Source organism: Ruegeria sp. CDSC085, from assembly GCF_059610465.1.
In genome coordinates this window covers 1-57,044 of the sequence record NZ_JBXWNR010000019.1, presented here as the reverse complement: position 1 = coordinate 57,044, position 57,044 = coordinate 1, and the positions used below count along the sequence as shown (strand labels likewise).

General features: G+C 55.9%; 51 protein-coding genes. 29 read left to right on the top strand and 22 right to left on the bottom strand.

The genetic code is table 11. From position 1 onward, the window contains the following. Nucleotides 1-204 precede the first annotated feature (204 nt). Both AC2FJB_RS19525 and AC2FJB_RS19520 read right to left on the bottom strand, forming a co-directional pair. Complete coding sequence (locus tag AC2FJB_RS19525) at nt 205-1,023, bottom strand: GNAT family N-acetyltransferase (protein ID WP_496671667.1); 819 nt, start codon at nt 1,021-1,023, stop codon at nt 205-207. A gap of 226 nt (nt 1,024-1,249) precedes the next feature. Further along, on the bottom strand, nt 1,250-2,152 hold the full coding sequence (locus AC2FJB_RS19520) for a LysR substrate-binding domain-containing protein (RefSeq protein ID WP_496671670.1): 903 nt from the start codon (nt 2,150-2,152) through the stop codon (nt 1,250-1,252). 341 nt (nt 2,153-2,493) lie between these two features. Between AC2FJB_RS19520 and AC2FJB_RS19515 the strand changes: the two genes are divergently transcribed. Then, nucleotides 2,494-2,889: a LysR substrate-binding domain-containing protein gene (locus tag AC2FJB_RS19515; RefSeq protein WP_496818912.1), complete on the top strand. Its 396-nt coding sequence runs from the start codon at nt 2,494-2,496 to the stop codon at nt 2,887-2,889. 290 nt (nt 2,890-3,179) lie between these two features. Here AC2FJB_RS19515 and AC2FJB_RS19510 read toward each other — a convergent pair whose 3' ends face one another. From AC2FJB_RS19510 to AC2FJB_RS19495, 4 genes are all read right to left on the bottom strand, one after another. Beyond that, nucleotides 3,180-3,986, bottom strand: a complete 807-nt coding sequence (locus AC2FJB_RS19510) for a methyltransferase domain-containing protein (protein WP_496671675.1) — start codon at nt 3,984-3,986, stop codon at nt 3,180-3,182. Between the two features lie 5 nt (nt 3,987-3,991). After that, the gene (locus AC2FJB_RS19505; RefSeq protein ID WP_496671890.1) at nt 3,992-4,285 is read right to left on the bottom strand and encodes a putative quinol monooxygenase; all 294 of its coding nucleotides are present in this window, start codon (nt 4,283-4,285) and stop codon (nt 3,992-3,994) included. 181 nt (nt 4,286-4,466) lie between these two features. Continuing rightward, nucleotides 4,467-4,664 carry a hypothetical protein gene (locus AC2FJB_RS19500; RefSeq protein WP_496671678.1) on the bottom strand — a complete coding sequence of 66 codons (198 nt, stop codon included), beginning with the start codon at nt 4,662-4,664 and terminating at the stop codon, nt 4,467-4,469. A gap of 26 nt (nt 4,665-4,690) precedes the next feature. Next, on the bottom strand, nt 4,691-5,257 hold the full coding sequence (locus AC2FJB_RS19495; RefSeq protein ID WP_496671681.1) for a tetratricopeptide repeat protein: 567 nt from the start codon (nt 5,255-5,257) through the stop codon (nt 4,691-4,693). A 393-nt stretch (nt 5,258-5,650) separates the two neighbouring features. On the opposite strand from AC2FJB_RS19495, the gene AC2FJB_RS19490 reads away from it, so the two are divergent. The 3 genes from AC2FJB_RS19490 to AC2FJB_RS19480 all read left to right on the top strand — a co-directional run bounded on the left by AC2FJB_RS19490 (nt 5,651) and on the right by AC2FJB_RS19480 (nt 12,240). Then, nucleotides 5,651-7,426 carry an ATP-dependent nuclease gene (locus AC2FJB_RS19490; protein ID WP_496720215.1) on the top strand — a complete coding sequence of 592 codons (1,776 nt, stop codon included), beginning with the start codon at nt 5,651-5,653 and terminating at the stop codon, nt 7,424-7,426. Between the two features lie 69 nt (nt 7,427-7,495). Beyond that, entirely contained in the window at nt 7,496-8,749 is a 1,254-nt protein-coding gene (locus tag AC2FJB_RS19485; RefSeq protein ID WP_496720213.1) for a metallophosphoesterase family protein, read from the top strand. Further along, complete coding sequence (locus AC2FJB_RS19480; protein ID WP_496671689.1) at nt 8,749-12,240, top strand: ATP-binding protein; 3,492 nt, start codon at nt 8,749-8,751, stop codon at nt 12,238-12,240. The genes AC2FJB_RS19485 and AC2FJB_RS19480 overlap by 1 nt, the downstream gene beginning before the upstream one ends. A 423-nt stretch (nt 12,241-12,663) precedes the next feature. Here the strand turns inward: AC2FJB_RS19480 and AC2FJB_RS19475 are convergent, their stop codons facing one another. The 6 genes from AC2FJB_RS19475 to AC2FJB_RS19450 form a co-directional block, all read right to left on the bottom strand. Next, nucleotides 12,664-12,945, bottom strand: a complete 282-nt coding sequence (locus tag AC2FJB_RS19475; RefSeq protein WP_496671692.1) for a type II toxin-antitoxin system RelE/ParE family toxin — start codon at nt 12,943-12,945, stop codon at nt 12,664-12,666. After that, complete coding sequence (locus AC2FJB_RS19470) at nt 12,942-13,298, bottom strand: CopG family ribbon-helix-helix protein (RefSeq protein WP_496671694.1); 357 nt, start codon at nt 13,296-13,298, stop codon at nt 12,942-12,944. The genes AC2FJB_RS19475 and AC2FJB_RS19470 overlap by 4 nt, the downstream gene beginning before the upstream one ends. Before the next feature lie 23 nt (nt 13,299-13,321). After that, complete coding sequence (locus AC2FJB_RS19465) at nt 13,322-14,416, bottom strand: helix-turn-helix domain-containing protein (protein WP_496671697.1); 1,095 nt, start codon at nt 14,414-14,416, stop codon at nt 13,322-13,324. Between the two features lie 178 nt (nt 14,417-14,594). Beyond that, nucleotides 14,595-15,563, bottom strand: a complete 969-nt coding sequence (gene repB, locus AC2FJB_RS19460) for a plasmid partitioning protein RepB (RefSeq protein WP_496671700.1) — start codon at nt 15,561-15,563, stop codon at nt 14,595-14,597. After that, nucleotides 15,563-16,747, bottom strand: a complete 1,185-nt coding sequence (gene repA / locus AC2FJB_RS19455) for a plasmid partitioning protein RepA (protein ID WP_037317392.1) — start codon at nt 16,745-16,747, stop codon at nt 15,563-15,565. Before repA ends, repB begins: the two co-directional genes overlap by 1 nt. 286 nt (nt 16,748-17,033) lie before the next feature. After that, nucleotides 17,034-17,561: a site-specific integrase gene (locus tag AC2FJB_RS19450; RefSeq protein WP_496720211.1), complete on the bottom strand. Its 528-nt coding sequence runs from the start codon at nt 17,559-17,561 to the stop codon at nt 17,034-17,036. A gap of 326 nt (nt 17,562-17,887) precedes the next feature. Between AC2FJB_RS19450 and AC2FJB_RS19445 the strand changes: the two genes are divergently transcribed. After that, the gene (locus tag AC2FJB_RS19445; protein ID WP_496671893.1) at nt 17,888-18,145 is read left to right on the top strand and encodes a type II toxin-antitoxin system ParD family antitoxin; all 258 of its coding nucleotides are present in this window, start codon (nt 17,888-17,890) and stop codon (nt 18,143-18,145) included. Further along, nucleotides 18,142-18,486, top strand: coding sequence for a type II toxin-antitoxin system RelE/ParE family toxin (locus AC2FJB_RS19440; RefSeq protein WP_496671705.1), 345 nt, complete (start codon nt 18,142-18,144; stop codon nt 18,484-18,486). The genes AC2FJB_RS19445 and AC2FJB_RS19440 overlap by 4 nt, the downstream gene beginning before the upstream one ends. A 56-nt stretch (nt 18,487-18,542) precedes the next feature. Here AC2FJB_RS19440 and AC2FJB_RS19435 read toward each other — a convergent pair whose 3' ends face one another. Continuing rightward, a complete protein-coding gene (locus AC2FJB_RS19435) occupies nt 18,543-19,598 on the bottom strand; it encodes a tyrosine-type recombinase/integrase (protein ID WP_496720209.1) in 1,056 nt (351 codons plus the stop codon). A 342-nt stretch (nt 19,599-19,940) separates the two neighbouring features. Between AC2FJB_RS19435 and AC2FJB_RS19430 the strand changes: the two genes are divergently transcribed. The 5 genes from AC2FJB_RS19430 to glnT all read left to right on the top strand — a co-directional run bounded on the left by AC2FJB_RS19430 (nt 19,941) and on the right by glnT (nt 25,099). Continuing rightward, a complete protein-coding gene (locus AC2FJB_RS19430) occupies nt 19,941-20,591 on the top strand; it encodes a helix-turn-helix domain-containing protein (RefSeq protein WP_475199592.1) in 651 nt (216 codons plus the stop codon). A gap of 171 nt (nt 20,592-20,762) precedes the next feature. Next, entirely contained in the window at nt 20,763-21,659 is an 897-nt protein-coding gene (locus tag AC2FJB_RS19425; RefSeq protein ID WP_496720206.1) for a class II glutamine amidotransferase, read from the top strand. 1 nt (nt 21,660) lies between these two features. Continuing rightward, nucleotides 21,661-22,344: a GltB/FmdC/FwdC-like GXGXG domain-containing protein gene (locus tag AC2FJB_RS19420; protein WP_171647128.1), complete on the top strand. Its 684-nt coding sequence runs from the start codon at nt 21,661-21,663 to the stop codon at nt 22,342-22,344. A 10-nt stretch (nt 22,345-22,354) separates the two neighbouring features. Next, nucleotides 22,355-23,692, top strand: a complete 1,338-nt coding sequence (locus tag AC2FJB_RS19415; protein WP_475199591.1) for an FMN-binding glutamate synthase family protein — start codon at nt 22,355-22,357, stop codon at nt 23,690-23,692. 78 nt (nt 23,693-23,770) lie between these two features. Next, nucleotides 23,771-25,099, top strand: coding sequence for a type III glutamate--ammonia ligase (gene glnT, locus AC2FJB_RS19410; protein WP_496720203.1), 1,329 nt, complete (start codon nt 23,771-23,773; stop codon nt 25,097-25,099). 101 nt (nt 25,100-25,200) lie between these two features. Here glnT and AC2FJB_RS19405 read toward each other — a convergent pair whose 3' ends face one another. Genes AC2FJB_RS19405 through AC2FJB_RS19390 form a run of 4 tightly spaced genes read right to left on the bottom strand, consistent with a single transcriptional unit; the run spans nt 25,201 to nt 29,123 of the window. After that, nucleotides 25,201-25,803: an amino acid synthesis family protein gene (locus AC2FJB_RS19405; RefSeq protein ID WP_170575273.1), complete on the bottom strand. Its 603-nt coding sequence runs from the start codon at nt 25,801-25,803 to the stop codon at nt 25,201-25,203. A gap of 13 nt (nt 25,804-25,816) precedes the next feature. After that, nucleotides 25,817-27,925, bottom strand: coding sequence for a CoA transferase (locus AC2FJB_RS19400; protein ID WP_209509666.1), 2,109 nt, complete (start codon nt 27,923-27,925; stop codon nt 25,817-25,819). Then, nucleotides 27,922-28,722: an alpha/beta fold hydrolase gene (locus tag AC2FJB_RS19395; protein WP_496818902.1), complete on the bottom strand. Its 801-nt coding sequence runs from the start codon at nt 28,720-28,722 to the stop codon at nt 27,922-27,924. Before AC2FJB_RS19395 ends, AC2FJB_RS19400 begins: the two co-directional genes overlap by 4 nt. Then, on the bottom strand, nt 28,722-29,123 hold the full coding sequence (locus AC2FJB_RS19390) for a RidA family protein (RefSeq protein ID WP_170575266.1): 402 nt from the start codon (nt 29,121-29,123) through the stop codon (nt 28,722-28,724). The genes AC2FJB_RS19395 and AC2FJB_RS19390 overlap by 1 nt, the downstream gene beginning before the upstream one ends. Nucleotides 29,124-29,266: 143 nt before the next feature. On the opposite strand from AC2FJB_RS19390, the gene AC2FJB_RS19385 reads away from it, so the two are divergent. The 4 genes from AC2FJB_RS19385 to AC2FJB_RS19370 are packed head-to-tail and all read left to right on the top strand — an operon-like array spanning nt 29,267 to nt 33,555. Next, on the top strand, nt 29,267-30,748 hold the full coding sequence (locus AC2FJB_RS19385; RefSeq protein WP_170740612.1) for an aldehyde dehydrogenase: 1,482 nt from the start codon (nt 29,267-29,269) through the stop codon (nt 30,746-30,748). An 11-nt stretch (nt 30,749-30,759) separates the two neighbouring features. After that, nucleotides 30,760-31,800 carry an LLM class flavin-dependent oxidoreductase gene (locus AC2FJB_RS19380; protein WP_496720198.1) on the top strand — a complete coding sequence of 347 codons (1,041 nt, stop codon included), beginning with the start codon at nt 30,760-30,762 and terminating at the stop codon, nt 31,798-31,800. Nucleotides 31,801-31,804: 4 nt separating this feature from the next. Beyond that, entirely contained in the window at nt 31,805-32,608 is an 804-nt protein-coding gene (locus AC2FJB_RS19375) for a carnitinyl-CoA dehydratase (RefSeq protein ID WP_170686487.1), read from the top strand. Then, entirely contained in the window at nt 32,608-33,555 is a 948-nt protein-coding gene (locus AC2FJB_RS19370; RefSeq protein ID WP_170686488.1) for a 3-hydroxyacyl-CoA dehydrogenase NAD-binding domain-containing protein, read from the top strand. The genes AC2FJB_RS19375 and AC2FJB_RS19370 overlap by 1 nt, the downstream gene beginning before the upstream one ends. Here AC2FJB_RS19370 and AC2FJB_RS19365 read toward each other — a convergent pair. Next, the gene (locus tag AC2FJB_RS19365) at nt 33,537-34,607 is read right to left on the bottom strand and encodes a GlxA family transcriptional regulator (protein ID WP_170508305.1); all 1,071 of its coding nucleotides are present in this window, start codon (nt 34,605-34,607) and stop codon (nt 33,537-33,539) included. The genes AC2FJB_RS19370 and AC2FJB_RS19365 overlap by 19 nt on opposite strands. 119 nt (nt 34,608-34,726) lie before the next feature. Here AC2FJB_RS19365 and AC2FJB_RS19360 point away from each other — a divergent pair, with 119 nt between their 5' ends. The 9 genes from AC2FJB_RS19360 to AC2FJB_RS19320 all read left to right on the top strand — a co-directional run bounded on the left by AC2FJB_RS19360 (nt 34,727) and on the right by AC2FJB_RS19320 (nt 45,073). Further along, complete coding sequence (locus AC2FJB_RS19360) at nt 34,727-35,617, top strand: beta-keto acid cleavage family enzyme (protein ID WP_496720195.1); 891 nt, start codon at nt 34,727-34,729, stop codon at nt 35,615-35,617. Then, the gene (locus tag AC2FJB_RS19355; protein WP_082643491.1) at nt 35,610-36,611 is read left to right on the top strand and encodes an ABC transporter ATP-binding protein; all 1,002 of its coding nucleotides are present in this window, start codon (nt 35,610-35,612) and stop codon (nt 36,609-36,611) included. The genes AC2FJB_RS19360 and AC2FJB_RS19355 overlap by 8 nt, the downstream gene beginning before the upstream one ends. Before the next feature lie 76 nt (nt 36,612-36,687). After that, nucleotides 36,688-37,794, top strand: coding sequence for an extracellular solute-binding protein (locus AC2FJB_RS19350; RefSeq protein WP_058279876.1), 1,107 nt, complete (start codon nt 36,688-36,690; stop codon nt 37,792-37,794). Nucleotides 37,795-37,859: 65 nt separating this feature from the next. Further along, nucleotides 37,860-38,708, top strand: a complete 849-nt coding sequence (locus tag AC2FJB_RS19345) for an ABC transporter permease (RefSeq protein ID WP_058279877.1) — start codon at nt 37,860-37,862, stop codon at nt 38,706-38,708. Beyond that, nucleotides 38,705-39,502, top strand: coding sequence for an ABC transporter permease (locus AC2FJB_RS19340; RefSeq protein ID WP_496720192.1), 798 nt, complete (start codon nt 38,705-38,707; stop codon nt 39,500-39,502). Before AC2FJB_RS19345 ends, AC2FJB_RS19340 begins: the two co-directional genes overlap by 4 nt. Nucleotides 39,503-39,513: 11 nt before the next feature. Next, nucleotides 39,514-40,674, top strand: coding sequence for an acyl-CoA dehydrogenase family protein (locus AC2FJB_RS19335; protein ID WP_170463741.1), 1,161 nt, complete (start codon nt 39,514-39,516; stop codon nt 40,672-40,674). Then, on the top strand, nt 40,671-42,761 hold the full coding sequence (locus AC2FJB_RS19330) for an acetate--CoA ligase family protein (protein ID WP_496720190.1): 2,091 nt from the start codon (nt 40,671-40,673) through the stop codon (nt 42,759-42,761). The genes AC2FJB_RS19335 and AC2FJB_RS19330 overlap by 4 nt, the downstream gene beginning before the upstream one ends. Continuing rightward, the gene (locus AC2FJB_RS19325) at nt 42,758-43,900 is read left to right on the top strand and encodes a serine hydrolase domain-containing protein (protein WP_010443828.1); all 1,143 of its coding nucleotides are present in this window, start codon (nt 42,758-42,760) and stop codon (nt 43,898-43,900) included. Before AC2FJB_RS19330 ends, AC2FJB_RS19325 begins: the two co-directional genes overlap by 4 nt. 408 nt (nt 43,901-44,308) lie before the next feature. Then, a complete protein-coding gene (locus tag AC2FJB_RS19320; RefSeq protein WP_170418330.1) occupies nt 44,309-45,073 on the top strand; it encodes an SDR family NAD(P)-dependent oxidoreductase in 765 nt (254 codons plus the stop codon). Here AC2FJB_RS19320 and gcvA read toward each other — a convergent pair. Further along, on the bottom strand, nt 45,061-46,005 hold the full coding sequence (gene gcvA / locus AC2FJB_RS19315; RefSeq protein ID WP_496714349.1) for a transcriptional regulator GcvA: 945 nt from the start codon (nt 46,003-46,005) through the stop codon (nt 45,061-45,063). The genes AC2FJB_RS19320 and gcvA overlap by 13 nt on opposite strands. Before the next feature lie 93 nt (nt 46,006-46,098). Here gcvA and AC2FJB_RS19310 point away from each other — a divergent pair, with 93 nt between their 5' ends. Further along, nucleotides 46,099-47,298 carry a serine hydrolase domain-containing protein gene (locus tag AC2FJB_RS19310; RefSeq protein ID WP_496720188.1) on the top strand — a complete coding sequence of 400 codons (1,200 nt, stop codon included), beginning with the start codon at nt 46,099-46,101 and terminating at the stop codon, nt 47,296-47,298. A 7-nt stretch (nt 47,299-47,305) separates the two neighbouring features. Here the strand turns inward: AC2FJB_RS19310 and AC2FJB_RS19305 are convergent, their stop codons facing one another. Genes AC2FJB_RS19305 through AC2FJB_RS19295 form a run of 3 tightly spaced genes read right to left on the bottom strand, consistent with a single transcriptional unit; the run spans nt 47,306 to nt 50,909 of the window. Further along, a complete protein-coding gene (locus AC2FJB_RS19305) occupies nt 47,306-49,093 on the bottom strand; it encodes an ABC transporter ATP-binding protein (RefSeq protein ID WP_496720186.1) in 1,788 nt (595 codons plus the stop codon). Further along, a complete protein-coding gene (locus AC2FJB_RS19300; RefSeq protein ID WP_142638852.1) occupies nt 49,090-49,965 on the bottom strand; it encodes an ABC transporter permease in 876 nt (291 codons plus the stop codon). Before AC2FJB_RS19300 ends, AC2FJB_RS19305 begins: the two co-directional genes overlap by 4 nt. After that, complete coding sequence (locus tag AC2FJB_RS19295; protein ID WP_142638850.1) at nt 49,962-50,909, bottom strand: ABC transporter permease; 948 nt, start codon at nt 50,907-50,909, stop codon at nt 49,962-49,964. Before AC2FJB_RS19295 ends, AC2FJB_RS19300 begins: the two co-directional genes overlap by 4 nt. A 194-nt stretch (nt 50,910-51,103) precedes the next feature. Between AC2FJB_RS19295 and AC2FJB_RS19290 the strand changes: the two genes are divergently transcribed. From AC2FJB_RS19290 to AC2FJB_RS19275, 4 genes are all read left to right on the top strand, one after another. Next, nucleotides 51,104-52,702, top strand: a complete 1,599-nt coding sequence (locus tag AC2FJB_RS19290) for a fatty acid--CoA ligase (RefSeq protein WP_246097267.1) — start codon at nt 51,104-51,106, stop codon at nt 52,700-52,702. 16 nt (nt 52,703-52,718) lie between these two features. Then, nucleotides 52,719-53,903, top strand: coding sequence for an acetyl-CoA C-acyltransferase (locus tag AC2FJB_RS19285; protein ID WP_142638846.1), 1,185 nt, complete (start codon nt 52,719-52,721; stop codon nt 53,901-53,903). Between the two features lie 120 nt (nt 53,904-54,023). After that, nucleotides 54,024-55,601, top strand: coding sequence for an ABC transporter substrate-binding protein (locus tag AC2FJB_RS19280; protein WP_185956725.1), 1,578 nt, complete (start codon nt 54,024-54,026; stop codon nt 55,599-55,601). A gap of 103 nt (nt 55,602-55,704) precedes the next feature. Then, entirely contained in the window at nt 55,705-56,808 is a 1,104-nt protein-coding gene (locus AC2FJB_RS19275; RefSeq protein ID WP_170418349.1) for a glycine cleavage T C-terminal barrel domain-containing protein, read from the top strand. Nucleotides 56,809-57,044 lie beyond the last annotated feature (236 nt).

The window sequence follows — 57,044 nt, the reverse complement described above, 5'->3', positions numbered from 1 at the left end:
CGGAATCCGCCCGATTCTGTGGAAAAACAACGCGTTGCGAGTGCAGAAAGTGGTGCTCTGAACGGAGCGCAAGCACCTTTCTGGTCGGGCAACACGGCGTAGCCTGCGGTTGCATTGAAGCGGACATCCAAAACTAGTCTTTGCAATTTCCGAGATGCGGGATGATTTCAACGGACAAAGCAATCATTTGCATTAGCCAATTACTCAGACAATTCGCGACGCAAACCAATTATCCCGTGACATTAGATAACTTGCCCACGCAGGATTTTGAAATCCAAGCCGGACGTCGTTCGCCACTTGGGTTCTAATGTCCTCGACTTGCGCCAGTACGTCTGGCAGCGCTTCTGTAATTCTCTTAACCGCCACTTTGAGGTTCAAAAGATCTTCCGCCGCCAACTGGCCAATTCTTATCGAAACTTGGCGCAGCGTCTCATCGAAACCGTCGCCTTGCAAATTGGATGCTCGCCACAGGTCGAAATCTAGCACTTCCTGCATCCGGGCTTTGCCAAATGTATCTTGCAGCGTATGCCGTTCCGCAGGGGCAAAACCCAGCCGACGTTGAACTGCGTCGCTCGCTGGGTTCAATTTTGGCCATACACGCGTGTAGATCCCATCGGCGTCAGAGGTTTCGAAAACGTGTCCACATAGTATTCGGGATGAATCGCTTGATACCCCTTTCCCCCAATAGGAACGAGCGACTGCAACAAAAGTCACCACAGTATTATGGGGCAATCCCGGCGCAACAAATACGCCACGAATTCCTACAAATTGGTTATCGCTGGCTTCGTCCCGGACGGTCCACAGACCAATGTGTGGGGCATTGTTGGCGCTCCGCACTCCATCGACGGCAAGAGTGTCGATCCAAGCATCGGTTGCCGCCAGTGCACCTTTTCGCGAAGAGACGTTGTGAACGAGAGTTTTGGCGACCTCTGCGTCCCCAAATATGTACTCTGCCACATCTGATCGATCCGATACCATACTCGGCCGCAATCGGTATCCAGAACGATTGAGATTAGCTTCCAACTTGCCGCCCTTTCTCTGCGCAAGCATCTTGCAAGAAATCGGGTCGGGTCAAGGATCGTTATCGAAAACCATGCTTCTCGAATGGGCCGCTTCCGGGCTCAGAACGGTCATCTGACGTTTGCAGTAGCACATTGAGCCGGTTCTGGCGACTTCAAGGTCTGCTCGGCGGGCAATCGGCCTTACAAATTTTGATTAGCTGCCAGGTGAAAACGATCATATGCGCGGCTCAGGTGTCCTTGGATGCCGAAGCCTCCTCGTCGAGCCTTGGCCCGACGGACTCAAGCCAACTAATAAATGCAGCGACTGCCGGCCGAGGCTTCCATGGCGGCGTGACTATGAAATATCGAGACATGTTAGTGACTGTGATGGGGGCAATTTTCAGCGTTCCAGCCTCGATCTGAGCGCGTACGTCAATTTCGGATTCAACCACAAGCCCCATACCTTCCTCCGCTGCGCGGATTTCGAGAGACGGGTCGCCAATCTCCAAAGTTTTGATGGCGCTCGTGTCGATACCGGATTCTTTTAGTGCTTCGCGTTCCCAGAGACTGCCGCTCGGGATCAGCCAAGGAACTTCATCCCAATTGGTTGCGGGATTATCGACAAGCGAAGGTGCAGCAAAGGCCCGGGTTGGGCTTTCTATCAACAGCCGACACTTTAAGTCTGGCCAGTTTCCGGCACCTGCCCGGATGGCGAGATCGAAGCCTTCCGCGACAAGGTCGATAGCCTCGTCCGTCGGGGCGAACGAGATTTCGATTCTTGGAGCCTTACTCCAAAATTCCGCGATCTTTGGAAATATAACCGCCTCGGCAAAATATGCCGTTGTAGTCACGCGCACAGGTCGGTTCCTATTTTTTTCTTGAAGAGTTTCGATCCCTTCAGCGATTGCGGCAAATCCATTCGCCAAAGCCTTCGCAAGTTCTTGCCCCTCAGACGTCAGACTCACACCTCGCGCAGAGCGCTCAAGCAATTGCATACCAATGAACTCTTCCAGTGCACGGACCTGTTGCGCTACGGCCGCATGAGTTACATTGAGCGATCGTGCCGCTGCTGAAAAGCTCTTTGCCCGCGCTGCAGCCTCGAACGCCCTAAGCGCGGTTAAGGATGGCAGCTTTGTCCAGTCTAGTGTCATGCTGAAAGATCACCTTTCATCCCAATAGTATTTCTGACTCTCAGAATTACCGAAATATTACCATACTCCAATTGTAAATCACCCATTGATGGAGAAATTCGATGTTTTCCCCAAACACAGACCTGTTACGTGCCATTTCAATGTACGATGCCAACGGTCGCCCGCGCCCTAGCCATTTCCCGAGTTACAGAGTGCCATCGGAGAAGCAATGCACGGGGCAGCGGCGTAGCCTTGCATCTCTGTTTCAGTACTTTCTAACTTGGACTCGGCCGCGACACACGCACATAGAGGCCGGTCATCGGTGACACTGTGGAGCTACTGTCCTTGTCTCCGACATGGTCGTGATCGGAGCACCTTCACTGGTGGAAGGCCGAGATCTGCGTGACCCGGCCTCTTTAACGAAGTTGCCCTGGTTGCAGGAACTGGGCACCAACGAGGCGGCTGACTGGTTCACCTATCATGGGGTCGTACCTCCCGAGCCATTGACGATAAATCACATGCCTGGGAACCTGATCATGACCGCGGTTCGCCGAGGTTACGGGATCACGTATTCTGCCAGAGCTTTTTTTGAGGACGATCTGTCATCTGGTCGGATGATTGAATTGTTCTCTGAGCCACTCTTCGGCGTCTACTACATCCAGACTCAAGCAGTATTTCAGCGTCCTGAGGCTAAGGTGTTCGTCAAGTGGCTTAAATCTCAATCACAAGTCGTATCGACGCATACGTCCGAAAACTGACCACGTTCCGGAAGTGTCGCAAACTTTTTGTCTAGATTGACGAGCACGCAGGTTCCGACGTTTGTTCTCAGCGTAACCAAATCGCTGGGACATAGAGTGTTGACGACATCCTACTTCATCGCGCGGGTCACAGCTTGATCAATATCAATATGATCACGCTGTCACTCGTTTTTAGTTGGAAGAAAGTGTTCCCTGAAACCTGCTGCGGGCAGATTTTTTCGAGACCGTAAATTCCCAAACCAGCGGGATCGCCGAGTCCGGGGCAAGTGCCGATCGATCGCTTGTTTTGTCTAATCCGGCTTGCAGGCGGTCATGATGTAGGCCGTCGTCGGGAAGATCGCCTTGCCCGAAGGCGTGGCGTATTTCGAAAGTTTCACATCGGATTCGATCAGAACTTCTGCGATTTTTTCTTCACTGAGATGTATATCAAACAGCGGCAGCCAACCCCGTAGTTCGACTTCCACCATTGTCCGGGTGCTGGGAAAGGTTGCCTGCTCGCTTTTGGTTTCAAAGGCAATGTCATCGAAGCCCACTTGCGACAAGATGTTCGCGACTTCGTCGGGGTTGCCCAAATTGAATGGCAGCCTCACAGAATTTGCTGCCTCTGGTGATACGTGTGCCCCCAACACAGCGACGATGTCTCGATACGCAGGATTCTGATCGATAGAGTGCCAGATCGCCACCCCCAGCCTGCCGCCCGGTTTGGTCACCCGGTACATTTCGCGTGTCGCTTTCCGCAGGTCCTGAAAAAACATCATTCCAAATTGAGAGATCACGCAATCAAACGAGTCATCCGCGAAGGGCAGCTCTTCGGCACTGCCCAGAACCCACTCGATATTGGGTTCAACTTCTCTTGCCGCTGCAATCATGCCGGGTGCAGGATCAAGTCCGACCACGCGACCAGTATGTCCAGAACACTCGCGTGCTGCTCGCGTCAACACGCCTGTACCACACGCAACATCCAAAACGTGCGCACCTTCGCGTATTCTTGCGCCGCCAGTCAAATGGTCGCACCACGGTGCAAATAGCGCTGGCACAAACAGAGCTTCGTATCCACGACCCGCTTGGAGTTCTTCTTGTGTTACTTCGGCAGCCATTTGCGCTACTCCACAAATTCGTAGTGTTTGATTGATCTGGATTCGACCAATTCGGCTTCTGAAGGATCCACATGCGGCGATTGGTAATCATCGCCTACAAACGCCTTGAGAGAAGCGAGATCTTTCCAGATCATCACGAAACTGAATTCTCCTGGACTGTCAGCCCGCGCTGCGCCCGGAAGGACCTGCACGATCCCTTCGGTTCCCCGCATCAATGGTATGGCCGTGTTGTGGAAGAAGTCACCGAACTCCTCCTCTTTGCCTTCTTTCGCTGTGACTTGAAATATCCGCATGATCATAAAAGCCCCTCCGATTGGTAGGGTTGCTGCCTGCATGATGACCTCAAGAATACCTCATATCACATCACTAGCCCTTTGTCGTTTTGACTCATTACCAACTGTCATCAATAAACAGAACCAGTACCGAACCTGTCCTGAAACAGACCAATGGCTCAAGACCCTTGGACGGAAGCTACGCGACTCAAACGACCAGCCCTGCTAGATTGAGCCCTTCACGTAGTATTTCGATCGGGTCTTTCGGCATGTCACGTGCGCGGAAAGGGGCCAGTGGGTCTTTGATTGCTTCAGGAAACTCTTTTCTTAGTTCATTGATCAGGTTTCTCGCTGCGTCCAGTTCGCCGTTTAACGCCAAAGCCGCGGCAGTGTATGCCATGTTCATGAGGCGACGTGCACCACCCCTACCGGCTATTTCGGCCAATGCTTCATCGTAGTCGCCCCGCACGATTGCATGCAGGTGAAAGGCGTTGCCATATCCGGGATGAAGCTGAGGATTGAGTTCCCGCGCCCGAGTGATCCAGGTTTCACCAGCCTCCCATTCTCCCGAATATGCCAGAAAGATCCCCAAATCGGCGAGAATCCAGGAGTCGTTTGGATGAGATCGATTGCGCGTTGCGCGTAATTTCGGAAGATATCTGTGCTCTCACCAACCCTACGGATGTGGATCGCCAGTGCGTAATACGCATCCGGGTTGTCCCGGTCAGCCTCAAGTGCCTTATTGGCGGCCCGCCGCGCCCGCTCCGACCAGTCCGGCTGCGTATCCAATTGGCGCTTCTTGGACTCCAAATAATTGTAGGCGAGCCGTAACCAAGCCAGTGAATAATCAGGTTCCTCCTCAACCGTGCGGAGCTTCATGGCCAACGCATCCCCATCACGGGCGAAGCGGGGATCGGATATGTGCTTGACGATGGCTATGACATGCCGCCCCTGATGCTCACGGCAGATGAGTTGGAGGCTGCGGCCCTTGGTGCGCATGGGTGGCCTCTGAGGCAGACCCCTCGCTCGCTCGGGCTGCGCGTGATCTTGTGTCAAAGCTCTCCTCGGTCATCCCGAAAGAGCTTCGCCCTGTCGTGCCGGACGGAAGCACAAAGCCCATCCAAACGCGCGCTAGGGTGAACCAGCCAACACGCGAGCACCTAAGGGTTCTGTAAGGGCAAGCCTTTGCTGACTTTGAAACAAACCACCATACGCTGCAGTGACGGACGTAATAGAATCGATTCACTGCGCATTCAGAGTCAACTCAAACATCCCGGAGAAAAACCCGTTGGAATCTTCGAGTACCATCTGTGACTTTTGCGCTGCTATACAGTTTAGCACCGCACTTGATGCGCAAGAGAATTTTTTGCGAACGTTTTAGAAAGGCGACGGATGCACCGTATTTCCAAGGTTAAGATTCAGAACTTCAAGTCCATTCAAGAAGTCGAGCTGCTGCTTGCAGCCTATACGCCTCTAATCGGCTACAACAACGCCGGGAAAACAAATATCCTGCAAGCGTTATCATGGGTGATCAAGAAATCGGCTCTACAATCATCGGATTTTCTCGACCCCGGATTACCACTTGTTGTAACGGCCGAGATTACGGGCATCGACGCTGATTTGCTCGATGCTTTGGAAGACAATCATCGGAATAGGATCGAACCGCACGTAATAGACGGGACGATTTCGCTGCGCCGAACACAACCACAACCAAATGTGCCGGTTGGGCAGATCCGTCTGGAAGTAAGGAAGATGGAAGATGGCCAAGAAACATGGATCGTTAATCCAACGGGAATAGACCAAGCCATTGCGAGGATTTTTCCCGATCCGATATTCATCGGCGCGATGGAGAACACGACAGAGGACGTTGGGAAGTTTGCTTCAGGTACGACAATTGGGAAATTAATCAAAGAAATCATCGGGCCTGTCGCCGAACGAAACGCAGGTCCAGTCACAGATGCTCTCGCACAAGTCGCTTCGCGGCTATCTGCCGACGGTGACGAGAAGGATGAGACACTAGTTGAACTCGACACACAAATTCAAAATGAACTTGGCCGTTTTTTCCCCGGGGTCGTCGCCAAAACTCACATCCAAACGCCTGAATTCTCGGATTTTTTGAGAAACGCGACTATCAAGATCTATGACGAGCAATTTGATCCAGAGACCGGTCGGGACGCATCATCTTTCGGGCACGGAGCGCAACGTTCTGTTCAAATCGCCCTAATCAAGTGTTTGTCCGAGATCCGAAGGCAGGCAGCGGCCAATGAGGCGCGGACAACCTTGCTGTTAATAGATGAACCCGAGTTATACCTGCACCCTCAGGCCATTGAGATGGTGCGTGCATCGCTGAGCCGCCTCTCTGCGGAGAGCTATCAGGTCGCTTTTTCGACCCACTCGGCCAATATGATCGCAAGAGCAGATGCACCAAACGCTCTCTTGATCCGTCGAACAGCGGCGGATGGTACGATATGCTTTCCCAGGATGGTAGACGCCGTTCACGACGCCATAGCCGGAGCGGAGCACCAATCGGCAACTCTTTTCGCGCTCTCTAACTCAACCCAGCTACTTTTTTCCGAGAAGGTAGTCCTAGCAGAAGGCAAAACCGAACAGACGCTGCTTCCAGAGCTGTTTCAGCATGAAGCAGGTTGCTCACTTGAAGAAGACAAATTGGGCTTGGTCTCGCTCGGAAGTTCAAGCGATGTGCCTAAAGCGCTGCCCGTACTTGCTGCGATGGGAATTCCTACAAAGGCTGTCGTCGATCTTGATTTCGCGTTTAGACCCGCCATCCAGCACGGTTTGATCACCGACACCAACGCGGCTGTTCAGGGGTGCATTGCGGTGCTCACGCGCCTGCAAGGCGAAGGAAGAATCGACTTGGCAGAGGACGGTTTTCCCAAAAAATTTGGCGACGTCTCGGCTGCCAAGGCATACGAGATTATGGCTGCGGAGGCAGACGCTCGTGGGCACATCGATGCCATCCATGAACACTTGAAGGCCCAAGGCATCTGGGTTTGGACGGATGGCACGATTGAAACTCATTTGGGCTTGGAAGGTAAAACAGCGTCTGTTCATAGCAGCTTCTTGTCGTCGTACCCAACCGAAGCGTTTCGCGACGGCCTGCCCAACTATGGAAACGTACAAGCTATGTTGGCATGGCTCAGACAGTAGGCCATCGAAGCGCATTGCTATGCGGAGAAAGCAGTTTCTGCAATTTAGAGGAAGGGTACTTTAGAAACGATGTTTAAGTTCATTCACACTGCGGATGTTCACCTAGACTCGCCCCTCAAGACTCTGGCGATGCGCGATCCTGATCTTGCTCAGCTTGTTGGTGGTGCTACCCGAAGAGCATTCGAGCGGATCATTGATATCTGCATCGAGGAAAGCGCCGATGCCCTAATCATCGCAGGCGATTTATACGACGGTGACCTCCGAAGCATGAAGACGGCCGCATTCCTTGGACGTCAAATGCGCCGATTGGACGAGGCTGGCATTCGCGTCTTCATGATCCGGGGAAATCACGACTCCGAATCCACGATCACGCGCTACTTGGATCTCCCTTCAAATGTTCACGTCTTTACCGGGCACGGAGGGGTCGAGGAGATTCCCGATGCGGGTGTCGCAATCCACGGCGTTAGCTTTGCACGTCGTCATGCACCGGATAGCCTTTTGCCAAAGTACAGGCCTCCGGTTGACGGGCTTATCAATATTGGGCTGATGCATACGAGCCTCGCTGGTGCATCAGGGCATGATGAATACGCCCCGTGTGCGCTTAACGAACTTAGTAGTCACGGCTTCGATTATTGGGCACTGGGCCACGTCCACGCACGACAAGTGCATTCGGAGAACCCTTATGTCGTCATGCCCGGCATTCCGCAGGGTCGGGACATTGGAGAAGCTGGTCCAAAGACGGTGACTGCGGTGGAGATTTCTGGCGGCGAGCTCAGTGTGAGCGAACGCAATGTATCCATCGCCGAGTTCGAACGCGTGAACCTTGATCTATCTGGCACCGATAGCTGGCAGGGTATACTTCAGACACTTCGAGCTGCGCTCAAGAATGCGCGCAATTCTGCTCTCTCGGAATATGTCATCTGCCGCTTGGAGCTTTCCGGAAACTCGAACCTTGGCTGGCGGCTCCATCGTGACGTCGATCTGCTTTTGGCTGAAGCGAAGGATGCAGCGGATCAGGTTGGCGGAATTTGGATCGAGAAAATCGAAATCAAGGTCGCTTCACCTGTTGCTAGTGCTGAAGATGCCGACCCGGTAGACGAGCTAGCGTTGCTCATGAAAGAGGTCGCAAGGGACAGTGCATTTCGGTCGGAAGCCACATCCCACCTTGAGCAAGTCGTTCGCGCCCTGCCTGCGGAGCTGCGTGATCGCTTCGGTTCGGATCAGGATGGCACGAAGGGCGTTCTTGATCGCCTGCTTGAAGCAGGAGCAGCGGACGTCGTCGCTTCGCTGAAAAGCGGCCAGAGCCAAAAGGAGGCTTCGTGATGCGGCTGCGCAAGCTCAATTTAACACGCTATGGACGCTTCACAGATTTCTCGATTGATCTCGGAGATCGGCCTAAGAATGGATCCGATCTGCATATCATTTTCGGCGAAAACGAGGCCGGTAAGTCGACAGCCTTCAATGGCTATCTCGACCTTCTGTTCGGTATTGAAGACCGGAGCAAATACAACTTCCTCCACGATTACAGCGCCCTTCGTGTGGGCGCCGTTCTCGAGATTGACGGCCAAGACGTCGAGCTCTCGCGCATTAAACGACGGGACGGAAATCTTTTGGATGGAGCGGACAACGGGGTCGATCCAACCCTATTGTCAGCAACTTTGCACGGTTTGTCCCGCGATGCGTATCGCACGATGTTTTCATTGAATGACGAGACGCTTGTACAAGGCGGCGAAGAAATTCTGGCAAGTCGTGGTGATCTTGGTCGTCTGCTCTTTGCAGCAACTGCTGGGCTCGGTGATCTAAGCGATGGCCTCGACGCGTTGCGTGAAAAGGCTGCCAAGTTCTACATGCCTCGGTCGCGATCGAGCGAACTGAAGTCCTTGAAGGACGAACTCAGTATTATGGACGAGCGCCGCCGCACGTTGGACATCCATGCCAGTGGCTTCGAGGCTCTCGTTGAAAGTCGTCGGCAAGCGGAGGAAGCCTATCAGGTCGCACGGGACAGTCGCGACAATCTCCGGGCGGAGCAAATCCGGTTGTCCGCGTTGAAAGATGCCTTCGCAATCCGTGATGGTCTTCTCAGACTGGAAGAACAGCTCCAGCCCATTACCCACTTGCCTGACGCTCCTGCGGGATGGTCAGCGGAAGTAGGTGCTCTCAAGGAAGAGCTTGCGGCAGCCATGGCAAAAAAGGGAGACGCCGAGGCCGATATCAAGGCTGCGGATGATCGACTTGAAGCCCTGGTACCTGACCCCGAGATTGATTCTGTGCGCGCCGAAATCACTTCGCTGGAGATACCTGCAGCCCGTGCTCGCACAGCACAGGAAGACCTGCCAAAACGGCGGGAAGAGCTCCAAAAGGTTGACGCCAAGCTCGACGAAATTCGCGCCCGACTGGGCGCGATGGAAGACAGCGATCTGACTACCCTAATTGTCCCGGACGACCGGCTCGCGCGGTTGGATGAACTTTCCGCCCGAGAAGCCGCTTTGGCTCAAAGAGTGGCGTCCGCCCGAGACGAAGTGAGCGCGGCTGAGGATGCCCTCCAGTCTGCGGTCGAAGACCTCGAGGCTGCACCTGCCCAGAGCGCGGAAATGGCCTCGCTGACCTCCCTGCTCGACCAGTTCAACCAAGACAATCCCGAACAACGCGAGCAGCATGCCGCGGAGGCGCTTGAACGCTTGAGCAAATCGATAGAGCGGGATCTCAAAAGGTTGGCTCCTTGGTCAGCGACAGAAGCAGACCTCGCACCAGCGTCATTGCCCGATGCCCAACAAACTGATCGCTGGTCCAGAACCGCGCTCGAACTGGCGCAGAAATTGAGGGAGTTGGAAGATCGTAGGGCGCAACTTCAAGAAACACGCGCCCGAAATGTGAACATCGTGTCTGCTCTTTCTTCGCAGAGTGATGGCATAGCTGATGCCGAGGCAAAGCGTGTGCGTGTTCTGCGCGATAAGGCTTGGGCTTCGCATCGATCCCGCCTGGATGACGCTTCGGCAGACGTCTTTGAAGTCGCGCTTGGAGAAGACGACCGAGTTCGTGACGATCGTCTAGCTGCGGCAGACCGGCTGGCTGAACTTCGATCAGCAGAAATCGAGATTACAGCAACTGATGCAAGCCTCGAGACCGTCGCAGCCAAGATGAAAGAAACCCAGGACGACCTATTTGCGCTCCGCAAAGAAATGGCGCCGGTTCTCTCCGAGGCTGGCTTGCCGACAGAATACCCCGCTGAGGACCTGCCGGGTTGGGTCGAGCGGGCTGAGGCATTGCTAGACGTTGTCGCCGAGGCGGACGCTCAGCGATCGGCACGGGAACGCGCCGCTGCAGATTGCGAGGTCACCAAAACCGCGCTCATTGAGGCGCTGACGGCCCTAGGTGAAAGATCCCCTGATGCTCCGACCCTTCGACAGCTTCAGGCACGGTCGAACAACCTGAAAGACCGCGCAATCGAAGACGCGGCAAAGCGCTCGGCGGCTGAAAAAGCTGTGGCGGCGGCGAAGGCGCAAAAACGACAGCGGGACCGAGCCCTTTCAAACGAAGAACAGGCATTTGCCAATTGGCAGAGCGAGTGGACAGATGCGCTGGAAGGACTCTGGTTGACCGAGCGCAACACAACACAGGTCCGCGCGCTCCTTGATCCGCTTCGCGGTCTGGCGACGCAAGCCAGCAAACGCGTCGAACTCGTGGCGCGCGTCGAGGCTATGGAGCGTGATCGCGCCGCCTTCAAGGACGCCGTAGACCGGCTTTCTGTCAGGCTCGAGGTTGCCTCGGAGCAGAACCCGGCATCGACGTATGCTGAGCTTAAGACGAGGTTGAAGGCAGCTGACGATGCGAACACGGCCTTGCAGGCAGCGGAAGAGGCTCGCCTGATCGCTGAAGAAAGATTTGCAAAAGCGGACGTGGAACTCTCGCGTGTAGAGACACGGCTAAAGCAAATGGCTGGACACTTTCCAGAGATCGAGACCATCACAAATCTCGACGAACTGGCAGATGTACTTAACCGATCGCAGCAGAGAACCGATTTGGCTAAGACCGTGGAAGAAAAGCAACGCGATCTCTTCGAACGCCTGGGCGCTGAATCCAGAAAGGACGCGGATGAACTGCTCGACGCAGAAAATCGCAACGACGTTGATAGTGGTCTAGCTGAAATCGACAGTGATCTTTCAGAAGCCGAAGGTGAGCTTGAAGACCGGATTGGTGGGCGGCGTGATGCAATAAGAGCGATCGAGGAAGTCGGTGGAGACGCGGCCGTTGCGCTTCTTGAAGAAGAGCGCCGGAGCGTCTTGATCGAGATTGCGGAGAAAGCCGATCGGGCGCTCTCTCTCCAGCTTGGGGTAATGGCAGCCGATCGTGCCCTTGCGGTTTACCGTGATCGCCATCGTTCAGAATTGCTGGCGCATACAGCCGATGCATTTCGTACTATCACTCGTGGGGAGTTCCATGATCTCACAACACATCCAGACAGAAATGGTGATCGTCTGATTGCTCTGCGATCCAACGGTGGGGGGTCCCTAGGGGCTGATGAGATGTCAAAGGGGACGCGTTTCCAGCTCTATCTTGCCTTGCGTCTCGCCGGATACCGTCGGTTCTGCGACGTCGCAGGCCCGCTTCCATTCATCGGCGATGACGTAATGGAAACCTTCGATGATCGGCGTGCGGCAGCGACACTCGGTCTTTTGAGCGAAATTGCGCAAGACGGGCAGGCTCTCTACTTCACCCACCATGAGCATCTCTGCGAGATTGGGAAGAAGGTTTGCGGCGACAAGGTAACAATCCACGAGATCCCCAAGTTGCAATTCGTCAGCGGCGCAGCTTGATTGGCAAGAAAATGTCATCGCAACCACTAGTTGGAGACAACAAGTACTTAGCCGGAGCTTCTTAAATGCTTCGCACCTCCTCTGTCGGACTCGGTCAACAGTCGGTTGTACTCTACAGATCTCTAGCCGGTCGAAGACAACCGATCTTCGGAAATGCTGGCCGAGCCTAGCAGAACGAATTTCAATGCATTTTCTGGTTGGCTGCTCTTGAACCTCAAGCGGCAACGCAATGTTGGGGGCGATAGAGCGGATTTGGCAAGGTGCAATGTCTGCTTACGCCGAGGTTACGTTTTCTGCGCGCGTGTGCAGCGAAGGTCCGGAATCCGCCCTCTGTGCAGAAGCTAGAGGTCGAATAACAAAACAGGTTCGGTTGCTTGCCCCCTACCCCGCTCGCTATATACCACCAGTATTCAAACCCTGGTTTCAGTAATCCGCGCCTTGGCGGGTATCCCAGAGACGCAGAATTTCTATCTGGGTGGGCATTACACGATAGATCAGCGTGAATGGGGTTCGCGGCACTGAAAGCTCCCGTATGTCTTGGCGTGTGTCACTTGAGTGACCTGCATAAGGGTTGGCTGCAAGAGTAAGCTGAATGGCTTTGAGCTGAGCTCGTGCCCTTTCGCTGCCTTCAGGAAAAACTGACGTGAAGTAGTAACGGAACCATTGAATGTCCCGGGCCGTATCTTCGAGAAATACTATCTTCATTGGCTATTGGATTGCCCGCTTGCTACCGGAGCCGAAAGTTCATTCTCGGTATCCCAGCTGTCTATCCAGGCATTCATTTCGTCTGCCGTGATGAACTTGCCTTGGTCTGCTTTTTCAACAGCCGCATCAATGGCTGCACGTTTAGCGGCTTTGGATTCTAACATCATTCTAATTGCCCGTACGGCGAGTTGTGCAGGCGGTCGATCTTCGATTGCAGCTTCCCGTTCCAGGGTCTTTCTCAGGTCTTCATCGAGACGGATTGAATATGGGCTGGTACTCATCGCAATCACCTGTTTCCGTATTGTAGTACAATGTAATACATTGCCATTATATTCACAATAGACCGATGGCATGTACTGCACCTATTGTTCTGAACTCATGAGCGTGAGGAGATATCATGGGTATGGCCTGCACTTCCGCGGACTTTTGAACTATGCGCCAACAATGTGGTTGGTTGCATATCTCCCCGATCGATTTTCGAGATCAGTGAGATCAAATAAGCTTGGTGAGATTTTATGTTCTCAGCTCGTTGAAAGATATATCCAAGCACCATGAAACGGAGAGCTGGGCCATGTGTCGATTTCATAGCATACCAGGTCTGACCAAATCGTAAGTACTCGGCGATATCGTCCATAAGCCGGTCACAATGTGACTGATCCCGGGCAAGGCGAAGTTCCGAGCACAAACGTGGAAAGCTGCGCTCCATTTGATCTGGAGAAACTTGAACCTGAGAATGTTTTCCTTTCTTAACTATCGGATTCAAAGAGTCCTCTTTGTGCCCCTCAATTTTATGGTCATAGGCCCTCATTTTTTCGGTATGAGCCGGTGTTATCTCTGAGATTTCCACAGAGATTTCAGCCAGAAGTTTCCGGAGGACACGCGCATCCGGCTTGCGGCGCAGCGCATTGCGCACGGAGGTCATCAAATCTGTGATAGAGCCATCGTCTGCTACAAGCTCTTTCAGACGAGCCAGAGCGGCCGATACCTTGTCGCGGAGTAACGTGAATTCGAGAACGCGGTCAGCATGCTTCTGGGCTTCCTGGAGGAACTCAGCATGCCTTTCAGACAATGGCATCAGGGAAAGACCGGTCGCTGTGACCACCCTGCCCTGTCGGTCTCGGCGTGCCCAACGTTTACCATTTGAGCTCATTACGCGTCGGACAATCCCAAGCTTGGCCAGAGTCGAGATATGACGTTCAACAGTTGGAACGCTGACATGGGCTCGTTTGGCAATCGCGGCGTTGGATGCGAAGCAGATATGCTCATCATCCTGATCGACTGAAATCTGATCTCCTTGCAAAAAGGAAATCATTGCTCTTAGGACGTTGAGAGAAGTGGACTTCAGCCCAAGCGACTCTCTCGCCTCTTCAACGGCTCGAAGAAGAATCCATTTCTTGGGCGTATAAGTCCCCTGCCCTGTCGCGCTCGACAAGGTTGCTCCTGACGGAGCCATTGCTGTCACTGTTTTCATGAGTTTATGTCAGCAGACAAAAAATACCCGTTCGCTCAGGAGCGTTTTTTCTTGTATGGCGATTCGGGGACTGCTAGATTCTAGGTGTCTAATCTAAGAATTGCGCTTAGCGCAGCGGCCCTCGAAGCTCCGGTTTCGGGGGTTTTTCTTTGCTTGCCTTCCTCCTTTCTGCTCGTCCTCAGTTATTTTGCTTGTTGTTTACAGCTGTAAATTCGGCGTGTGTTCTCTTGATGATTTTCGTCAGATTTTTGTCCAACCACTCAGCAAAATCCGCGTTCGAACCTGTCTTTCTAACTGACAATGTAAGAGACCCGCTGCCGGACTTGATAGTCACGCCATCAATGGGGCTGGTTTCACCAACGCCGTCCTTTTGTCGGGCACCACGTTTTGCGGCCGCTTTAAGTAGGGTTTCCAGCCGGTCATCTGAGGAAACCGATGGCTCGACGGCTTGAAGCAAGTCCGTTGCGTCGTCAATTGTCAGCTTGCCTGCCAAGAAGTGCTCAGCAAGTGCAGTCCACTTCGGGCGGCCTGACTTTGGAGCTGCGCCGATCATTTCTCCGACCTCAAAAGGAACGTTTTGCGTGACCTTAGTAAGGTGGGACAATCCTGATGCTGACAGGTTCAGAACTCGTTTCACCGTGGCTGTATCATGCCCAGCGGTCTGAATTGCTTCCGCAAAGCGAGCTTTTTCGTAGAAGGACAGGTTGCGCCTCGCTGCGTTTTCAAGGCCTTTGGCAAGGAGCGCCGACGCATCGTCGATATCTTGAACATTGGCGCGAACTTTGATTTTGAGCTCACGACATGCTTTGAGCCTTCTCCTCCCATAAATCGCCTCGTAACGACCTTCGGTTTTCGACTTCCGAACGAGGATGGGTACTTGTTGACCGCCGTCTTGGATGCTCGATTTCAAACTCTCAAAGCTGTCGTCATCTTCATCAGGGTTTACAGCTGTAAACTCACCAAGCCGATCAATCGGTCCCCAATCGTCTATGAGAGATGGGTCAATTTCCCTAATTGCGGCAAGGGATCCTTGAAGCGCACCGAGAGCAGGGGCGTTGGCTCTTACCGGTCTGTCTGCGGTCTTAGATCCGGAACGTGCAATCGTGCTCGCTATACCCGACATTTCTTGAAGAGATTTTCTAGCCATTAGCTACGTCCCCATGCTTGGTGGATCATTTGCTCTACCTCAGAGCCGATCGCATCCATTGAGTTCTTTGCCCGGTCATAGGTTGCGCGTGTCATTTCCGAACGCACAACCTCGTAGATCGACTGCTTGAGCATTGTTGCGTCACTGATCGCAGTGCTCTTCAGAGCCGTTGCTGACATAACGCGGTCCTGAAACAGTGCTCGCATGAATGAAGCCAGCTGTTGAGATGGAACGTCTGTTGGCTCGTCACGTGTTATAAGGAACTTGAAGCTGTCGTATTCGAGAGTGGCGCCGGCGTCTTCAATGACAGCCATATAAGCACCAGCAAGTTCGAGAAATTGAGCTGTCGAAGACACGTCCAACATAGAAGGTGTTAAGGGCACGAGCAAAGAACTGGCGGCAGCCATCCCCGCGATGGTTAGGAACCCGAGTTGTGGTGGACTATCAATAAGAACAAGGTCAAAATCGTCTTCCACTTGGGCCAGAGCATTCCGTATTCTCGTAAAAAACGGATGGTCAGGGTTAGAGTGGACGGCGGATTCCGTCTCAAATTCAGAAAGAACAAGCCGTGACGGTGCCACAGACAATCCGGGGAAATATGTCGGAAGCACGACATCTGCCATATTAACCGGGTCTTCATAGCGAATGGCATCGTATATAGTTAGCCCATCGAACTCGATTTCAGGGCTGATGCCGCACATGGATGTAAGCGAGCCTTGGGGGTCTAGGTCAACGGCCAGCACACGGTATCCGCGAAGCGCGAAAAAATGAGCCAGATGAATTGTTGTAGTGCTTTTGCTGCTACCGCCTTTGAAGTTCATCAACTGCCAGACTTGAAGTTTCTCTCCTTCCGTCCGGCGAGGGATGTAGCGTCCTTGTTTGCGCGAGGTCTTCTCAAGCGTTTCACGTGCTTCCCAAAGCTCTTGCGCAGTATAGTAACGTCGACCGCTTCGCACGTCTTTTGGTTCAGGAATTGTACCTTCTGAGTGGACCTTGCGCATGAATTGACCCGAGACGCCCAAAAGTTCGGCCGCTTCTGGTGCTGCGAATGTGCGTAGTGATTTTGTGTTGTCAGGTGCAAAGGCAGCAAGAAGATGCTCTCGGATAGCCGAGTTCAATCTCTCGGAAATTTCCGTGGCGAGTGCCGATGGTCGATCTGCCGTAAGTGGTGTCACGGGAATCATGTAGTTGCCTCAAATTAAAGAATGTGGTCATTTTCGCGCCACTTGAGACAAACAGCCGTGATTCACTGCCCTAAGTCAAGAATTTTCGCCTATATTGTGGGCTGCGCTGACCGGCAGACTACATGCGCTTTGTATCAGAGCAGGGTGGTTTACAGTTGTAAACCCGGTAGAAGAGAATTGTGGGCTCTCAAATCAGAGGTGGATCTTCCGCAAATCAATCAGGCATGCGCGTGAAACTTCTCTAAATGCTCCGCTTTGAGTGGAGCATGTCCTGCCGAAGGCTGTGTCATGAATGAGCGAGGTGCGTTGTAAGAAGGGTATCAGGGAAGGGTAGGGGGTTAGTTGAGCTGATTGGTTGAATCACACCCCAACAAATCCGCAGCCGGGTTCTGGGCGATATCGACGCCGTCATAGCATTTCTGAGCCAGTGCGATAGGTGCAAACCGGTCTTGAGCGGTGCGCCGTCCTGCGCGGCTTGGGTCAGGAAGCCCGAGCGCAGCCAAAGCGGTGAGGCATAATCCTTCGGTAGTCCTGTCACCTTCAGTCGGTGTTTGACGATCTGGGCTATGGCGCCCGGGTTGAGGTGGCGTTTCCATATCCAGCCAGATTTCGAGACCGTGTGAAACAGGGGGCTGTCCTCGACCTGACCCACTTCGATCCAACGCGCCAGCGGCCTAGCTGCGCGACCTTTGCGCACCAACCGTGAAGCCTCGCCCTTTTGGGTGGTCTCGACTACCAGCGGCGACAGCAAAATTAGGTCATTCTCGTCGAATTCCTTCAGCGACACATCCTCCAAAAAAATCCCGCCGATCACCGAACGCTGCCATCTACCCGAGGTCAGCCCAGTAACAGGATGATCTGGTCACGGCTGTCCCGGCACGAACCTTGAATGGTGACCATCTGTTGTTCGAGAATATCACGGGTAATCGGATGGGCGGTGTTCGGGGCAAGGAGGTCGGCCCTGTGTTTGGAATTTGCGAAAGCGTAGGGGTGATGGTTAACCCTGCCACGGCGGTGAGCACTTATTTGCTCTGTCAGGCCGGCAATAAGAACGGTTTGATTAAACTACCGGGTGTGGAAACTTCAATTGTTGAACAAGTACCTTCGTTGGCATATATTGCCAATCAGGAGGTTCATGCCATGGTAACCCGCAATGTCGTACTTACAGAAACGCAGGATCAACTGGTGCAGAATCTGGTTGCATCTGGTCGCTATCAGAACGCCAGTGAAGCGTTGCGCGCCGGTCTTCGTCTTCTGGAGCGGGAAGAGGCGGGACTGGTGTCTCTCAGACAAGGCCTGCAGGAGGGCGTAGCCCAGGCTCAGGCAGGAGATCTGGCAGAAGGCGGCGGTCCGGATGCGATCCGTCGTGCCTTTGCAAGGGCACGAACCAAAGCGTGACCAAACCCTTTCGACTGACACGCCATGCTGAAGCCAGCCTGGTGGAAATTGCCCGATGGACCATCGACAAGTTTGGACGGCATCAAGCCGATCTTTATGAACAAGAACTGATAGCGCGCTGTCAGGCCATCACGGAGGGCAGGGCGGCCAGCCGCAGCTGTTCTATATTGGTAGAGGAGGCAGCTGATCTCAGATATGTACGGGCGGGAGAGCACTTCCTAGTCTACCTGGATCAGCCTGACGCGGTGATCATAGTCGATATCCTGCATTCCCGCTGCGACCTACCGCGACATGTTTCCGCGCTGGCCACGTTAACGGATGCGACAGGAAACAAGACATAGGCACAGCAGCCGGAGTTTCCCTCAAGCTGGGAATTCTTTAAGTAGGCAGTATGTGCTCACCCCAATAGATCAGTCGCCGGGTTATCCGCGATGTCCACATCGTCGTAATACTTTTGCGCCTGGGCCATCGAGCGGTGCAACGAGAGGCGCATTGCGGCTTGGATTGGGGCACCGTCCAGGGCCGCCTGGGTCAGGAAGCCCGAGCGCAGCCCGTGCGGCGACGCAAAATCCTCTGGCAGGCCCGCCAGTTTCAATCGGTGTCTGATGATCTGGTAGATCGCATCCGAGGACAGGCGGCGCTTCAACACTCGATCGGCTTTTGAGACCGGTCGAAACAGCGCTCCATCCGTGATCTGCCCGACCTCGATCCAATGCACCAACGCCTGTGCGGCGCGGCCCTTCAGCACCAGCCGCGGCGTTTCACCTTTGGTTGTCGTCTTGGTCTCCAGCAGTGAAATCCAAACCAGTCCTTTCTCGTCGAACTCTTTGAGAGAGACATCCTCGCGCATCAGAGCAGTGATCTCGGAACGCCGCCGTCCGCCCGAGGCCCAACCCAGCATCAGCAAAGCCCGGTCGCGGCAGTCCCGCCGGGACCCCCGACAGGTGGCCAACAACTGTTCCAGCACGTCCCGCGTTATCGGGTGTTGCGATTTCGGAGCCGGTGGCCGGGCCGCAGCTCGCCGCGCCTTGGCGCGGGCCTGCTTCACCTGCGGCGCACCGAAAGGGCTGGTCAGGTTCTTCATTCGATGAAAGGCCAACCAGGAGGCGATGCGCCGGTCCAGCGTCGAAGGGGCAGGGCAGGCGAGGGATTTGCGCAGCCCCTGCGCAATCAGCACCTCCGCGGTTTGACGCGCAATATCCTCATCGGGCGCATCACCCAGATCGCGGGCGTGATCGAGAATGAAGGCGAGGGCGGTGGCCTCAGATTCGGGCCAGCCCAACGTGGCGCTGAACCGGGCAGCCTTCCAGGCGGTGATATAGAGCAGGTCGCGTTCATAGGCCCGCAGCGTATTGGCAGGCGTGCCACGGATGTAAAGATCGGTGAGCGCCTCCTGATCGGCCTCGGAGAGGGCAGGGGTTGACGCGGGAAGATAGGGCGCGGGGGCTGTCATGGCAGCTATTCTGAGCCCATTTTCCGGGAAAATCAAATACTCCTGATAAGGGAAACTTATCGAGTGTGATAGAGGTTTTTGAACTCATCTGAAGTAATGAGCGAAACGCCCTGTTTTTGCGTGTAAGGCAGTTTTCCGAACAACCGCAAACTTTGCAACGGAACCGCTTGGAAACTGTATTTACGAGGTGTTCTGATTAGCCCAATTTCACTGAGATTTGAGGAGTGCGCTTGCATGTTTTAAATATCTGAACAATCTGCGAGTAGGTTTGTGGTCGTTTACAGATCACTTGAGAAATGCCGATCCATCTTAATGAACCCGCATTAGAGATCAGGAGGCCAGATGGTGCAGTCACACGATCCCGAGCAGCCCGTTGCCCTGTCGCAGGACCCGCACAAGCTTCGGGACAGCGGCGAAAAAAACCTGGAAACTGCGATTGGGCGCGAGATCAAGGCCCTGCGCCTGCAACAGGGCACAACGATTGCTGAATTGGCGGCACTGACCGGTCTGTCCATCAGCATGTTGTCCAAGATTGAAAACGGCGCGACATCTGCGTCGCTGACAACGCTGCAGTTGCTGGCAAACGCGCTTAGCACTCCGATCACTTCATTCTTTCGTCGGTATGAGGAAACGCGCAATGCGGTACATACCAAGGCCGGTGAAGGGGTCGAAACCGACAGGGCCGGTACAAGAGCCGGGCATCAATACAATCTGCTAGGCCACTTGGGGGCCAATGCCAGTGGCGTGGTGGTCGAGCCTTACCTGATCACGCTGACAGAAGAATCGGACAGGTTCCCAACCTTTCAGCACGACGGAATCGAAATGCTGTACATGCTCGAAGGTGAGGTGGATTACCGTCATGGAGACGATATCTATTCGCTGAAACCGGGAGACACGCTGTTTTTCGACGCAGACGCGCCGCACGGACCCGAGGTTTTGGTGAAACTTCCAGCGAAATACCTTTCCATCATCTCTTATCCGCAAACGAGTTGATGCGTCTTGCATCGTCCCGACAGGCCCGAGGTGCGTTTTTCGGGTCCGCTGTTTGTTGCTTATGATTTAGGCACAGATATTTTCCCATCAGGAAAAAATATTTCTTGAAGTTGTTTTTAGATTTTCGGCCTGCTAGCGTTCCCCACGGCGAAATTTCAGAGGGCAAAAGCCATGTGCGGAATTGTTGGCCTTTTTTTGAAAGACAGGGCATTAGAGCCTGAGTTGGGTTCAATGCTGACGAACATGCTGGTCACGATGACGGACCGTGGCCCGGACAGTGCAGGTATCGCGATATATGGGGCAGAGGCGGACGGCGCAGTCAAGCTGACCGTGCAATCCGACACGCCAGAGGCGGATTTTGCGACCCTTGCCGTGGATCTTGGGGCCGCCATTGGTGCCGAAGTGACCCTACGCGCAAATTCCACGCACGCGGTTCTGGAGCTGGCCGGTGACAAGGCTGACCAAGCTCGCCAAGCGGTGCGAGAATTACGTCCGGGTTTGCGGGTGATGTCGGATGGCGCGGCCATCGAGATTTACAAAGAGGTTGGCTTGCCCCGCGATGTGGCCGACCGGTTCAGCCTGTCCGCCATGAGCGGCAGCCACGGAATAGGTCACACCCGCATGGCCACCGAATCCGCCGTGACCACCGAAGGCGCACACCCGTTTAACACCGGGTCGGATCAGTGCTTGGTCCACAATGGCTCTTTGTCTAACCACAATGTGCTGCGCCGGAAGCTGAAACGCGAGGGTGTTCGGGTTGAATCCATGAATGACACCGAGGTTGGTGCAGCTTATCTGACGTGGAAAATGCAGAACGGTTCAACGCTGGGTGAGGCGCTGGAGAGCAGTCTTAAGGACCTCGATGGCTTCTTCACCTTTGTTGTGGGCACCAAAGATGGGTTCGGGGTAGTGCGCGATCCCATTGCCTGCAAGCCCGCAGTGATGGCCGAAACCGATAAATACGTGGCTTTTGGTAGCGAATACCGCGCGTTGGTCAATCTGCCCGGTATCGAAGACGCCCGCGTCTGGGAGCCCGAGCCCGCCACTGTCTATTTCTGGAGCCACTGAGATGCAGACCTATGATGTTGCAGAAAACGGCCTGCGGGGTTTGAATGCGGCCCTACAGGCGCAAAGCGACGAAACGAACCAAACCAGTTGGGAAGTGCAGAATCCAAAAGGCAGCCACGCGATTGCCGTGGGTTTGGACGCACCGATTGAAGTGACCGTCAAAGGCTCGACCGGGTACTATTGCGCAGGGATGAACCAACAGGCGACCATCCGGGTTGAGGGCTCGGTTGGGCCGGGAGTGGCCGAAAACATGATGTCTGGCACCGTTGTCGTGGAAGGCGACGCCAGCCAATATGCGGGCGCGACCGGGCATGGTGGGCTTCTGGTGATCAAAGGCAATGCCAGCTCGCGCTGCGGGATTTCGATGAAAGGCATCGACATCGTTGTGCATGGCAATATCGGCCATATGTCCGCGTTCATGGCACAAGCAGGCAATTTGGTTGTGTGCGGCGATGCAGGCGATGCGCTTGGAGACTCGCTGTACGAAGCACGGCTGTTTGTGCGTGGCTCGGTCAAGAGCCTGGGCGCGGATTGCATCGAGAAAGAGATACGGCCGGAACATCTGGAGCTGCTGGCCGATCTGCTGGAGCGTGCCGGGGCCAACGCCCGGCCGGAGGAGTTCAAGCGCTATGGCTCGGCCCGTCAGCTTTACAACTTCGACGTCGACAACACAGCGGCCTACTGAGGACACGGGAATGAAAGAGACTAAGAACAGCATCCCCCGTACCATGCCGATCCAGTCGGCGACTTTCAGCAACCCGATCAACGCGGAAATCCGCAGGGCAGCGGCCACCGGCATCTATGACATTCGTGGTGGTGGGGCGAAACGCAAGGTGCCGCATTTTGATGACCTGCTGTTTCTGGGGGCGTCCGTCTCGCGTTATCCGCTGGAAGGGTACCGTGAGCGGTGCGATACCTCGGTGACGCTCGGTACACGCTTTGCCAAGAATCCGATCCAGCTGGATATCCCGATCACGATCGCGGGTATGAGCTTTGGGGCATTGTCCGGCCCGGCAAAAGAGGCTCTGGGTCGGGGTGCTTCGATGGCTGGGACGTCAACGACCACCGGTGACGGTGGCATGACACCCGAAGAGCGCGGGCACTCGTCCAAGCTGGTCTACCAGTACCTGCCATCGCGCTATGGTATGAACCCCAACGATCTGCGCGAAGCCGACGCCATCGAGATTGTCGTGGGGCAGGGGGCCAAGCCGGGCGGTGGCGGCATGCTGCTGGGTCAGAAGATCAGCGATCGCGTGGCTGAGATGCGCACGCTGCCCAAAGGGATTGACCAGCGTTCGGCCTGTCGTCACCCGGACTGGACCGGGCCGGATGATCTGGAGATCAAAATCCTCGAACTGCGAGAAATCACCGACTGGCAGGTGCCGATCTACGTCAAAGTCGGCGCGACCCGACCTTACTACGACACCGCGCTGGCGGTGAAAGCCGGGGCCGATGTCGTGGTGATGGACGGGATGCAGGGCGGCACCGCTGCCACGCAGGATGTGTTCATCGAACATGTCGGCATTCCGACGCTGGCCTGTATCCGCCCTGCTGTTCAGGCGTTGCAGGACCTGGGTGTGCACCGCGAGGTGCAACTGGTGATCTCGGGCGGCATCCGCACCGGGGCCGATGTGGCCAAGGCGATGGCCTTGGGCGCGGACGCGGTGGCCATCGGTACGGCAGCCCTGATCGCTTTGGGCGACAATGACCCGAAATGGGAGGCTGAGTATCAAAAGCTGGGCACAACCACCGGGGCCTATGACGATTGGCACGAAGGGAAGGACCCTGCGGGCATCACCACGCAGGATCCGAAACTGGCTGCGCGTCTGGATCCGGTCGAGGCCGGTCGTCGCCTGCGCAACTATCTGAAGGTGATGACCTTGGAGGCGCAGACCATCGCACGCGCCTGCGGTCACAATCACCTGCACAATCTGGAGCCCGAGGACCTCTGCGCCTTGACTATGGAGGCGGCTGCGATGGCCAAAGTGCCGTTGGCGGGCACCGACTGGTATCCGGGCAAAGCCGTGTTCTGAACTGCAAACAATACGAAGGCGCGACCCAAAAGGGCGGCGCCTTTCTTCTTTGAACCAACTGGGAAAGGGAAGGTGACCATGACAACAGATCTGGCAGCTTTCGCCAAGGAAAAAGGCGTCAAGTATTTCATGATTTCGTTCACCGATCTGTTCGGTGGGCAGCGGGCCAAATTGGTTCCTGCGCAAGCGATTGCCGACATGCAAGAGGAAGGAGCGGGTTTCGCGGGCTTCGCCACCTATCTCGACATGACCCCGGCGCATCCCGACATGCTGGCTGTGCCTGACCCGTCTTCGGTCATCCAACTGCCGTGGAAACCCGAGGTCGCCTGGGTTGCCGCCAACTGTGTGATGGAAGGCGAGGATGTCGCCCAAGCACCCCGCAACGTCTTGCGCCGCCTGATCTACGAGGCGGCCGCCGAGGGCATGCATGTGAAAACCGGTATCGAGGCCGAATTCTTCCTACTGACCCCGGATGGTGAACAGATCAGCGACCCGTTCGATACCGCCGAAAAGCCCTGTTACGACCAGCAGGCGGTGATGCGCCGCTATGACGTGGTGCGCGAGATTTGCGACTATATGTTGGAACTGGGCTGGGGTCCGTATCAGAACGACCACGAGGACGCCAACGGTCAGTTCGAGATGAACTGGGAGTTTGATGATGTTCTGAAGACCGCCGACAAACACTCCTTCTTCAAGTTCATGACCAAATCGGTGGCCGAGAAGCACGGCTTCCGCGCTACTTTTATGCCTAAGCCGGTCGAAGGTCTGACGGGCAATGGCTGCCATGCCCATATCTCGGTTTGGGATGCGCCCGGTGCTGATGCGAAGACCAACGTATTTGCAGGTGAAGGCGACGGTCCAACGGGCGAGGTTGGCCTGAGCGAGAAGGGCAAGCATTTCCTCGGCGGGATCATGAAGCACGCCAGTGCGCTGGCGGCGATCACCAACCCGACGGTAAACTCCTACAAGCGCATCAATGCACCGCGCACGATGTCGGGTGCCACATGGGCTCCGAATACCGTCACGTGGACGGGCAACAACCGCACACATATGGTCCGCGTCCCTGGACCGGGGCGGTTCGAACTGCGTCTGGCCGATGGTGCGACAAACCCCTACCTGCTGCAGGCCGTGATCATCGCGGCGGGCCTGTCGGGTATCCGCTCAAAGGCGGATCCGGGCCGGCGCTATGACATCGACATGTACGCCGAGGGCCACACGGTCAACGACGCGCCCAAGCTGCCGTTGAACATGCTGGATGCACTGCGCGAATACGACAAAGATGCCGGGCTAAAAGCGGCCCTGGGCGAGGAATTCTCGGCCGCTTACCTAAAGATGAAGCATCAGGAGTGGAATTCGTTTGTCAGCCATTTCTCGCGATGGGAAAAAGAGCATACGCTGGATATCTAATCACGTTGTCAAGATTGCGGGAATAGACTTGGAGCCGGTTCTATTGCGAAGTTTCGGTTGGGTGAAGCTAATTACCTGATACGCACCCTCATCGTAACAAACTAGACCCCAGCCGGATTCTCCACATCCCTTCCCAAGGCAGCGAGGTCTGAGTATCGGTCGCCGATCCGGTGGTGCGGGCGACCACGGGTTGATGCCCCCAGAGCCACAACAAGCTCATCCACATCCGGCGCGTCGTAAATCGAGAACTGCACTGTCAGGTAATGCGACCGCCGCCCGGTATCATGTTTGTCCATCAGCGGGATCTGAATTTGGGTGTTCGCGGGCCCTCGCGTGTTTGTGAAACCGAGATAGCTTTTTGCACCCACTGCCTCACGATAATAATTTCCGTATTGCAGGGTGTGAATAAGCGCGGAGGCATGTTCAATCTCACAACTTGTCCCGGCGATACAGGCTTTTCCGTAGGCTTCTATCGCATCGCCTGACCCCGCCAGAGCGATCAGTCTGTTGGTGAGCATCTCTCCCAGAACTGGCGCCATGCGCTGAATCTCTGGTGAAAGATCATCGACAAAGCCACGTCGTGCCCAAGGGTTTCTGACCACCGCTGCCACGCCGATCATGCGCAACACGGGTTCCGAAGGTCGGCCTCCTTCTGTGTGAATATCCTCATCAAAGGTGACTACCTTGCGCAATTCGGGGATCATATTGCTTCTCCTGTCAAACGTGATAGCTGTGGTGCCCGGTCGGTGTGTGTACGACGCCTTCGACTTCAGTTCCGTGGTAGAAACCAAATGTACCGTGGCTGTTTTCCTTTGCGTAACGGCGCAACATCGAATTTTCAGCCCCGTCGCGTACGCGTTCCAGCGGCAAGTCGCCGAGATCAAAGTATTGCATGCCGTCAGGGGGCTGCCCATGAACGCTTCCGTGGTAGATGATCCGCTGCGTCCCACTTTTGGATATTCGATAAACCGCATAAGGATGCGCCAGCTCTACAATCAAATCTCGGTTTGACAGATCAGTGATCAGCCCATCTGCAGAATTGTTATTTGCAGGAGCAACCGGCACTGAAATGTGCCCGCTTTTGTCAACGGAGAGTAGGACCCGATCTTCGTTGGCCAGTACCGCTCCGACGGTCACACCACCTGCAGTGGCGGCCTCTGTCAGGGCACTGTTGAGCCCCAAATCGAAATAGGCACCGCGAAAGTAGCCCAGCGGATGTCCCTCGCGCGTTTCGAAGTCCTCCACGCGGCCGATCAGGATCAGATGGTCACCAGCATCGACCAAACGGTGTCGGGCACAGCTGAACCGGGCGAGCGCACCGTCTATCGTGGGCATGTTCCGCGCGTCAGGTTGCCAGGCTGCAATGTCGAATTTTTTGGCTGATTGAGACGCGAAAAGGCCCGAGATTTCTTTTTGGTCGTCCGACAGGACGTTGACCGTGAAATGATCCGCCTGCAGGAAGGTTTCAAAGGACAAGGCCTGCTTACCGACACAAACCAGGAGTAGAGGTGGGTCGAGAGAAACGGAGGTAAATGAGTTCGCCGTGAACCCGCGCGGGGTCCCGTCCGGCTGCCGGGTAGTTACCACTGTCACACCGGTGGCAAAGCGCCCGAAGGCGTCGCGCAGCGCCTTCCCGGCTAAGGGTTCCGTCGACTCCGGTGGGGTCAATCCTTCCAGAATGCTATTGTGCTCACCTAGCGCAGGAGGGGTCGTCAGTGCACCTTGGCGGTGTCGACCGAACCGCAACGGGTTTGCTGCTACGATCCAAGGTTCATGTCCCGCATCCGGATGGGGGACCTTCGCCAGCATGCCGCGACTGGCTACATGAGGGTCGGCCGCGATGTCCGAGATAGTGTTCATCGGGCCGAACGGGACCTGGCCACCCAGTGTTGCCGTCAATTGCTCCTTAGTCCGTTGTCGGGTCCAATCGCGTACGATTTTGTTGACTTCGGAAGCATGGTTGGCCCGGGCCGCCCTTGTGGAGAAGCGGTCATCTTGTCCAAGTGACGGTTGCCCCATCAGCCGCGTCAAAAGCTGCCAAAACGCGTCATCGACAATACCAAGCGCGATGTGGCCATCGGCTGCAGGGTAAAGGCCAAACGGGGAAAGGAATGGATGCCCGTTGCCTTCCGGTCCGGGCACCTCTCCTGTCACGTCATGCAAGTAAACCATTCTTTCGCAGAGCGAGATCATGGCATCATACATGGCCACATCCACAAACTGCCCTTTGCCCGTCGCTTCGGCCTCGCGCAGGGCGGTCATGATACCGAAAGCCATCATCATGCCGGTGAATATGTCACCCACCCCAGGTCCGGTCTTGGTGGGTGTGTCAGCATTCGGTCCGGTGACGGACATCAGACCGCCCATGGCCTGCGCAACCACATCGTACGAAGGCCAGTTGGCATAGGGGCTTTGGCCTGTGCGCGGGTCGCCAAAGCCACGGATCGCGGCATAGACGAGCCGGGGGTTGTCGGCAGCAAGGCTTTCATAAGACAGGCCAAGGCGATCCATCACGCCCGGGCGGAAATTCTCGACGATGACGTCCGCCGTTGCCGCAAGTTCTCGAAAAGTCGCGCAGCCCTCGGACGATTTCAGATCAAGCTGCACGCTTTTCTTGCCGCGGTTCAGGCTTACAAAGTAGCCGGCCCAGGCATGATCCGGATCGTCTTGACGGAACGGTCCGTTGCCGCGGCTGGTGTCGCCATGTTTGCCTTCGATCTTGATCACCTCGGCCCCGTGATCCGCCAGATGCATTGTACAATAGGGACCTGAAAGCATCCGGCTCAAATCCAACACACGCAGGCCTTTGAGGATTTTGGTGCTCATGGCTTCAGATCCAGATTGTTGAGAAAGCTGCGGAGTGGCTTGTTCACTGCGTCCGGGTCTTCGGCAAGTGCCATATGCCGCAGTCCCGGGAGGATAAGTGCACTGCCCCCCGCAATCTCGCTTGCGATGGCATAGGCCATGTCAGGCCCGTTGCCGAAATCCTCATCACCGGTAATCACCAGCGCCGGGCAAGAAATCGGCGGGCTTGGCGCAACAATTTCGTCGATACCATCGGCCAGCACGCGATAGATGGTGTGGTAAATTGCTTTGTCATTGGCCATGACCCAGTCGCGTACCGTCTCCATCATACGAGGGTTGGACTGGCGGAACGCATCGGTGAACCACCGGTCCAGCGCAGCTTCGACCGTTGCCTTTGGTCCGTCCCGCCGTGCCTGTTCCACCCGTTTCAAGATTGCCTCTTGTGCGGCGTCGGTCCGTTTGTGAGGGGAATGAAGGATCACCAGAGCTGAAACCCGTTGTGGCACATCCTGGGCAAACCGACGCGCGATCATGCCACCCAACGAGAACCCTGCGATAACAGCGCTTTGGATGGCGCAGTGGTCCAGCAAGCTCTCTAGCTGGCGTGAAAACATTGAAAGGCTGGGGCGTTCGGGTGGCGGGGCACTTTGCCCATGACCATATAGATCATAGGTGAGAACGCGAAAGCGATCAGACAGTGCAGGGATCGTCCATTGCCAGCAATCCTGGTTCAGGCCCAGCCCATGGATCATTACCACAACAAGCGCACCTTCTGGTCCTGTCATTTTGAAATGGGTTCCGTCTGGTGCAATGCCCATCAGGATTGGTCCTTGAGGGGGCGATAGGCTACGACTTCGACCTCAACGCGGGCATCCACCAGAAGATCGCTGACCACAGCCGACCGGGTTGGAGGCTCAACTGGAAAATAGTCGGCGTAGACGGCGTTAAATCCAGGGAAATCGTCGCGCTCCCGCAGCCAGACCATGGCCTTGACGACATCGTCGCGGGTGCAGCCTGCCTTGGCCAGTGTCTTGGTGATGTCGTCCAAAACTGCGCGGGTCTGCTCTTCGATGGTGCCATCGGTCATAGGCACGCCGTCTCGCATAGGAATTTGCCCTGTCAGAAAAACGAAATCACCTGCCCGAATGGCGCGGGACAGCGACAGAACCCGTCCGCCAATTTCCAGTGGACCTCCGATAACCTGCTTTTTGCTACCCATTTCCAAGCCTCCCTTTGGAACAGCCTGCACCCATGATCGGATGCGAGGCCCGGATTTTTCGACAGACTGCGTCGTATTTTCATAACCCTGAGGCGCGAAAGCAGACATGAATAGGGAGGCAACAATTAGGGGGGAGGCACGCCATGGCTGATGTCAAAAACTATCAGATGCTGATTGATGGCGACTGGGTCGACGCTGCGGATGGCGGTACTTTTGACAGCGTCAACCCAGCCAATGGTGAGGTCTGGAGCCGTGTTCCAGAGGCAACTGAGGATGATATAAACCGCGCAGTCACCGCGGCGCACACTGCTTTTGTCGGCGGGCCGTGGGCGCGTATGACACCGACCGAGCGCGGCAAATGCCTGCGCAAGCTGGGCGATCTTCTAGCGGATCATTCCGAAGAGCTGGGACGAACTGAATCCATCGACACCGGCAAGATGCTCAAGGAAACGCGTTGGCAAGCCAAGTACATTGCCGAGTTTTTCCACTTTTTTGCTGGGTGTGCGGATAAGGTAAGCGGCGAGACACTGCCCATCGACAAACCTGACATGTTTGTCTTTACCAAGCGCGAACCTCTGGGCGTGGTTGCTGCCGTGGTGCCATGGAATTCGCAATTGTTCCTTGTAGCGGTCAAGATCGGCCCGGCATTGGCTGCCGGGAATACGGTTGTTCTGAAAGCATCCGAACATGCCAGCGCGGCCATGCTGGAGTTTGGGCGACTTGTCGAAATGGCCGGTATCCCGCCTGGTGTGGTCAACATCGTAACGGGTCATGGTGAGCCCTGTGGACGGGCTTTGACCGGGCATCCACTGGTGGCGCGCGTCTCTTTTACCGGTGGCCCAAATGCCGCGCGCCATGTGCTGGAAAACGCAAAACGCAACTTTGCCGAGGTCTCATTGGAACTGGGCGGCAAGTCGCCCTTCATTGTTTTTGATGACGCCAATATCGAAAGTGCAGTCAATGCCTCGATTGCCGGTATCTTTGGCGCGACAGGGCAAAGCTGCGTCGCCGGCTCGCGGCTCTACTTGCACGAGGACATCGCGGATGAGTTTCTCGACAGGATGGTGGCGCAGGCGCAGCAGATCCTCATTGGCGATCCACTGGCCGAGGAAACTCAGATGGGGCCGCTTTGCACCCCTGGACAGTTGGACCACATCCAACGCGAGGTTGCCTTCGCTCAGGAAGAGGGCGGCACAGTTCTGGTGGGGGGCAAGCAGCCGGAAGGCAAAGCAGGGCTATATTTCGAGCCAACCATCATCGACTGCCCACGGCAGGATCTGCGTATCGTCGATACAGAGCTTTTCGGCCCTGTACTTTGCGTCCAGCGTTTTAAGACCGAATCTGAGGTGCTGGAACTGGCCAACGATACCGAACATGGGCTGGCGGCGGGCATCTTTACCACCGACGGCGCGCGATCCTTGCGCATGGCAAATGCGGTGCGTGCCGGCATCGTCTGGGTGAACACCTACCGTGTTGTGTCGCCGATAGCGGAGTTTGGTGGCGTTAAAGGATCAGGCTATGGCCGCGAAAGCGGGTTCCAGGCGATCTACGATTACACCCGGCCCAAGACGGTCTGGATGAACACATCGGATGAGCCGATGGCGAATCCGTTTGTAATGCGCTGAGGGAGGTGAGCATGAAATTCCAACTTGCCGTAAACATGGAGCGGATCGACAACAGTATTGATATGAAAGACGTCGCGCGCCACACATTGGAGATGGTGCAAATCGCCGAAGATGGCGGTTTCAATATCGTCTGGTCTGCCGAACATCACGCGCTGGAAATGACCATTGCCCCGAACCCGTTTCAATTGCTGACTTGGTGGTCGTCCGAGACCAGCCGGATCCGGCTTGGTACGGCAGTGGCCACTGCGGCCTACTGGCATCCGATCAATCTGGCGGGCGAGGCTGCCTTCACCGACCTGATCAGTGGAGGGCGGCTCGAGTTTGGCATTGGATCGGGGGCTTATCAGCGAGAGTTTGACCGCATGAAGCCGGGCCTCAAGCAATCCGACGCCTGGCGCTACATGCAAGAAATGCTACCGGCCGTACGCGCGCTTTGGCGCGGGGACTATGCGCATGACGGAGAGTTCTGGCAATTTCCGACCTCAACATCCGTTCCAAAACCGGTTCAGGACGAGGTGCCGGTCTGGGTCGCTGCGCGATCACCGATCACCTACGACTATGCCATGCGCGAGCGCTGCCACGTGAATTGCTGGCCGTTGACCAGACCCTTTGCCGAGGCGGAACTATACAAGCGCCAGCTGGACGAGGCCATCGCCAAGGCAGACAATGGATGGCACCCCCGCTTCGCTTTGATGCGGCACGCCTGTGTCTACGACAACGATTCCGATCGCGATCAAGCCCTCGCGGCCATTCGCCGACTGCTTTCTCAATTCGAGAACCTATTCCGAAACGCCGGTGATGTCGTGAACGGTTTCCCCGCCCCCCTGTCGCTTGATGAGATCAAAGGGCGCGAGCAATACGATCCGCTGATGCTAGAGGAAAACCTCATGTTCGGGAATCCGGACACCATCATCGCCAAGCTCAAGCGCTATGAGGCTTTGGGTGTGAACGAATTCATCTACTATGCCTCGATGGGGCTTGATCACGCGGCGCAGCAGCGATCCTTGCGCATGTTCTGCGACGAGGTCATGCCGGAATTCAAGGAGGGCTGAAGCCATGTCAGATGGAGTCAAGATAAGCCGCGACGGCCACGTTCTGGAAGTTATGCTAGAGCGGGGCAAGGTAAACGCGATTGACGTGCCCACCAGTCAGGCCTTGGCCGCGGCGTTTCAAGAGCTGCACGAGGACAAAGACTTGCGTTGCGCGATCCTGACCGGGGGCGGAGATCGGATTTTCTCGGCCGGGTGGGATTTGAAGGCCCTGAACGAGGGCGAAATGCAACTCGACAACTGGTGGGAGAGTGATGACTACGGGTTTGGCGGGTTCACGGGTCTGACCGAGAATTGGGCGCTCAACAAGCCGGTTATCGCGGCGATCAACGGTCTTGCCATCGGCGGTGGATTCGAGATGGCCATGGCCTGTGATCTGCTGATTGCGGCGGATCATGTGGAGTTTGGCCTGCCTGAAATGCCTTTGGGCATCGTTCCAGATGCGGGGGCACTACAACGCTTGCCTCGGAGAATACCGCACAATATCGCGATGGAGATGTTTCTATTGGGCCGTCGCATGACCGCCACCGAGGCAGCGCATTACGGGTTGGTCAACAAGGTGGTTCCAAAGGATCAATTGATGACAGCGGCCCGGGAATGGGCGGCCTCGATTGCCTGGTCAGCGCCTCTTGCAATGCAATCTGTCAAAGAAGTGCAGCGCGAGATCGAGTGCGTGCCGCTTGAACAGGCTTTTCACAAAATGCGAACCGATCCGATGCCGATCTACCGCAAGATGCTGAAATCTGATGACGCGGCCGAAGGTGTCGCGGCTTTTGTCGAAAAGCGTGAACCCAAATTCAAGGGTGAGTGATGTATCCTGATCCCTCCTCAATCACCCGCATCACGAGTATTGGCGCTGGGCCCATCGGCGGAGGTTGGACCGCGCATTTTCTTGCGCGTGGCTATGATGTGACCGCCTATTTGCATGACGCAAGTGAAACGGATGCTTTCCACGCGATCCTGCATACTGCTTGGAAAAGCTTGAGGGATTTGGGCCTTGCTGCTGGCGCGTCGCTTGACCGTTTGCGTATTGTTACTGATCTGGAGGCTGCACTGGACGGCGCCGAATTTGTGCAGGAAAGCGCGCCCGAGCGTCTTGAGATCAAGCAGGCACTTTATCAACGACTCGGGCTCATTTTGCCAACAGACGTCGTGATTGGCTCTTCCACGTCCGGCTTGATGATGACCGACATCCAAGCGACTTGCGCGACACCGGAACGCTGTGTGATCGGCCATCCCTTCAATCCACCCTATTTGCTACCACTGGTCGAAATCGTGGGCGGCGAACAGACATCACCAGAGGCGGTGGCTTGGGCCGGGAAATTCTACGAAATCGCGGGCAAGGCCCCGTTGATGATGAAAAAAGAGATCCCCGGCTTTGTCGCGACCCGACTGCAAGAAGCGCTGTGGCGAGAGGCCCTGCATATGGTCGCCAATGGAGAGGCAACGCCGGAAGACATCGACATTGCGCTCATGAACGGCCCGGCGCCTCGTATGGTCTCGCAGGGTCAGTGTATGGCTTTTCACGTGGCCTGTGGTGCCGGAGGCATGGCCACCAACCTGGATCAGTTCGGTCCGGCGCTTAAACTGCCTTGGACTCGGTTGGAGGCACCTGAGCTGACGAAGGAATTGCGCGATCGCATGGTCGATGGCTGCAACGCTGTCGCCGGCGACCGAGATTTCGAGGACCTGGCAGCCCAACGAGATCGCGAAATAGTTGCAGTGCTGAATGCTCTTCGTCAGTCCCGCGGGGGATAACCTTGAGCGGGCACGTTGTTCAGAATGGACAAGAAATCCGAGAGAGAGCCGGGCCAGCTGGGTGCCGGCTCGCTTTTCGGCCATGCCTCACGGTATTCGGATGGGCGCCGGCCGAAGAATTTACCGAATGAATAGGCAAAATGTGACAGTGTATTGAATCCTGATGCGGTGGCAATCTCGCGTACACTGAGGTCGGTCGAAATCAACAGTAGGCGAGCATTCTGCAATCGGCGCAATAAGCCGAATTGCACCACGGTACAGCCCACGTGTTTCTTGAATTGGCGTTCCAGTTGACGCTGAGAAACACCCAGAACATCAGCGATTTGGGGCACCTTGAGCGGCTCTTCTATGTTTTCTTCGATCAGGGTCATCGCTTCTCGGATCAACGGAAGCATGGTTTCCGTGCTCCGGCCCATGGTGCTGCGCTGGGGTGAGGCGGCGTCGCGAATGGGGTGATGCAGCATCTGGTCTGCAATCTCCCCCGAAAAGCCGCTGTCGCTGATGGATTCAATCAGCCTTAGCATCAGATCGACCCCAGCCAACCCGCCCGCGCACGTCATTACCTTGCCGTCAATAGTGAACAGACACTCATGGACATCGACCCGATCAAAGGACTCCCGGAACCCGCTCAACCACGACCAGTGAATAGTCGCAGGTTTGCCGTCCAACAGACCTGCACGTGCGACGATGTAGCTGCCCAATTCAACGCCGCAAACAGTTTCGCCTGCGCGTGCGCGTTTTCGCAACCAGGTGAGTAAAGCGGTGTTTTCGTAGTGTTCAGTACCCCAACTGCCCAACACAAACACAAAATCTGCCGGAGTGAGGCTCCCGTAGTCGGTGTCAACTGCGGTCGTCATGCCATTGCTGGCAACAATTTCAGGACCGTCGAACGAGACGATGTCCCAGGAAAACATCGGTTCTGGCGCCAGGTAATTTGCGATCCGCATGGTTTCGATCATGGTGATCAGCGTGGTCAGGTTGAAACGCGGGACAACGACAAATACGGCATGCCGTTTAGCCCGAGCCATATGCGTTGTGATGTCGACATGCATTGGTTTTACCAAGAAGCTTTAGGTCAGATTTTTCGCCATTCTAACCTAATCTGTGGCGGATAATCGACATCTTTATCCGTCAATCGCGCGGCAATCTAGGTAAAAAGGGGGGCTCGGATATGACCTACGAAGTTGTGCTGACCTGCGCAGTTACCGGTGCGGGAGATACGACCGGCAAGAGCCCTCACGTGCCGGTGACCCCGAAAGAAATTGCTGATGCGGCAATCGAAGCCGCCAGGGCAGGGGCCTCTGCCGCGCATGTGCATGCGCGTGATCCTGAAACGGGGCAAGGCTCGCGCGATCCGGCGCTCTTCAAGGAAATCGTGGATCGAATACGCGAAAGCGATACGGATGTGGTCATCAATGTTACGGCAGGTATGGGGGGAGATTGGATTTCAGACTCGTCCAATCCCGCCATGCCCGGTCCGGGCACCGACATGATCGGACCAGAAGAACGGCTGGCCCATATCAAGGAATGCCTGCCTGAAATCTGCTCTCTCGATTGTGGCACGCTGAATTTTTCCGACACGGACATGATCTATATTTCCACGCCACCGACACTGCGTCGGATGGCGGCACTGGTTCAGGAATGGGGTGTGAAGCCCGAGCTTGAGGTCTTTGATCTCGGCCATATCCGATTTGCCAAGGCGATGGTGGAGGAGGGGCTGATTGATGCTCCGCCGATGTTCCAGTTGTGCCTTGGAATTCCATGGGGGGCCGATCAAACGGTGGAAACCATGGCGGCCATGAAGGCGCAACTGCCCGTAGGCGCCAGCTGGGCCAGTTTTGGGATTGGGCGGGGGCAGATGCCGATGGCAGCCGCAGCTGTCGCGCTTGGCGGGAATGTGCGTGTCGGTCTTGAGGACAACATCTACCTTGATCGCGGGGTTCTGGCGACAAACGGCCAGCTTGTCACCCGCGCCCGAGAGATTATCGAACGGATGGGTGGGCGGATCCTGACACCGCAAGAGTCGCGCAACAAGCTGAACCTGAGGGGGGCGGATGGCTGATCCAACCCAAACCGGTAGCTTGCAAATTCGCAATGTCTCCAAGTTTTTTGGTCAGTTCCGTGCTGTCAACGACATCTGCCTGGATATCCGAAATGGAGAGTTCCTGACGCTGTTGGGCCCGTCGGGATCGGGCAAAACCACCTTGTTGATGATGATCGCCGGGTTTCTCGACATATCGAAAGGAGAGATTGCGCTGGACGGTGCGTCCATCTCGGATGTGCCCGCCGAAAAGCGCAATTTCGGCATGGTGTTTCAAGGATATGCTCTGTTCCCCCATATGACTGTTCGCGACAACGTGGGTTATGCGCTAAGCGTGCGTAAACGCCCCGCCGACGAAATTCGGAACCGTGTCGACGAGATGCTGGAGCTGGTTCAGCTTCAGGAGTTTGCAGATCGCAAACCGGGGCAGTTGTCTGGTGGTCAGCAACAACGCGTGGCCCTTGCACGTGCCTTGTGCTTTGCGCCGCCTGTGCTGTTGCTGGACGAACCGCTGGGAGCGCTGGACAAAAAGCTGCGTGTCGAAGTGCAGGAGCAGCTCAAGGACATTCATCGCCGCGTTGGCACTACCTTCATCTATGTCACTCATGATCAGGAAGAGGCACTGTCGATGTCTGACCGCATTGTGATCATGCGCGACGGCGCGATCGAGCAGGTCGGAACGCCAAAAGAGCTGTACGAGCGCCCGATCAATCAGTTCACCGCCAGTTTCCTCGGGAAATCGAACTTTATTCATCAAAACGGAAAGGTCTTTGCCCTGCGCCCGGAAAAAATTGATCTGATGCCTGGCAACGAAAACGCCGAGGCCCGGATGAGGGGTGCCATTCGCAACATAACCTATTTTGGCTCGATGCAGAGGATCATCGTGGATACCGACGAAGGGGCCGAGATCGAGGTCGATATCGACGTCTGGCGCAACGCCTCTGATCTGGCAGAGGGGTTGCGTGTGGATTTGCTTTGGAAAGATTCAGCAGCAGTGGAGCTACAAACGGGCTAGGCACCCCAACACAGAACGCCCAGAGGCGTCACGACCGAAAGCCGGGTCAAATCCCGGATCAAATGGGAGGAAGAAAATGCACGATAAACAATTCAAAAAGGAAATGCTTGCCGAAAGTGCCCAGGCGTTCCGGGCTGGCCGTATGGACCGGCGCACGTTTCTGGCGCTTTGCGGTGCTTCGGGTGTTGCAATGAATGCGGTACTGGCAGGCGACGCCCAAGCGGCGGCAGACCATGTCGTGATGTGGAATTGGGGCGGCCAATCCGAAGAATGCCATGGCTCGGCCATCGGTGAGGCCTTTACCGCCAAAACCGGCAAAGGTTTGAAATTTGACACCTCTGGTCCGTTGGAAGGTAAGATCAAGGAAATGGTCGACAGTGGCAATGTGACTGCCGACGTGGCGGATGCGGACTTGTTCAACGCCGTGTCACTTGGACCAACCGGCCACCTGGAGCCGATTGACTATTCCGTGGTGTCCAAGGAGAAAACGCTGCCCGGCTATGCGTTGGAATATGGGGTGTCGATCATCCTCTACGGGTATGCCTTTGTGTATGACACCGAAGCCTACGGCGACAATCCACCGCAAAACTGGGCCGATTTCTTTGATACCGAGAAATTCCCCGGGACCCGAGCGCTCTACAAATGGGCAAATGGGTCGCTCGAGGCCGCATTGATGGCGGATGGAGTCGCTGGCAGCGATCTCTATCCGCTCGATATGGATCGGGCCCTGAACAAGATCCAGTCAATCAAGGATGACAGCCTCTATTGGGGCTCGGGATCGGAAGTTCACTCTATGGTGGTCAACAACGAGGTCTCGATGGCGATCATCTGGCAGAACCGGGGTCGCAACATCGAAAACGACACCGATGGTCAATACAAGCTGGTGAACAATCAGGCGATGGCGATGCCAGGGGCATATATCGTGCCCAAGGGCAACCCGGCGGGTGCCGCTGTCATGGAGTTCATCGCCACGGCGCAAGACATTCCGGCGCAGTTGGCACTGTTGGATTGCCTAGGCATGACACCATCGAACCCCGAAGCCTTTGGTCAGATTCCTGAAGACCAGCAACCTTATGCGATCACCTCGGCCATGAACATCGACAAGATCGTCTACAATGATCCGGAGTGGTGGGGCAAAAACGGCGGCGACGCGGTGAATGCCTTCCTCGAAGCGATTAGCTGACCACTCAACCTTCTGGTCGCCTGATCCGCAGTATCGGGCGGCCAAACCCCTCTCGAAAGCTTTGGATGCAAGCCTTAAACCGTCATATCCACCCAGGATGGCTGATCATCGCGCCCTTGATGCTGATGGTCGTCGCGCTCTATCTCGGGCCGATCTTGAATATCCTTTGGCTGAGCGTAACAGACCCTGAGCCCGGGTTCAGCAACTATGCCAAGCTGACGGAGGGTGATGCGTTGATCCGGATTGTCTGGACCACGGTTCGCATTTGCATCATCACAACGCTCTTCAGCGTCATATTCGGCTATTCCATCGCCTATGCGATGGTCCACTGCCACCAGCGCCAGAAGACCTATATGCTAACGCTGCTATTGGTGTCCTTCTGGATATCCATTCTCGTACGCACCTTCGCCTGGCTCATGCTGCTGGGACGCAAAGGATTGGTCAATGTCACGCTTGAGGACATCGGCCTGATTGCCGAACCCGTCGCCTTCATGCGCAATGAGTTGGGTGTTCTGATCGGAATGGTGCATTACATGATCCCCTATGCGGTGTTGCCACTGCTGGTCTCGATGCAATCCATTGATCAGAGGGTGATGGACGCTTCGCGCAACCTGGGGGCCAGCGGAAGCCAGACATTCTGGCGCGTCTACCTGCCGATGACCATGCCGGGGCTTGTGGCTTCGACCCTGTTGGTCTTCATCCTCAGCCTTGGGTTTTATGTGACCCCGGCGGTATTGGGCGGCGGCAAGGTGCTGATGGTGGCGGAATACATCTCGGTTCAGTTGCTGGTGACCTTGAAATGGGGCACGGCGGCGATGTTGGCGGCCATTATGCTGATTGGTGTTTTGGTGATGCTTTGGATCATGTCGCGGTTCATGAAACTGAGCACGGTGTTCGGGGGGGCAGCGCGATGAAGCCGGGCCTTTTCTCGTTTTTCAACCGGGTGGGAGCCTGGGTGCTGCTGTTGTTTCTGGTGACCCCGGCCCTGATTGCCATCCCTGTCTCACTTACGCCGAAACGCTTTTTGTCCATGCCACAGGGAGAGTATTCTCTGCGCCATTTCGAGAAGCTGTTCACCAGTGAGGAATGGCTTTCGAGCTTTTTCCAAAGTGGCGTAATTGCCGTTTCCTGTTCCGCGCTGGCTACGCTTTTGGGCACGCTATGTGCGATCGGGCTGTGGCGGGTTTCGTCGCGATATAGTGAATTGGTTCGCGCCTTTCTGCTGCTTCCATTGATCATACCGCAGATTATTTCCGCCATGGCGTTTTATCGGCTATGGATCCCTCTGGGTCTATTGGACAGCTACGCCGGTTTGATACTTGCACATACGATCCTGGCGGCCCCTATGGTGCTGATCACGGTCAGCGCGTCCTTGGCAACGTTTGATCCTAAGCTTGAACAAGCCTCCAAGAATCTCGGGGCCTCTAACTGGACCACCATGCGCCGGGTGATCCTGCCTTCGATCAGGCCGGGGGTTTTTGCCGGGGCGCTTTTTGCCTTTATCCTCAGCTGGGATGAAATCGTAGTGACCTTGTTCATCTCGAAATACAGCGTCTACACGCTGCCGCGCCGCATGTGGAACGGCATCCGTGAAAACACCGATCCGACAGTGGCTGCCGCTGCCGTGATCCTGATTGCCATCACCCTGATTGCCTTTGCCGTTTCTGCGATTCTGTCGCGGCGAAACGCACGGGCTCAGGCAGAATGATTGAGGCTGACATGAATCTGGAAACCAGTCACGAAACAGAGCTTCTGGTTAGCACTGTTCGCCGATTTGTCGAAACAGAGATGTATCCGCATGAAGAAGAGGTGGACCGCTTAGGCTATGTGCCCGAGGAGATCGGCCGCCAGATTGAGGCGAGGTCGCATGAATTGGGCCTCTTCGCCTGCAACCTGCCCGAAGAGGTCGGTGGCGGAGGGCTGGGATATGGGCCCATGTCCCTGATCGAGCGGGAATACGGCCGTACAAGCCATGCGCTACAAAGCTGGGCGGCGCGCCCGACGGAATTGCTGATGGCTTGCGAAGGAGACCAGCGTGAGCGATATTTGCTTCCTGCCGTGCGCGGTGAAAAGCGTGAGCTCTTTGCCTTGACAGAGCCTGACGCAGGTTCGGATGTCATGGGGATGAAGACCAATGCGATACGCGACGGGGATGACTGGATCCTGAATGGATCCAAACACTTTATCTCTGGTCCCTGCATGCCGGATTTCGCGATTGTCTTTGCTGCAACTGGTACAGATGAAACACCACGCGGCCCACGCAAACGGGTGACGGCTTTTCTGGTCGATGTGGGCCTGCCGGGGTTCGACTGCCGCGAAGGGACGCATTGCGTCAGCTATCGCGGTTACAAGACTTTTGAGTTGAGTTTCGACAATGTGCGTCTTGGTCCGGACCAGATCCTGGGCGAAGAGGGTCGCGGGCTTGAGCTGTCGGGAAAGTGGCTCGGCATGGGGCGTATCTGGGTCGGCGCGACCTGCTGCGGTAAGGCCGAACGCATCCTTGACCTGGCGACCGAGTGGGCCGCAACGCGCAAGCAATTCGGTAAACCGATCGGTACGTTTCAGGCCACCGGCTTCCGTTTGGCGGACGGTGCGATGACGTTGCGCGCGGCCGATCTGATGGTGCAAGACGCCGTTGCACGTGCCGAAGCGGGTGTCATGGGTGATGCAGATGCGGCAATGGTCAAGGTTTACTGCTCAGAGATGCTCAACAAAATCGCCGATGATGCCGTTCAGATTTTTGGTGGCATGGGATTGATGGAGGAAATGCCGATCCAACGGTTCTGGCGCGATAGCCGATTGGAGCGGATTTGGGACGGCACCAGCGAAATCCAACGCCACATCATCACCAGGTCCATCCTGAGGCCACTTGGCGCATGACGCCGGCGCGGCGCGAAAATCTTGAGCGTCTCTTAAAGCCGCGCCACATCGCGTTTATTGGTGGACGTGATGCGACCATTGCCGTGCGCGAAGCCCGCCGGCGTGGATTTCAAGGGCAAATGTGGGCCGTTAATCCCAAACGCGCCGATCTGGATGGCGTGGGCTGTGTTCCCAGCATCTCGGACCTGCCGGAGCCACCTGATGCCGTCTATCTCGCTATCCCTGCGGCCGGGGTGACTGATGCCCTGAGAGAATTGGAACAGATGGGTGCAGGTGGTGTCGTTTGTTTTTCCGCGGGCTTCAAGGAAACTGGCGACATACAATCGGAACGAGATCTGATCGAAGTCGCCGGAGATATGGCTCTGATCGGCCCAAACTGCTATGGCATGATCAACTATATCGACAATGCCGCTCTTTGGTCATTTGAACATGGCGGCTGGTCGCCGGGATACGGTGCAGCGATCGTTACCCAGTCCGGTATGTTCTCATCCGACATCACAATGAGCGCGCGTTCCTTGCCAATGGCCTATATGGTTTCTGCAGGCAATCAGGCGGTCTTGGGGATTGAGGAATTCCTGGATGCCTTTGCTGAAGACCCGGCTGTGCGCGCCATTGGATTGCACATCGAAGGGTTGCGTGACATTGCTGCTTTTGAACGCGCCGCGCTGAAAGCCCTGGATCGGGGGGTTCCGGTTGTCGCACTGAAGACCGGCAATTCCGCCATTGGGGCGACTCTGACGGTCAGTCACACCGGCTCTCTGTCTGGTTCGAGCGAGCTTTATCAGGCACTGTTTGATCGCACCGGGGTGATCGACGTCACCAGCCCGTCGCAGTTTCTGGAAACACTGAAGTACCTCTGCGTAGCAGGCGCGCCGCAAGGCAGGCGTGTCGCTGGCTTTACCTGTTCTGGGGGCGGGGCGACGATGCTGGCAGATCACTCGGAAAGGATTGGTGTGTGCTTTCCCAAAGTGGGCTCTGCAGGGCAGGAAGGCCTGACCAGTTTGCTGCCTGAGATCGCGACGGTTTCCAACCCGCTGGACTATACGACCCCGATCTGGGGACAGGGCGATAAGACTTACCCGGTTTTTGCCACGGCGCTATCGGCCCTCAACGCGGATCTGGCTGTTCTGGTGCAGGACTACCCGGCAGAAGGGTTGGACGCGTCCAAGATCTACTACCAGAACGATGCTGCAGCTTTTGCGCAGGCCGCTCAGGAACACTCCGTCCCGGCAGCGATCTGCGCGACCCTACCTGAAAATCTTGATCGTGGGACCCGCAGACATCTCATTGAACTGGGGGTTGCGCCTATGCAGGGTATTCACGAGACGTTGAATGCCATGCGTGATGCTATTTGGTGGTCCGAAGCAAGGGCGCGGACAAGGATTGACCGGCCTGCTGCCTTGCGACCCGGTGCAACTATACAGAACCCAATGGTATTGACCGAAGACAAAGGTAAATCCTGGCTCAGGCAAATGGCTGTTGCTGTGCCAAACGGACATGTCTGCAATGCGGCCGAGGCAGCTGGCGTTGCGCAGGATATCGGCTATCCGGTCGCACTGAAAATGATGTCACCAAGCTTGCCTCACAAGACCGAAGCGGGCGCGGTCGCTTTGGGGGTCAAGGATGCAGAGGGGCTGTCTTCGGCGATCAAGGCAATGACGGCATCGGTTGCGGCGTATGACCGCGCGGCGGTGACGGATCGCTTCCTGATCGAAGCCATGTCGCCCAAGCCGCTTGCAGAGCTGATCGTCACGCTGCGTGCTGATCCGCAATTTGGTCCCAGTTTGGTCATCGGTAGCGGCGGTGTTTTGACCGAATTGGTCCGAGATGCGCGCACTGTGTTGTTGCCTGCCTCAAAAGACGAGATCGAGCGCGCATTGTGTTCGCTCCGTGTAGCTCGCTTGTTAGAGGGGTACCGGGGCAGTCGACAGGCGGACATTCCACGAATTGCGGATGCGCTACACCGGTTGTGCACTGAATTCCTAAAGGCGCGCGGCGAGGTCGCAGAAATCGAGATCAACCCTATGTTTGTCTACCCAGATCACATCGTCGCCGTTGATGCCCTGATCCAGGTGCCCCGGTCATGAGCAGGAATAGGATCATACCCAATCCCGATCTGGCTGTTGGAGACGACAACAAGCAGCGGTGGAACCAGCCGGAATTTCGCCGGCATGGGTTCCACAATGCATATCGGCTGTTCCGCCGATGTCTCATGGTGCGTTCCAGAGAGGTTTTGCAGCTGGAAGCCGCCGAGCAGAATCTGTGCGCCCGAGTGCCTGAACTGGCACAAATGCTTGCCCATCCGGCTTTCTCTGCGTTCTGCTGTTTAAAGAATGACCAGATCATTCTGGAAAAAGCCGCAGATGATTTTTCGACCTCAGCGCCGCATTCCATCCAGTCAGTGACAAAGCTACACATCCACTTAATCATAGGTCGTCTGCTTGCACAGGGGCTGTTGTCATTGGACGCGCAGGTCCGCGACTATCTGCCGGGTATCGGCAGCGGGTATGCCGAGGCCAGCATTCAATCTCTGCTCGATATGAACGTCGATAACGACTTCACCGAGGATTATGCTGACCCCGATGCCGACTGCTATACTGAAGAGGTCGCCTTGGGTTGGCGCTTGCCCGGCGTGGGTGAAAAGGAAATCACGCTTGCGGAATTTGCGGCCTCGATTACTGGTTTCAGGGCAAACTCGGGGGTGCGACAAGCCGATTATAAATCCGCGAACACGGATGTCCTGACCCTGATAGCGGCCAAGGTTTCGCCCATTCCAATGGCTGAGCAAATCGAAGAGATTGCTGATGCCGCAGGATACGAGGGCGCGTTTCACATCAGCCTCAGCAAGGACGGGCACCCAGCGTTTTCCGGTGGCGGTTGCCTAAGCGTGCGCGACCTCGCGCGGTTCGGGTTGCTACTGGCGCGGGAAGGCCGCGACCTGCACGGTCGACCTATGGCCAACACCGGTTTCCTGCAAAAAACTCTGATCCGCCGCGCGCCAGCGATGACACCACCCAAGAATTGGCTCAAGTACTCAAACCAGACCATGACCGACGGTCGATTAATCGGTCATGCTGGCTATGGAGGGCAGTTCCTCATGGTGGATATGGTCACCGGCACCAGCTGTGCATTCTTAAGTGTGCTGGAGAATGACTCGGGTTACGATGACACCTATATGGGAGAGCTGGCCACAACGCTTCGAGACGTCTGCCTTTCTGTCATTTGACTGGTTTGCAGTTGCTGAGCTAAGTGTCAGCGGGGAAGACGCCGATTGGCCGCTTTGCAGTCCTTGACTTGGGCCGAATCTTCTAGAGCGATCCGACCCATGGCTTCGATCATCCAGTTTCGATCACCTAAACTGAACTTCTTCTCAGCGCGGCATTTACGTCTGTCGGGATATCCTGCCGAAGTTGTCAACAAGGCATGTCGCGGGTGTGACTCAACCCGCCTGAAGTCGCTTATCGCGGAGCAATTGTTCCAAACAACAGCGCAGGTTTGTGACCCGTCCGTCCCGACATATTGCACTGCACGCGGAGGCAAAATGATTTTTGGTTGGCCAAAGGGTAAATAGAACTTCGATGTTTAACTTCTGGTTCTGGGTTAAGAAGTTTTGAACAAACGGAGATTATCACGCATGGATATTGAAGGACTATCTGCGATCGTGACCGGGGCAGGATCAGGACTGGGGCTTGCTACTGCACAGGCGCTCAGCAAAGCCGGAGCACGAGTTACCTTGCTGGACCTCGATGAAGTTCGGGTAAAAAACGCGGCAGCGGAAATCGGCGCGCTTGGCATAGGTTGTGATGTTATCAACAGTTCTGCGGTCGAGGCCGCTTTGGATCTGGCCGAAGACCGGAGCGGACCAATTCGCATAGTTGTCAACTGTGCGGGCATCCCCGGCGGTATGCGACTTGTCGGACGGGACGGTCCAGTTGATATGGAAGCTTTCGCGAGGGTGATCAACGTCAACCTGATGGGAACCGTCAGCGTCATGACGAAATGCGCAGCCCGGATGATGCAGCAGGAGCCGCTCAATCAAGATGGCGAGCGCGGGATTATCATCAACACAGGCTCGATTACTTCAATCGAGGGTCAAATTGGGCAGGGGGCTTATGTGGCTTCAAAGGGCGCGATTGCCAGTCTGACATTGCAGGCCGCCCGTGAATTCATGCCCCGCGGAGTGCGGGTCATGACAATTGCGCCCGGATTATTTCGCACTCCGATCGCTGATCATATTCCGCAGGAGGTAATCGACGGGATGCTAGATGGCCGGATGTTTCCAAACAGGTTTGGCGAGCCCGCGGAATTTGGGCGCCTTGCCGTTAACATCATCCAAACCCCAATGCTGAACGGCGAGACCATTCGTCTTGACGCAGGCGTGCGGCTTCAAGCCGGATAGGTCTCTCGAATGCGCTTGTTTTCGAGGTCGTTTTCTGACGTCTCGATCAGCCACTCGCGAAAATTTTGGGCATCAGGATGGTCGCGATCCGCTTCCGGTGCGATCAAGTAGAAAGCCTCCTGCAGGGGCGCTTCGAGCTCGAAGGGTTCAACAAGTCGTCCGCGCTCGATCTCGACGCCGCACATTGAGGACCGTGCTAAAGCTACACCGCCACCACGAGAGGCAAACTCGAAAGCAAGCAGCGAGGTGTCGAACTGTAACCCCTGTCCCGAGTTGACACCGCTTGCCTTTGCATAACGCAACCAGTCAGCCCAACCCTCCTCGTAACCGAGCACGTGTAGCAGGCGATGGTGGGCAAGATCATCTGGTTTGCGGATCGCTTTGGAACCCTCAAGCAAAATTGGAGAGCAAACCGGTTTGATCACCTCCCAAGTTAACCGGTCGGCTTTGTATCCTGGCCACTTCCCTGTGCCGTATTGGATATCGAGATCAAACCGCTCATTGTCGAACTGATCTCCCCATACACTTGAGACCAGACGCACTTCAGTGTCCGGGTGGCGGTCAAAGAATCCCTGAAGTCGCGGCGCGATCCAGTTAACTGAATACCCGACCGGCGCCCGCACGGTCAGGACTTCGGAGCGCCGCAGGCCAAACACTTCCTCGGTTCCCGCGGCCAGGCGTTCAAAGCCGTCTCTGACCTTCGGTAGATAGGCGGCGCCCACTTTGGTCAGGACCAGACTTCTGGGTTTGCGCTCAAAGAGCGGCTCGCGCAAGTAATGCTCCAGCAATTTCACTTGTTTGCTGATCGCTGCTTGTGTCAGGTTCAGTTCCTGCGCCGCATGGGTAAAGCTCAGATGCCTGGCCGACGCTTCGAATGCGCGCAGCCAGGTCAGGTGGGGAAGTCGCCGTGTGCTCATGGCCAACTCAAGCATAATTTCAGTTAGGTTATAGATAGATTATCCATCGCTTGAACGCCAAGAGAATCTCGGTGCAGATTGACGTTGAGACAATATGGAGCTGACGACTTGCAACCAGAAGATACCTTGGGATTAGACCCGATTAAGCTGTCGCGCATCACCAATTGGATGAACGCCCATGTGCATGACGGACGCCTTTCTGGTCTGGCTGTGCAAATATCCCGCCGGGGAAAGATATGTTTTTCGGAGCGTGCGGGATTTGCCGATGCAAAGTCGAAGCGGCCTGTATTACCTGATACTATTTGGCGCATCTATTCGATGACCAAACCTGTGACCTCGCTCGCCCTGCTTATGCTCTACGAAGAAGGGGCGTTTCAACTGGATCAGCCTGTTTGCGACTTTCTCCCAGATTTCGCAAACCCGCAGGTCTGGAAGGGTCCTGGTCACGCTCTGAACGAGACCGAGCCAGCTGACCGGGGTATTACAATCCATGATCTTCTCACACACCAGGCGGGGATCGTCTATGGTGATCCGCAGGGAAACGAGCTGGAGCGTGCCCTTTCGGATAGCGGTCTCGACTTTGACAGAGGTCTTACGACGATGGCGAAAGCTGTTGAAGTGCTAGCGAGTTTTCCCTTGGCCTTTCAGCCGGGTGACCGTTGGTTTTATGGCCTTTCGACGGATGTTCTCGGCCATTTGATCGAGGTTATCAGTGGTCAGCCTCTCAGCGAATTTCTTAAGACACGGATCTTTGATCCGCTCGGAATGGTGGACACAGGCTTCGCCGTATCGGCCGATAAGTCTGGCCGCTTGGCCACGCTCTATGACCGCGCGCCAGGCGGCTTTGTTGCTTCTGATGATCAGAAAGGTTTCATTGCGCCGGTTACCTTGGAAAGCGGGGGCGGTGGGTTGCTCTCCACAATGGACGACTACCAGCGTTTTGCAACGATGCTTCTTCGGCGCGGCAGATGTGACGGAGGCAGGTTACTGGGGCGCAAGGCTTTTGATCTAATGGTATGCAATCACATGGGCGGCGATTTGGCGAGCCGGGGACAGGCTCATTTCAGCGAAACTACCTTTGAGGGGGTTGGCTTCGGACTCGGTGTGTCGGTGATGTTAGACCCGGCGCGGGCCAAGATCATCGGCTCACCCGGTGAATTTGCCTGGGGCGGTATGGCCTCGACCGCCTTTTGGGTGGACCCGATCGAGGAGATGACTGTGATACTTATGACGCAGCTAATTCCTTCGAGCGCCTATACCCTGCGCCGTGAGCTGAGAGTTCTGAGTTACCAGGCGCTGGTGGACTGAGGCGACGTCAGTCCAGGGGCAGGTTCGTCTGGGTCAAATGGCAAGCGATGCTCAATCCACCGGGTAGGTCATGCAAAGGTGGAGTCCGAGTATCACATGTTCCCGCAATGATATGGGTGCAGCGGTTGGCGAAGGGGCAGCCCCGCGCACCGATTTCGACGCTGCCAGCGCTAGCCGCCTTTGCCTCGCTTGTATCTGCCACGCCTTCCAGCCAGCCTTGGCGCATCTCGGGCACCGAAGATAGCAACAGCTTTGTGTAGGGGTGAAAAGGCGGGCGAAAAACCGCTTTTGATGGTCCCTTTTCGACGACACGTCCGGCATACAGTACAACCACCTCATCGGCGAAAGAAGCTACGGTGGAAAGATCGTGACTGATAAACATGTAGGCGACGCCCAGTTTGTCCTTCAGCGATTTCAGGAGTTCGATCACACCTGCGGCCACCACGGTGTCCAGCGCCGAAGTCACCTCGTCACAAAGGATCACCTTGGGCTCGGCGGCAAGCGCGCGAGCGAGATTAATGCGTTGTTTTTGCCCACCAGACAGCTCTCCGGGATAGCGGGAGGCGAAATCGCGAGGAAGATCGACCAGTTCCAAGAGGTCGCCGACCTTCTGCGCGCGTGCGCGCCCCTTGAGGTTCAGATAGAATTCCAGAGGACGGCCCAGGATATCGCTGATCCGTTGCCGAGGGTTTAGCGCCGTGTCAGCCATTTGAAAGACGATCTGGCAATCCTTGAGCGTTTCAATCGACCGATCCTTCACTGCTGGAGCGGCGGTATTGCCATCGAGTTGGACTTCTCCGCCCTTTAACGGTGTGAGGCCCGCAACAACTCGGGCAAGTGTGCTTTTTCCACAACCACTTTCGCCAATTACGCCCACGACCGAAGCGGCAGGTACATCGACCGATACATCAGAGAGAATGGTCAGAGCTCCATAACCCGCAGTCACGTTCCGTGCCGAAATCACCGGCCTCTGAGTCAGATCTGTCTCCACGTGTTTCACCAAGTGTGGAGCAGGACGGACAGCCTCCATCAGTGTGCGAGTGTACTCGTGCTGTGGGTGATGCAAGATCTGATCCGTTGTGCCTTCCTCGACCATCTCGCCGTTTTTTAGCACTAGAATTCGGTCAGCCACCTGCGAGACTACGGCGAGATCATGTGTGACATAAATCGCGGCGGTACCCTGATCGCGGATAATGTCCTTAAAGGCTTTCAGCACCTCGATCTGGGTCGTTACGTCAAGCGCAGTGGTGGGTTCGTCGAGTATCAGAAGGTCGGGTCCACAGGACATGGCCATTGCAGCCATCAAGCGCTGCAACTGACCGCCCGAAACCTGATGTGGAAACTTGTCGCCGACGGTTTCCGCGGCGGGCAAGTCAAGTTTGCGGTAAAGCTCTATTGCATTCGCGGTTAGAGTTTCGGCATCTCCGGTGCCATGCCAAAGAGGTGCCTCGACAACTTGCTTGCCGATCCTAAGCGCAGGATTGAAGCTGGCTGCCGCCGATTGTGCCACGTAAGACACTTCGTCCCCGCGCAAGCTGTGGCGGTCGCGTGGGGGTAATTTCATAATGTCCCGTCCGTTCAGCCAGACTTCACCCCCTGAGATGCGACAGCCGGGGCGGGCAAAGCCCATTGATGCCAGAGAGATCGTAGATTTGCCCGAGCCGCTTTCGCCAATGAGTGCCAACACCTCGCCCTTGGCGACGCTCATGGACACGCCCTTGACAATTGGCACATAGTTACCGCCTGGGGGGCGTCCCTCGACGCGCAGGTCCTTAATGGTCAGAATGTCGGTCATTGGTCGATCTTCTCCAGAACAGTTTCGCCTTGCTGGCGCTGTTGGAACCAGTCAACAAGCAGGTTCATGGAAACGGTCAAGGAGGCAATGCATGCAGCTGGTATAAGCGCTGCGGACGAACCGAGGAACAGCCCACCCACGTTTTCCTGCACCATGAGCCCCCAGTCGGCCGCAGGTTCTTGCACTCCTAGGCCAAGAAACGACAGGCCCGAAAGGAACAGGATCGAAAAGGTGAATCGAAGGCCAAACTCGGCAATCAAGGGGGCCATGGAATTGGGTAAGATCTCACGTGTCAGAATCCACCAGGTGCCTTCGCCCCGCGCACGGGCAGCCTCGACAAAATCCATAACGCCGATGTCATAACCAAGTGCTCGAGAGACACGGAATACGCTGGTCGAGAGGACCAACCCAACAGTCAGAACAAGCACTGTGATAGAAGTACCGAAGGCGCCTATGACAACCAAAGCCAATAGGGTGGAGGGGAAAGCCATGAATGCCTCGACAACGCGGCTTACTACGATATCGAACCAGCCTCTCAGAATCGCGGCGGCAAAACCGAGTGCGACGCCGAATAAAAAAGAGATCATGGTGGTGACAAGCGCCAGCAACAGCGTTGTACGTACTCCATAGATCAGGCGGGACAATACATCTCGTCCCAGCTTGTCAGTACCCAGCAAACCGCCTTCGCCTATTGGTGCAAAGGTCTGGCCTGAGATGATTTCGGCTTCACCATGGGGTGCGATCCATGGCCCAAAAAACGCAAGGATGAGCCAGAACAGCAGCACCGCGCCGGCAATACCTGCAGTCCAGGTCAGGCGCAGGCCCGCAAAGACGGAGGCCCGGGGAGTGGGGATATCGGTTGCTTCGCTCATTTTGGGTACCTTAAGCGCGGGTTCGCCATGATGGACAGGACGTCGGCCAGTAGATTCAGAAGGATATAGACAGTGCCAAAAATCATTGCACAGGCCTGGATGAGTGGAATGTCCCTCAGAGTGACACCGTCGACCAGAAGCCGCGTTAAGCCGGGTACGCCAAACACGGTTTCAACGATAATGACACCAGACACCATGTAACTCAGATTAAGTGCAATAACCGTGAAGATCGGCGACAGCGCGTTAGGCAGCGCGTGGCGCAAAACCAGCCTACGCTTGGGCAAGCCCTTGAGTGCTGCCATCTCCAAGTATGGGGAGGTGAAGATGTTGATGACGGACGAACGTGTCATCCGCATCATGTGCGCCAGAACGGCAAAACTGAGGGTGGCCACGGGGAGAGCCAAGGCCCGGACATTCTGCCAGAAATCAAAGTAGGGCCGCGTGTTGGCCGACGCGGAGAGCCACTTTAGTTCGACTGCAAAAACTTTCATCAGAATGAGACCAATGAAGAATTCAGGCACTGCAATCAACGCAAGTGTGGTCATGGCAAGAGTTTTGTCGATCCGGCCACCGGCGCGCATCGCAGACCAAAGGCCAAGAGCCAAAGACATCGGAACCGAGATTGCCGCTGCCAAAAGCGCAAGCCGCAGAGTGTTCCACATACGGCTTTCTATCATGTCAGCCACAGGTCGCTTGGTGGCCAATGATGTCCCCAGATCCCCTTGAATCATACCGCCCAGCCAATCGAGATAACGCACTACTGCAGGGCGGTTGAGTCCCATCTCTTCGCGAAGCGCGGCAAGCGATTCTTCGGTGCGGCTTTGTCCTAGAATGGCTTCAGCAACGTCGCCCGGAAGGATTTCCGTCGCGCCGAAGATAATGATGGAAGCAAGGAGCAAGGTTAGTAAACCCTGAGCCAGGCGGGTCAGAATAATTCGGTACACCTTGGTCCTCCCTTCAAGGCTTCCGGCATATTCGGCGCAAGCTTGAAGCGAGACAAACAACCATAGCGACCAGATTGGGGTCGTTTTGGTTATAGCAAAGGCATGTGTATTCTTTTGTTTGGGCAAAGACCGAGATTTTGTTGTTTGTTCCGCAGGGCTGGAGAACGCAAAGACTGGGGCGATCGGAGATGCCCATGACTGCCTATTCCTACCCATTGTTGATCAAGCAAATCCTCGCCACGCCGCTGGCAAACACGCCAGATCAGGAGATCGTACACGCCGATACGAAGCGGTATGACTACCGCACTTTTGCCAGGCGCGTCGGCCAGGCTGCAGGGGCGTTGCGCTCACTTGGCGTGGGTGAGGGTAGCGTTGTGGCCGTTCTGGATTGGGACAGCCATCGGTATCTCGAGTGTTTCTTTGCTATTCCGATGATCGGGGCCACGCTGCATACCGTGAACATCCGATTGTCGCCGGATCAGATCCTCTACACGATCAACCATGCAGAGGACGACGTAATCCTGTGCCACGTCGACTTTTTGCCACTTCTACTCGAGATCTCTGAGCGGATCGAGCGGCCTTGGCGGTTGGTAATCCTCAGCGACGATGGGGTGTTCCCCGAGGTGGAGTCCTCGGAAGGCGAGTACGAGGCCCTGCTGCAGCAGTGCGAACCGGAGCAAGAATTCCCGGATTTTGACGAGAATATCCGAGCGACGCTTTTCTACACGACCGGTACCACAGGTGATCCCAAGGGGGTCAGCTACTCCCAGCGCCAACTGGTTTTGCACACAATGGCGGTCGCGGCCGGGTTAGGCCCGGTACCTGGCGGCGGGCTGAACCGGAGCGATGTCTACATGCCGATAACCCCGCTGTTTCATGTGCATGGTTGGGGCATACCCTATGTCGCCACATTGATGGGCCTTAAACAAGTCTATCCTGGTCGTTACGATCCCGCCCGCCTGTTGGGGCTAATCGAAAAGCACGGTGTTACGTTCTCGCATTGTGTACCGACGATACTTGCGATGCTTCTGAATGCACCTGAAGTCGCGCAAACAGATCTCAGCAACTGGAAGGTCATCATAGGCGGTTCTGCTCTGTCCGAAGGTCTGGCAAGGCAGGCATTAGAGCACGGAGTTGACGTGCACGCTGCCTATGGCATGTCAGAGACCTGTCCGTTCCTGACAGTGGCGGACATGATGGCCACGCGGGACCCGCAAACACCGCTGAGCGCTCGGATTGCAACAGGAAAACCCGCGCCATTTGTGCAAATCCGTGTGGTTGATGGGGATATGAACGATGCCCCTCGCGATGGAAGGACGACGGGAGAAATTGTGGCGCGCGCGCCCTGGCTAACTCAAGGTTATCTGAAAAACGAGGCCGGGACGGAGGCACTTTGGCAAGGCGGCTGGCTGCATACTGGAGATGTCGGGTTCATCGACGAAACGGGCACGTTGCGGATCTCCGACCGGGTTAAAGATGTGATCAAGACCGGAGGCGAATGGGTGTCTTCGCTTGAATTGGAAAACCTAGCGAGCACCGTTGAAGGTGTGAGTGAAGCGGCCGCCATTGGCGTTCCAGACACGAAATGGGGGGAACGCCCTATGCTGATTGTTACCTGCTGTGATGAAACCGAAAAAACCTACGACCGTCTTCGTATGGCGTTCGATGTGGCGGTTGACCAAGGGGCGATTTCGAAATGGGCGATCCCAGACCGGATTGAATTTACCGACAGCTTGCCAAGAACGTCGGTTGGCAAACTGGACAAGAAGGCCCTTAGGGCCCGGTTCATCTAATAGGAAGGTTCGTGATATGAAAGATGTCGTTGTCGTATCAACCGCTCGAACACCCATAGGGTTGGCTTTCAAGGGTGCCTTCAATAACTCGAAGTCGCCGACACTCGCTGGACACGCCATACGAGCCGCCGTCAGTCGGGCCGGTATCGATCCAGCAGAGGTAGAAGATGTGGTGCTGGGATCGGTCCTGACCGCTGGGACTGCCGGCCTGAACATCGCCCGCCTGGCAGCGCTTGCAGGTGGTCTCCCGGCAACGGCTGCAGCCCAGACTCTCGATCGTCAATGTGCCTCGGGCCTGATGGCCATTGCCACAGCGGCAAAACAGATTTCGGTCGACGGAATGGGCATTGTCGTGGCGGGAGGACAAGAGAACATTTCCGCGGTGCAGGCCAGGTATTTCGACTGGGTCATGGACGAAAAAGACCCAGCCGTAGTCCAAGCCTCAGAGCACGCGTATATGCCGATGCTTGTAACCGCCGAAAATGTAGCGCGTCTGCACGGGGTAACTCGTGAGGCACAGGATGAATTCGCGGCACTGTCGCAAACACGCACGGCCGCCGCCCAGGCTGCAGGAGCATTCGACGATGAAATCGTACCTGTAACAGCGACCAAGCTGGTCAAAAACCGTGAATCTGGCGAAATTACCGAAGAATCCGTTACGGTTAGGCAGGACGAAGGCAACCGGCCGGGAACGACAATCGAAACGCTTGCGGGGCTGAAGCCGGTTGTTGAAGCCGGTGTCGTGACCGCAGGAAACGCGAGCCAATTGTCCGACGGGGCATCGGCCTGTGTGCTGATGTCGGCCCGTATGGCCGAACGGCGCGGCGTCGCTCCACTAGGCGTATACCGGGGCCTTGCTGTGGCAGGTTGCGCTCCGGAGGAGATGGGCATGGGACCAGTTTATGCTGTTCCAAAGCTACTGGAGCGTGCCGGATTGAAAGTGGATGACGTTGGTCTTTGGGAATTGAACGAGGCATTCGCAGCCCAGGCCATTCCCTGCCGGGATCAGCTGGGTGTTGACCCCGAAAGGCTAAACGTGAATGGCGGCGCGATTTCCGTCGGTCACCCCTATGGAATGACTGGCTCCCGGTTGGTTGGCCACGCGTTGATTGAGGCGAAGCGGCGCGGGGTTCGATATGTGGTCGTCACCATGTGCGTTGGCGGTGGTATGGGTGCGGCTGGGCTTTTCGAAGTCTGCTGACATTTCCATAACCTCAGTTATGGCAATGTCATGGAATCGGTTGTTTGTGTACAGGGTGCCGTCCGCTCAAACTTCGATGAACAGCGGGTGCAACCCGCATCGGTCATCTGGGAGGAAAAAATGTCCGACATCGATAGCTTGGTACGCCAATATAAGGCGGGATCGCTCAGTCGTCGCGGTTTTTTCAAACGCGCAGGCGCTTTTGGTTTATTGGTGCCCACAGCCAGCAGCATTCTTGCCCAGGCTGGTCCCGCATACGCTCAGTCGCCAACACGCGGTGGCTGGCTGCGGATCGCGCAGGGCAACACCGATGATACCCTAGAGCCCGTCAGGATGACGGATACTTCGGATGCAGTCTACGGCAATTGCGTCTACCAGCGATTGACTCGTTTGCTACCCTCGCTTGAGGTCGAAGGCGACGCTGCAGAGGAATGGAGTGTCAACGATGCAGCGACCGAATGGACATTCAAGTTGCGCGCTGGCCTAGTTTTCCACAACGGTCAGAACGTCACCTCAGCCGATGTAGTCGAAAGCCTGTCGCGCCACATTGCCGAGGGTTCGGAATCGCCTGCCAAGGCTCTGCTTTCGACAGTCACTGCAATCGATGCACCCGATGCTATGACCGTAAAGATCACCTTGTCCTCCGGCAATGCAGACCTGCCGGTGATCATGTCAGACTACCATCTGTCCATCCATCCAGCCGGGCACAGCGATTTCACGAATGCAATTGGCTCCGGCCCGTTCAAGGTGATGGAATTCATTCCCGGCGAGCGAGTGGTTTTCGAACGTTTCGAAAACTACTATGAGGACGGTAAGCCTTACCTAGATGGCTTGGATTTCATCCCTGTTCCGGACGCAAACGCAATGTTGAGCGCGTTGTTAGCGGGGGATGTAGACTCCGTATACGACGTTCCGGCCTTCGCTGTTGATCAGCTCAACTCCAACGACGCTGTGACGCTTCACAATACGCCGACTGGTTCGTTTACCAACATGGTGATGATGGTGGACCGCGCTCCGACAAATGACGCGAATTTCCGTAAAGGTGTCAAACACGCGTTGGACCGCGAACTTGTTTTGAACCAGGTGTTCAAGGGAATAGGTACTATTTCAGCAGACACACCGATTGGCCCGACCTACAAGTACTGGTGCCCGGACGTAAAGCCTGCCGAATACGATCCCGACAAGGCAAAGTTCTACTTCGACAAGGCAGGGGTTTCGGGCTTCGACCTCCATACGTCCGAGACTGCTGGGAATTCGGCAAACGACATTGCCTTGACTTTCCAGCAATCTGCAAAGGGAGCGGTAGATGTAAATGTGATAAAAACCCCATCGGACGGGTACTGGACCCACACCTGGATGCAGAAACCAATGACCATGTCGGGCTGGAACGCTCGACCTACTGTCGATGCCTTCCTGACCATCGCTCACATGAAGGGTGGCAGTTGGAACGAGACCATGTGGGGTTCTGACGAATTCGATTCCATGATCCTGGCGGCCCGCGCCGAATTGGATGAGGCAAAACGCGCGCAGATGTATTGCGACATGTTGCATATGATGAACGACGATGGCGGCTTTGTGAACGCCGTGTTCCAGAACCAACTTGAGGCAACAGCACAAAACGTTATGGGGTACACACCCCATCCGGTTGGAACTCTTGGTGGGTTTGGTCAGACTCTACGCAATATCTGGCTTACCTAAGGCTGCTTTCTCCCCGTCAGTGGCACCAGTCAACTGAACTTGGGTCGCCGGTTCCACCCGGACCGGCGGCCTTCTCTTGTCTCCCTTAAATCGCGATCAAGCCATGTTCTCTATTTCTCCGTCCACGCGTCTGCGCACATCACCCTTCTATGAGGCCACCTTGGCCGATGGTGTGTGTGCCATGACAACTTACAATCACATGTTGATGCCGACCTCCTATGGCAGCCCAGAGGAGGAGTACTGGCGCATCATCAACGATGTCTCGATGTGGGATGTTGCGGTAGAGCGGCAAGTGCAGCTAAAGGGCCCAGATGCCGGGCGTCTGGCGCAAATCCTTGCGCCGCGAGACCTGTCAAAATGCAAGATGGGCCAAGGCAAGTATGTTCCACTTTGCAACCATCATGGCGTGCTTATCAACGATCCAATCCTGCTGAAGCTGGACCAAGACCGCTACTGGCTGTCTATCGCGGACAGCAATATCTGGTTCTGGGCCGAAGCCGTCGCACGGGAGCGCGGATTGGATGTGGAAGTCAGTGAGCCTGATGTCTCACCTCTGGCCGTGCAGGGTCCCAAGGCGGAAACTGTGGTTGCCTCGATCTTTGGTGATTGGGTGCGAGACCTGAAATACTTCTGGTTCCGGGAAACCGAAATTGACGGTATTCCGGTCGCCGTCGCCCGGTCGGGCTGGTCCAAACAAGGTGGGTTCGAGATTTACCTGATGGATAGTGCCAAAGGCACTGCACTCTGGAACATCGTCAAAGAGGCCGGCCAGCCACACGGTATTGGTCCAGGGAACCCCAACTGGAGTGAGCGAGTCGAGAGCGGTCTCGTTTCCTATGGAGGCGACACCGATGGACAGACCAATCCCTACGAAGTCCGCATGGGCAAATATGTGGACTTGCATGTGCCTGACGACACGATTGGGATCGATGCGTTGCGCCGTATTGCGGATGAGGGGCCGAAACGGCATCAGTTGGGGGTTGTACTGGACGCTGGCAGTCCTGCAAATCCAGAATTCACTTGGAACGACATAGAGAAAGGGGGGGTAAAAATTGGTGATTTGACGACGTGCGCCTGGTCTTTCCGGATGAAAAAGAATATCGGCTTTGCTTTGGTCTCGGTCGATGCCGAACCCGGCGACAGGGTCACGGTAAAACGTGGCGCTGGACCGGTTGGCGGAACGCTTTGCGAGTTGCCTTTTCTCTGAGAGCACGACGGACCTGGTCACCAAAACGAAAGGGCAAATTCCGATTATTCAATGAACCGATGTGCTTTTCGTCGGGTCGCCCAACCCTTGTTGCCCCACACACTCATGTGGCCGAAGAACTCATCCAGATCTGCTCCATCGCCAGTGGTGCAGATCACCTGTCCGTCGTCAGGGATTTTGGGACAGATGGCGGCGTAATCTAAGAGAGGATCTGGCTCATCTGTCTGGATTGATTA

What these genes read in the sequence shown, in the direction of transcription:
- AC2FJB_RS19480 (WP_496671689.1), top strand. Translation starts at nt 8,749, where the DNA reads ATGCGGCTGCGCAAGCTCAATTTAACACGCTATGGACGCTTCACAGAT.
- AC2FJB_RS19355 (WP_082643491.1), top strand. Translation starts at nt 35,610, where the DNA reads ATGGCTGATCCAACCCAAACCGGTAGCTTGCAAATTCGCAATGTCTCC.
- AC2FJB_RS19340 (WP_496720192.1), top strand. Translation starts at nt 38,705, where the DNA reads ATGAAGCCGGGCCTTTTCTCGTTTTTCAACCGGGTGGGAGCCTGGGTG.
- AC2FJB_RS19345 (WP_058279877.1), top strand. Translation starts at nt 37,860, where the DNA reads ATGCAAGCCTTAAACCGTCATATCCACCCAGGATGGCTGATCATCGCG.
- AC2FJB_RS19390 (WP_170575266.1), bottom strand. Translation starts at nt 29,123, where the DNA reads ATGGGTAGCAAAAAGCAGGTTATCGGAGGTCCACTGGAAATTGGCGGA.
- AC2FJB_RS19365 (WP_170508305.1), bottom strand. Translation starts at nt 34,607, where the DNA reads ATGCATGTCGACATCACAACGCATATGGCTCGGGCTAAACGGCATGCC.
- AC2FJB_RS19465 (WP_496671697.1), bottom strand. Translation starts at nt 14,416, where the DNA reads ATGAAAACAGTGACAGCAATGGCTCCGTCAGGAGCAACCTTGTCGAGC.
- AC2FJB_RS19300 (WP_142638852.1), bottom strand. Translation starts at nt 49,965, where the DNA reads ATGAGCGAAGCAACCGATATCCCCACTCCCCGGGCCTCCGTCTTTGCG.
- AC2FJB_RS19360 (WP_496720195.1), top strand. Translation starts at nt 34,727, where the DNA reads ATGACCTACGAAGTTGTGCTGACCTGCGCAGTTACCGGTGCGGGAGAT.
- AC2FJB_RS19385 (WP_170740612.1), top strand. Translation starts at nt 29,267, where the DNA reads ATGGCTGATGTCAAAAACTATCAGATGCTGATTGATGGCGACTGGGTC.
- AC2FJB_RS19425 (WP_496720206.1), top strand. Translation starts at nt 20,763, where the DNA reads ATGTGCGGAATTGTTGGCCTTTTTTTGAAAGACAGGGCATTAGAGCCT.
- AC2FJB_RS19505 (WP_496671890.1), bottom strand. Translation starts at nt 4,285, where the DNA reads ATGATCATGCGGATATTTCAAGTCACAGCGAAAGAAGGCAAAGAGGAG.
- AC2FJB_RS19430 (WP_475199592.1), top strand. Translation starts at nt 19,941, where the DNA reads ATGGTGCAGTCACACGATCCCGAGCAGCCCGTTGCCCTGTCGCAGGAC.
- AC2FJB_RS19470 (WP_496671694.1), bottom strand. Translation starts at nt 13,298, where the DNA reads ATGCCATCGGTCTATTGTGAATATAATGGCAATGTATTACATTGTACT.
- AC2FJB_RS19320 (WP_170418330.1), top strand. Translation starts at nt 44,309, where the DNA reads ATGGATATTGAAGGACTATCTGCGATCGTGACCGGGGCAGGATCAGGA.
- gcvA (WP_496714349.1), bottom strand. Translation starts at nt 46,005, where the DNA reads ATGCTTGAGTTGGCCATGAGCACACGGCGACTTCCCCACCTGACCTGG.
- AC2FJB_RS19500 (WP_496671678.1), bottom strand. Translation starts at nt 4,664, where the DNA reads ATGAACATGGCATACACTGCCGCGGCTTTGGCGTTAAACGGCGAACTG.
- AC2FJB_RS19290 (WP_246097267.1), top strand. Translation starts at nt 51,104, where the DNA reads ATGACTGCCTATTCCTACCCATTGTTGATCAAGCAAATCCTCGCCACG.
- AC2FJB_RS19285 (WP_142638846.1), top strand. Translation starts at nt 52,719, where the DNA reads ATGAAAGATGTCGTTGTCGTATCAACCGCTCGAACACCCATAGGGTTG.
- AC2FJB_RS19415 (WP_475199591.1), top strand. Translation starts at nt 22,355, where the DNA reads ATGAAAGAGACTAAGAACAGCATCCCCCGTACCATGCCGATCCAGTCG.
- AC2FJB_RS19375 (WP_170686487.1), top strand. Translation starts at nt 31,805, where the DNA reads ATGTCAGATGGAGTCAAGATAAGCCGCGACGGCCACGTTCTGGAAGTT.
- AC2FJB_RS19445 (WP_496671893.1), top strand. Translation starts at nt 17,888, where the DNA reads ATGGTAACCCGCAATGTCGTACTTACAGAAACGCAGGATCAACTGGTG.
- AC2FJB_RS19395 (WP_496818902.1), bottom strand. Translation starts at nt 28,722, where the DNA reads ATGGGCATTGCACCAGACGGAACCCATTTCAAAATGACAGGACCAGAA.
- AC2FJB_RS19490 (WP_496720215.1), top strand. Translation starts at nt 5,651, where the DNA reads ATGCACCGTATTTCCAAGGTTAAGATTCAGAACTTCAAGTCCATTCAA.
- AC2FJB_RS19330 (WP_496720190.1), top strand. Translation starts at nt 40,671, where the DNA reads ATGACGCCGGCGCGGCGCGAAAATCTTGAGCGTCTCTTAAAGCCGCGC.
- AC2FJB_RS19495 (WP_496671681.1), bottom strand. Translation starts at nt 5,257, where the DNA reads ATGCGCACCAAGGGCCGCAGCCTCCAACTCATCTGCCGTGAGCATCAG.
- AC2FJB_RS19475 (WP_496671692.1), bottom strand. Translation starts at nt 12,945, where the DNA reads ATGAAGATAGTATTTCTCGAAGATACGGCCCGGGACATTCAATGGTTC.
- repB (WP_496671700.1), bottom strand. Translation starts at nt 15,563, where the DNA reads ATGGCTAGAAAATCTCTTCAAGAAATGTCGGGTATAGCGAGCACGATT.
- glnT (WP_496720203.1), top strand. Translation starts at nt 23,771, where the DNA reads ATGACAACAGATCTGGCAGCTTTCGCCAAGGAAAAAGGCGTCAAGTAT.
- AC2FJB_RS19305 (WP_496720186.1), bottom strand. Translation starts at nt 49,093, where the DNA reads ATGACCGACATTCTGACCATTAAGGACCTGCGCGTCGAGGGACGCCCC.
- AC2FJB_RS19405 (WP_170575273.1), bottom strand. Translation starts at nt 25,803, where the DNA reads ATGATCCCCGAATTGCGCAAGGTAGTCACCTTTGATGAGGATATTCAC.
- AC2FJB_RS19280 (WP_185956725.1), top strand. Translation starts at nt 54,024, where the DNA reads ATGTCCGACATCGATAGCTTGGTACGCCAATATAAGGCGGGATCGCTC.
- AC2FJB_RS19520 (WP_496671670.1), bottom strand. Translation starts at nt 2,152, where the DNA reads ATGACACTAGACTGGACAAAGCTGCCATCCTTAACCGCGCTTAGGGCG.
- AC2FJB_RS19510 (WP_496671675.1), bottom strand. Translation starts at nt 3,986, where the DNA reads ATGGCTGCCGAAGTAACACAAGAAGAACTCCAAGCGGGTCGTGGATAC.
- AC2FJB_RS19485 (WP_496720213.1), top strand. Translation starts at nt 7,496, where the DNA reads ATGTTTAAGTTCATTCACACTGCGGATGTTCACCTAGACTCGCCCCTC.
- AC2FJB_RS19335 (WP_170463741.1), top strand. Translation starts at nt 39,514, where the DNA reads ATGAATCTGGAAACCAGTCACGAAACAGAGCTTCTGGTTAGCACTGTT.
- repA (WP_037317392.1), bottom strand. Translation starts at nt 16,747, where the DNA reads ATGATTCCCGTGACACCACTTACGGCAGATCGACCATCGGCACTCGCC.
- AC2FJB_RS19420 (WP_171647128.1), top strand. Translation starts at nt 21,661, where the DNA reads ATGCAGACCTATGATGTTGCAGAAAACGGCCTGCGGGGTTTGAATGCG.
- AC2FJB_RS19380 (WP_496720198.1), top strand. Translation starts at nt 30,760, where the DNA reads ATGAAATTCCAACTTGCCGTAAACATGGAGCGGATCGACAACAGTATT.
- AC2FJB_RS19275 (WP_170418349.1), top strand. Translation starts at nt 55,705, where the DNA reads ATGTTCTCTATTTCTCCGTCCACGCGTCTGCGCACATCACCCTTCTAT.
- AC2FJB_RS19435 (WP_496720209.1), bottom strand. Translation starts at nt 19,598, where the DNA reads ATGACAGCCCCCGCGCCCTATCTTCCCGCGTCAACCCCTGCCCTCTCC.
- AC2FJB_RS19370 (WP_170686488.1), top strand. Translation starts at nt 32,608, where the DNA reads ATGTATCCTGATCCCTCCTCAATCACCCGCATCACGAGTATTGGCGCT.
- AC2FJB_RS19325 (WP_010443828.1), top strand. Translation starts at nt 42,758, where the DNA reads ATGAGCAGGAATAGGATCATACCCAATCCCGATCTGGCTGTTGGAGAC.
- AC2FJB_RS19400 (WP_209509666.1), bottom strand. Translation starts at nt 27,925, where the DNA reads ATGAGCACCAAAATCCTCAAAGGCCTGCGTGTGTTGGATTTGAGCCGG.
- AC2FJB_RS19350 (WP_058279876.1), top strand. Translation starts at nt 36,688, where the DNA reads ATGCACGATAAACAATTCAAAAAGGAAATGCTTGCCGAAAGTGCCCAG.